The sequence below is a fragment of the Undibacterium sp. Xuan67W genome, from assembly GCF_049340165.1.
GTDB lineage: Bacteria > Pseudomonadota > Gammaproteobacteria > Burkholderiales > Burkholderiaceae_D > Undibacterium.
In genome coordinates, this window is record NZ_JBMPPN010000019.1 from 1 (window position 1) to 57,671 (window position 57,671).

A 57,671-nucleotide genomic window follows, 5' to 3' on the forward strand; every position below is an offset into this window, starting at 1 on the left:
GCCAAATTTCTTGGACAATACTGTCGCAATCGCTGCTGTCAGAGTGGTTTTACCGTGATCAACGTGACCAATTGTGCCTACGTTGACGTGCGGCTTGGTGCGTTCAAACTTACCTTTTGCCATTTTATTCTTCCTTCAAAAAGAACGATTTATCAATAATGTGCCCGCCTCAGCGTGAGGCGGGCTTTTCAGATACTTACTTATTTCAGCTTAAATTACTTCGCTTTTGCCGTCACGATTGCATCGATAACGTTTTTCGGCGCTTCGGAGTAGTGCTTAAATTCCATCGTGTATGTTGCGCGACCTTGAGTTGCTGAACGCAGGGAAGTCGAGTAACCAAACATTTCGGACAATGGCACTTCTGCCTTGATGATCTTACCGCCACCACCAGGAATCTCATCCATACCTTGCACCATACCACGGCGTGAGGACAAATCACCCATGACTGTACCTGCGTAATCCTCTGGCGTCTCAACTTCCACAGCCATCATCGGCTCCAGAATAACTGGGCTCGCTTTACGGCAACCGTCTTTAAACGCCATCGAACCCGCCATACGGAACGCGTTTTCGTTGGAATCGACATCATGGTAAGAACCGAAGAATAAAGTTACCTTAACATCAACAACTGGGTAACCAGCCAATACACCAGAAGCCAGAGTTTCTACAACGCCTTTTTCAACTGCAGGGATATATTCACGAGGAACAGTACCACCTTTAATTGCGTCAACGAATTCAAAGCCTTTGCCTGGTTCTTGCGGTTCAATCTTCAGAACAACGTGACCGTACTGACCACGCCCACCAGATTGCTTAACGAACTTACCTTCGATTTCTTCGCAAGTTTTGCGGATAGTTTCGCGGTACGCAACTTGTGGTTTACCTACTGTCGCTTCAACGCCGAATTCACGCTTCATACGATCAACGATAATTTCCAGATGCAACTCACCCATACCACCGATGATGGTCTGACCAGATTCTTCATCCGTTTTTACGCGGAATGATGGATCTTCCTGTGCCAGACGATTCAAAGCCAAGCCCATTTTTTCCTGGTCAGCCTTAGTCTTAGGCTCAACAGCCTGAGAAATAACTGGCTCAGGGAAAACCATGCGCTCCAGAGTGATGATCGATGCTGGATCACACAAAGTTTCACCAGTTGTAGCTTCTTTCAAACCAACGGCAGCAGCGATATCGCCAGCATGAACTTCTTTGATTTCCTCACGTTGGTTAGCATGCATCTGCAAAATACGGCCTAGGCGTTCCTTTTTATTCTTGTTCGGGTTGTAGACTGTATCGCCCGACTTCACGGTACCAGAATAAACACGGAAGAAAATCAACTGACCAACGAACGGATCCGTCATGATCTTGAATGCCAAAGCAGAGAACTTCTCAGTATCTTCTGCCTTACGCGTTGTTGGCTCATCATCTTCATCCAGACCAGACACTGGTGGGATATCCACTGGTGATGGCAGGTATTCAATGACCGCATCCAACATCGCCTGTACACCCTTGTTTTTAAACGCAGTACCGCACAGCATTGGAACGATTTCGGCAGCAATAGTGCGTGCACGAATCGCTGTTTTGATCTCAACTTCAGACAAATCACCTTCTTCAAGGTATTTATTCATCAGCTCTTCATTGGCTTCAGCAGCAGCTTCTACCATTTTTTCGCGCCATTCAGCAGCTTGGTCAGCCAGCTCTGCAGGGATATCACGATAATCAAACTTCATACCCTGAGATGCGTCATCCCAGTAGATCGCCTTCATTTTGACCAGATCGACTACGCCCAGGAAGTTCTCTTCCGCACCGATAGGGATTTGCATCAAAATTGGGTTGGCTTTCAAGCGTGCGCGCATTTGCTCGTACACTTTGAAGAAGTTCGCACCAGTACGATCCATCTTGTTGACAAATGCCAAACGCGGTACTTTGTACTTGTTCGCCTGACGCCATACAGTTTCAGACTGAGGCTGCACACCACCTACTGCACAGTAAACCATGCAAGCACCATCCAGCACACGCATGGAACGCTCAACTTCGATTGTGAAGTCAACGTGACCTGGCGTATCAATGATATTGATGTGATGCTCAGGGAAATTATTTGCCATGCCTTTCCAGAAGCATGTTGTCGCAGCGGACGTAATAGTGATACCACGTTCCTGCTCTTGCTCCATCCAGTCCATGGTAGCCGCGCCATCATGCACTTCACCGATTTTGTGGTTTACACCGGTGTAGAACAAAACGCGTTCAGTTGTCGTCGTTTTACCAGCATCAATGTGAGCCGAAATACCGATGTTGCGGTAGCGCTCAATGGGGGTCTTACGGGCCATAGCTAATCCTAAATCTTTTAATGGACAAAACCGAGCGCAATTTTTTGTGAAAATTACGCCCGGCCTGATTCAAAATACTTGCCAGAACTGCTGCATTAATCATCACCTCAATTAAACGCAACAGCTCCCTACTCTTACTCTTAGAAACGGAAGTGGGAGAAAGCTTTATTTGCTTCTGCCATACGATGAACTTCATCGCGCTTCTTCATTGCACCGCCGCGACCTTCTGCGGCTTCCAGCAATTCGCCACCCAAACGTTGTGGCATGGATTTTTCGCTACGCTTGTTAGCGGCTTCACGCAACCAACGCATAGACAAAGCCAAGCGACGAACTGGACGAACTTCGACCGGCACCTGGTAGTTAGCACCACCAACACGGCGCGACTTCACTTCAACCAGAGGCTTAGCGTTGTTAATTGCCAGTGCAAACACTTCCAATGGATCTTTACCAGATTTTTGCTGGATATGATCGAATGCACCATAGATAATGCCTTCAGCGACAGATTTCTTGCCTGACAACATCAATACGTTAACAAATTTTGCAACTTCTACATTGCCGAACTTTGGGTCCGGCAGAATGTCCCGTTTCGGGACTTCACGACGACGTGGCATTTCAATTCCTTTCAATCTTCAGTTGAGCATCGAGCAACAATTCACTCCACACTCGCGGCAAACCATCATAGCTCACCACTTACTCGACCCATTCGGGACCGACACTGATCCGTAAAGCTTACGGAGATTAAATTACGAGATTATTACTTCTTAACAGCCTTAGCACGCTTCGCACCGTATTTGGAACGAGCTTGCTTACGATCTTTAACGCCTTGAGTATCCAAAGCACCGCGAACCATATGGTAACGAACACCAGGCAAATCCTTTACACGACCACCGCGCAGTAACACTACGCTATGTTCTTGCAAGTTATGGCCTTCACCACCGATGTACGAAATCACTTCGAAACCGTTAGTCAGACGTACTTTGGCAACCTTACGCAAAGCCGAGTTAGGCTTTTTTGGGGTTGTAGTATAAACACGGGTACATACGCCGCGTTTTTGCGGGCTGTTTTCCAGCGCCGGAGATTTGCTCTTGACACGTGCAGAAACACGTGGCTGGCGAATCAGTTGATTGATGGTTGGCATCGCTCTTAATTCCAACAAAATACAACGTTAAAACACAATCCCGGAAACGGTTGCCCGGGGACTTAAATCCATTTTTATGCCCGATATTTCGCTGGGCAAACTCAATTTTTTACTTAGTATGCCGACCACATTTTGAGAGAAAACGTGCTAGCCATAGACCATCCAAAATCGAGAACTCGCAAGTTTAAACCCTAAATAATGCGACTGTCAATCTGTTTGTTTTGCCGGAAGCTGCTGGCAAATCAAGTAGTTACGTGCGTCAGCTGCGAGACGGGCCTTATAGGATAGATGGTTTTTGAGGGATTGCAAGTATGCGTACCGGGACTTGTTTTACTCAATCCGAGTCAAGATTTTCGTAACAATCCTCAAGCCAGGTGCACCTGAGTGCATAAATCATTTATATTTACGCGCTCTATTTACTTCTGATCAGCTCCCGGTTAGCTAACAGCTCCATTTATCAGACGACACACTCAGGATCGCTATGCCGTTGTTGCAGCCTGCTGCCTTATTTATTCTGGTCAGCTATTTTCTTTTGTCCGCACTCCCCTTCTTTTCTCTCTTGCAGGGAAAGCCCGTCGAGCAGGCATGGCATATCATCACGCTGGAATTATTCGCCTGGCTGGGAATCTGGTCATTGTGCAAAAGGCCGCGCTGGTTTCAGTGGCTGCTATTACCTGCTTTTTTTGCGATCCCCACAGAAATATATTTACGCCTTTTTTTTGGCCAGGGAATTTCGACCCATCATTTAGGCATCATTGCCGAGACCAGTCCGAAAGAAGCACTGGAGTTTCTCGGCAATAAAACCTGGCTGCTTTTGCTCGTTTCAATTGCCGTGATTGCCTGGTGGTGGAGCGTACTGGCACTCAGCAAACGAACCAAGGCACTGGACTGGACACACATCTCGCGCTGGCCCGTTTTATTAACAATTTTGTCAGGCATTGCTGTTTGGACCTACGGTCAGCAAATTGGCATTCAGCCAGCAACACCCAAAGTCAGCGCTAAAGCCAGTGCCATCTCCAGCTCTGCCGGCGGAACAGCCAGCGCATCTGACGACAACGAAGAAGAGGAAGACGACGAGGATAGCAACCCGTCATCCCCAGTATCCTCGCAACAGGCGTCGTCATATCTGGAAAAACAATGGGCAAAACTCTTGCCGCAACTCCCGAAGCTTCCACACTGGGCCAACATACCGTATGACGAAGAACTGTTTGCCCGCACCTGGCCGTTTGGTCTGGCAGTGCGCGGCGTCGACTTTTGGAGTGAGCGCAGCTACCTCTCGAAGCTTGCGGATAAAAGCAGCGAATTCCAATTTAAAGCCTATCAGACTGGCGACCAGAGCAAGCCGCAGATCGTCGTCATGGTCATTGGCGAATCCTCTCGCTACGATCGCTGGAGCCTGAACGGCTATGAGCGCGATACCAATCCCTTACTTAAATTGGAAAGCAATCTGGTCAGTTTTAGCGATGTCGTTACCGCTGTTGCTGCAACCCGCTTGTCGGTTCCTATCATCGTCTCACGCAAACCCGCTGCGCAAAGTCTGAAAGCAGGATTCTCTGAAAAATCCTTCATCACCGCATTTAAAGAAGCTGGTTTTAAAACCTTCTGGCTATCGAATCAAATGAGTTTCGGTCAATTCGACACGCCGACCTCGGTGTTTGCCAAAGAAGCCGATGTCACACAATTTCTTAATCTAGGTGGCTTCACCAATAGCTCAAATTTTGATCAGGTACTGTTAGCACCAATGAGCAACGCCATGCGCGACCCCGCCCAGAAAAAACTGATCGTCCTGCATACGCTCGGCAATCACTGGAACTACAGCCATCGTCATCCGAAAGAATATGACCACTGGAAACCATCGCTGTTTGGTGTCGCCAATCCGGCCTACACGGACCTGAAAAACAAGCAGGCGCTCAACAACAGCTACGATAACTCTATCCTGTACACCGACTGGATGCTGTCCGAAGTCATACAAAAACTTAAAGCAAGCGAACAGATCACTTCGATGCTGTATGTGTCGGATCATGGACAGACCCTCTATGATGGCACCTGCAATCTGGCCTTTCACGGACACAATACCCAATACGAATTTCACATTCCTGCGTTCATGTGGTATTCCGACGCCTATCATGCAAAACATCCCGACAAAATTGCGCAGCTCCGCAAACACCAGAACGCGAAACTCTCAACGGAAAACGTATTTCATTCCCTGCTCGACCTCGCAGACATTCACTATCCCGGAGAGCGGCTGGAATGGAGTTTTTTAAATCCTAAATTGCAGGCACATATCCGCTACGTCGACAGCTATGGCTGGACGAATTATGACAATGCCACATTCAAAGGCGACTGCCGCGAAGTGATGGATAAAAAGACTCCCATACCACAAGAAAAATAGGGAGTATCTGATATTAAAGGCTTATTCCGCAGGTATTTAATGCGGATTAAATCAACATAATCACATACTCACCACTAGTATATCAACGACACACAACTAAAGACCAGTGCGACCCTTGGGTATTACTTTAGGCATAATTTTTGGTATTACACCGGCAAAACAGAATGCAAAATGCGCAATTCATATTTACCAGCTTCAACTTGATCGTCTGCCCGGTACACGGCATCGCAACATGCATCGCCATTTTGTGTATGCGTTACGCACTGCACGCTAGAATACATGTATGCCGCTAACCACCTCGCTTGCCGGATTATTTTCGAGGTTATTAGCGCAGTGATTTAACCGACTATTTGCGCAATTATTCGAAGCATCATTTGCTGCACTACCTAATCTCCCTTACACTGACCGCATGCCTCGTGAGACCCCCCCCGCTCTGACTATTCAACCAACCTCGCCTGTCACGATAAGCCTGACAGGCTCCTGGCGCGCGCAATCCTTGAGTGATCGCCAGACCATGCAAATCATCTGCAAGCAACTGCACGATCTGTCTTCACCAATCGATGGCGCAGCGCACTGGGATCTCAGCGGCATCAGTGCACTTGATCACATCGGTGCGCAGCTCTTGTGGCAAGCCTGGGGCAAATTGCGTCCTGCGCATCTGGCACTACAATCCTGCCATGAGGGATTACTGGTCCGATTAGAAGAAGTTAGTAAACTCCCGGTACCACGCCCGCCCAAAGAACGACTGACCCGCGTTATGCGGCTCGGCGTCATCATGCTGGGCTTCTTCGAACATGCGATCGGCCTGGTCGCTTTGCTCGGTCAATTAATGCTGGATTTCATGCGCTTCGTGCGTCATCCGTTAAAAGGCCCGTGGAAAGAAATTTCTGCCAATCTCTATCGCACCGGTTTTCAGGCGCTCGGCATAACGGCCTTGGTCGGTGTGCTGATCGGTATCGTGCTGTCCTATTTATCGGCACAACAATTACGGACTTTTGGCGGCGATCTGTATATCGTCAATATTCTCGGCATGAGTATCATCCGCGAGCTAGGGCCACTGCTTGCGGCGATACTGGTTGCAGGTCGCTCAGGCTCAGCTATCACGGCGCAGCTTGGCGTCATGCGTGTCACTGAAGAGCTCGATGCCATGAGAGTCATGGGTATACCGCTCGGATTTCGCCTGATCATGCCAAGAGTGCTGGCGCTTGCTATCGCAATGCCACTGCTAGTGATCTGGACCGATGTCATGGCGCTGATCGGCGGCATGCTCGCGGCCCAATATCGACTTGGCATGTCGCCAGAGTTTTTTCTGCATAAGCTGCCCGAAGCCGTCGCGCTGGTGAACTATTGGATAGGCCTACTAAAAGGCGTAACATTTGGCATATTGATTGCGCTGGTCGCCTGCCATTTTGGTTTGCGCATCAAACCAAATACAGAAAGCCTGGGACAAGGCACCACCAGCTCTGTCGTCATCTCAATCACAATTGTGATCATCGCTGATGCCATATTCGCGATTATGTTTAGCAAAGTCGGTTACTGATGGACAAGATCATGACCAGCTACGCAACGCAGGTGCCAACGCAATGTGCCAGTACAGCAACTACCGGACGACCGATAATTGATATTCAAGGACTGCGCACGCAATTCGGCCGTGCCGTGGTGCATGACAATCTGCAACTCCAAGTCATGCAGGGCGAGATTCTCTCTATCGTCGGCGGCTCCGGCTCGGGCAAAACCGTTCTGATGCGCCAGATGCTAGGACTAGAGAAACCTAAGCGCGGCACCATCCGGGTATTTGATGAAGATATTCACGCGCCTAAAGAAGATAATCTGGATTTTTTACGACGTCGCTCGGGTATGCTATTTCAGCATGGTGCTTTGTATTCCGCGCTGACGGTATTCGACAACGTCGCGCAGCCGATGCGAGAGATGGGTACTTTGTCCGAGAGTCTGATCGCCGATATGGTGTATTTAAAACTGCATATGTCGGGCATCGCTTTTGAACATGCGCGCAAAATGCCATCGGACTTGTCCGGCGGCATGATCAAACGGATTGCACTAGCTCGCGCCCTGGCGCTTGATCCTGAATTATTATTCCTGGATGAACCGACTGCCGGGCTGGACCCTGATCGATCAGATAGCTTCGTCAGCCTGATTCAGGAACTACATCAGCAACTCAACCTGACTGTGGTTATGGTGACGCATGATCTGGATACTTTGTTCGCACTATCAAACCGGATTGCGGTGCTAGCAGATAAAACGGTAGTTACCATCGGTGCGCCGCAAGAGGTCGTCACGTTCAAACACCCATTTATTAAAAAATTCTTCCTTGGTGGTCGCGGCATGCGCGCCATGGAAGTGTTTGCGCCTGCGGGCGCTGAAGGAGCAAGACCGTAATGGAAAACAGATCACATGCTCTGATGGCGGGCTTTTTTACCATCGCCCTGCTTGTACTGACTGCCGTGTTCGCGCTCTGGCTGGGCAAGGACAAAATCAAACGTACACCATATGAAATTGCCACCAAGCTCTCCGTTGCAGGATTGAATGTGCAAGCTGCCGTGCGCTATAAAGGGATCAAGGTTGGCAATGTCAGCAGTATCAATTTCGACCCTGCAGTACAAGGTCAGATTTTGCTCAAAATCGATGTCATCAGCGACACTCCGATCACACCCGACACCTACGCCACTCTCGGTTATCAGGGTGTTACGGGAATTGCTTACGTACAGCTTGATGAAGACAACGTCCATGCGCCGCATGGTGCTTTAATTGCCGCCAGCGGCGATGCGCCCGCACGCATTCCTCTCAGGCCCGGGATTATGCAAAATCTCGAACAACGCGGCATGGCGATACTAAGGCAGACCGAAGAACTGACTAAACGCATCAATACGCTGCTGGATCCGGATAATCAAAAATCTATCACCAGCGCGATTGATAATATCGGCAAGGCCGCGGCCGCATGGCAAAAAATACCGGACAGACTAGGGCCGACTTTAGATAAATTACCCACACTGGCGGATCAAACTCAAAGCACGCTGGCCGCCGTTAAAACACTATCAGGCGACGCCAGCAAGCTCAGTAATAATTTGAACCAGTTCACGATCAGCATGCAGGCACCGGACGGACCGCTAGCCAGGCTAAACAACTCAGTAGAACTTATCAGCGCCGGCATCAGCCAGGACACGCTGCCAAAAATCAACGCAGTGACCACGGACGCGCGTAACAGTTTGCGCTCGATCAATCGTACTAGCGATGCGCTGAACGAGCGCCCGCAAAGCCTGTTATTTGGCAATCCCATGACCCCGCCGGGTCCGGGTGAAGCCGGATTCAATCCGGCGAAATAACGAACTCAGATCCGTCCAATTAGCTTACTCATTGCCTTACTAAGTTACGCCAGGTCCGCAACCAAGGAATTGTCATGAATTACCGAAATATCACTTATCTGCTGAATCTGATGGTCTGTTTGTTCCTGCTACAAGGATGCGCAAGTCCGGCACCTGTCAAACAGGCCTATGATTTTGGCTCCATACCGGCGATTGGATCGACCGGATTAAGCGCAATATCAACAGCAGCAGCACCGCTAACCGCAACGACTACAGCGAATTTCGCCATCAGCCTCGCCGACATCAATACCCCAGCATCATTAGACGGCACTGCCATGCTATATCGCCTGGAATACGACAACGCACAGCAAACACGCCCGTATTCCCAGCATCGCTGGAGCATGCCACCGGCGCAATTGTTGGCGCAACGTTTAAAAGCACGCATCGCCGGTGCTGGCGGCAGCGTCGTATCGTCTCGTGATGGTGTCAGTAATTTACCACTGCTACAAATCGATCTCGATGAGTTCTCGCAAGTTTTTAGCTCCGGCTCGGCAAGTAGTGCACAAATCCAACTCCGCGCAACTGTAATCAAAGGACGCACGCTACTTGCGCAGCGCAGTTTTAGTCGGCAGATCGCCTCATCCAGCGCCGATGCCCCCGGTGGAGCCAAGGCCATGATGAATGCCAGCGACGCCGTCATCGCCGACCTGCTGGCATGGCTGAATGCTATGGCACTGCGCTAGTCGATACTTGATCGTTGGCGTTCACTTGTAGACGGATCATTTTTAAGCTGCTTTTTTAAGCTGATCACTTTTCTCTTACCGCACTCCTTTGCCCCTTACTCAAACGTCGATGGAAGAACCCAGCACCACCACTGATCCGACTACCTCGTTCGATGAGCTGATCGCCGAACGTCAGGCATCGCCGTTCGCAAGAGCGGCACTGATGGCGTATTTATTCCTGATTATGTATGCGAGTCTGTATCCGTTTTCGGGCTGGCAAAACGATAATCTGGCCGCCTTGCTGGATGTGATTCAGCAATGGCCGCGTTACTGGACAGGCTTCGACGCCCTGACCAATGTGCTGGGCTACATCCCGCTTGGCATGCTGATTGTGTTCGCGCTCTATCCCGTATGTCGCCGCAGTGTGTCGGTCGTGATTGCGTCCACCGGTGGTGCACTGCTGTCAGCGACGATGGAGATCACGCAGTACTTTTTGCCGAGCCGCGTCACTTCCCTGCTCGATTTTTTAACCAATGCGGGCGGCTCCATTCTTGGCGCCATCATCGGCGCACTCATGATCCCACTCTTACTTGAAAAAGGCCGCCTGCGTTTATTGCGAAAGCGCTGGCTGTACACGGAAGCCAGCAGAGAAATTCTGGTGCTTAGCCTGTGGCCGATGGCGCAGATTTATCCACAAGCGCATTTATTCGGACTGGGGCAAATCCTGCCCATCCTGTCATTTTGGATCAACGATTTTTTTGATTTGTCGATTGATATCAGCAGCCTCCTGATCAACGACATCGACCTGAGCCCTGAGCAATTTTTACTCGCAGAGACGATTATTACGGCTTGTGGTTGCACGGGCGCGGTCTTAATCGCCTTATCCATATTGAACCGTCACGCGCCGAAAGTCCGCTTGGCAGGATTACTGTTAGTCGCCGCTATTTGCGCCAAGGCGCTCGCAAGCGCACTCTTGTTTAAACCGGAATTTTCCTTCACCTGGCTGACTCCCGGTGCGCAAGGCGGCCTGGTGATTGCCGCGATCATGCTGTATGGCTTTTCATTTGCACCCCATCATGTGCAGCGACGCTTAGCGATCCTGATGTTGGGAATTAGTTTGACCGTTGTGAATCTTGTGCCGATCAACCCTTATTTCATTGTTACGCTACAGACTTGGGTGCAAGGTAAATTCTTGAACTTCAACGGAGCCGCGCAGTTTTTATCCTTGTTATGGCCATTCCTGATGCTTTGGATCTTGCTTAGCAGAAAATTACCTGAACGCAAGTAAGCAGGTTTTTTTCTAAAGCGCCCATGCATCAAGTCCGACTACCTCGCTAGCGTGTATCATAGTGGCTCACTTCAGACACACCGACATATCATGGCTGACACTCCCTATTTTGAAAAACACGTGTTTTTTTGCATGAACCACCGCGATGACGGTCGCCCTTGCTGCATGGATCGTGGCGCTCAGGTAGCACAAGAGCATGCAAAAAAACGTATCAAGCAACTCGACCTGAACGGGCACGGCAAGATCCGCATCAACAAAGCAGGCTGCCTGGATCGCTGCGAAGAAGGTCCAGTCATGGTGATCTATCCGCAAGGCACCTGGTACACCTTCGTCGATCAATCCGATATTGATGAAATTATCGAGGTCGATCTGGTCGGCGGACGTACTGTTGAACGATTAAAAATTTAAGCATGAACGCCCAAACTGAACATTTCATGATCAGCGGTGCAGCCGGGCAACTCGAATGCGCGCTCGATCTGCCGGATGCCGGACAACTCGCCGCACCGCGCGGGCTGGCACTGGTCGCACATCCGCATCCGCTATTCGGCGGCAGCATGGATAACAAGATCGCCCAGACATTGGCGCGCGCTTTTGTCGCGCTTGGCTATGTTGCCGTCCGCATGAACTTTCGCGGCGTCGGCAAATCCGAAGGTGTCCATGACCATGGCGCTGGTGAAACAGATGACATGGCTCTGTTGCTCGCCCATATGCGCCAGTGTTATCCTGAGCTGCCGCTGGCGCTCGGTGGATTTTCTTTTGGCACCTTTGTGCAGTCACAATTACAGCAACGACTGACCGCGCAAGGCAAACCGGCAGAGCGCCTCGCCCTGATCGGTACCGCTGCGGGAAAATGGCCAATGCCCGATGTCCCTGCAAACACGATACTGATCCATGGAGAACTCGATGACACGATCCCCTTGCAAGCTGTGTTTGACTGGGCACGTCCGCAGGACATTCCTGTCATCGTGATTCCGGGCGCGGATCATTTTTTTCATCGCAAGCTGCAACATATCAAAAACTATGTAGTCAACTTGTGGGATAAACCTGATATCTCCTCGATTTAGTCATTTATTTTTGCATTCACATTAATACCGCTTACTACCGATTCAATGAAAAAATTCTTCGCATCACTACTCAGCATCAGCGCACTCGCTACCAGTATTTTCACCGCCCCGGTCGCCACAGCACAAAGTCTGCCAGCGCCAACGATCGCCGCCAAATCCTGGCTGCTGCTCGACGCGACCAGCAATCAGGTCATCGCCTCGCAAGATCCGACGCTGCGCATAGAACCTGCCTCGCTGACCAAGATAATGACCGCCTATCTGGTGTTCACCGCTGTCAAAGAAAAAAAGCTCGATCTCAATCAGAGCGTGAATGTTTCAACCCGCGCCTGGAAAGTCGATGCCAGCAGCTCAAAGATGTTTATCGAACCCAACAAGCCCGTCACCATCAATGAATTGCTCTATGGACTGATCGTCCAGTCAGGTAATGATGCGGCGGTAGCCCTGGCCGAAGCAGTCGCCGGTAGCGAAGACGCTTTCGTCGTACAAATGAATCGTGAAGCAGATCGTATCGGTTTGAAATCTAGTCATTTCGCCAATCCGCATGGCTTGCCCAGCCCGGAAAATTACTCAACTGCTCAGGATTTATCTGCGCTTGCAGCACGCCTGATCGCTGATCATCCTGAGTTTTACAAAACGTACTACTCAACGAAAAGCTACACCTATAACAAAATCACACAGCCAAACCGCAACCGCCTGCTGTGGCTGGACCCGACTGTCGACGGCATGAAAACCGGTCACACCGAAGCCGCAGGATACTGCCTGATCTCCTCATCCATTCGCCCCAACGGCACAGGCCAGCGCCGCCTGATTTCTGTCGTAACCGGCACAGCCAGCGACCAGGTCCGTGCGCAGGAAAGTCTCAAACTATTGAACTGGGGTTTCCTGAATTTCGACACCGTCAAACTCTATGAAAAAGGTCAGGCAATCGCCACACCAGAAATCTGGAAAGGCACCCAAGCCCAGATCAAAATCGGCTTTAACCGTGATTTGTATGTGACATTGCCAAAAGGCGCCGCGTCCAAGCTAAAACCTGCACTCGAACGCAAAGACCCGCTAGTCGCGCCGATTGCCCTAAACGGCAAAGTCGGTACCGTAAAAATGATGTTGGACGGCAAACCCGTCGCGGAATTTCCAGTTCTCGCCCTCGAGCAAGTCGAACAAGCCAGCATCTTCGGACGCGCATGGGATTCGCTGCGATTGCTGTTTAAATAGTCCGGCTTTTTCAACGATAAAACGGAGCTACTTCAGCTCCGTTTTATCATTCTGAAAACGCTTTACCAGACTAAAAAATGCGACTATCAATACACGCTGGTTTTGGTGAGGAAACAACTGCTGGCGGGGAGTTCATAATTTAGCATACAGCCTCAATGTCATCAAATTCATTCCTAATTTGCATAACCTTAGACTAGCTTCTGTGTAAAATTTTATAGATCATCTTTTTCACCACTAATAACCGACCACATTATGAATGATCCTCTTGTTTATCTGAACGGCAGCCTGACGCCACTCTCCGACGCCAAAATTCCTGTGCTTGATCGTGGCTTTATTTTCGGTGATGGTATTTATGAAGTGATTCCGGTGTATGGACGCAAAATGTTTCGCGCTGACCAGCATCTGGCTCGCTTGTTTCGTAGTCTGGCGGCGATAGGTATTCCAAATCCGCATGACAAAACGGGCTGGCTGGCGCTGATTGCGCAGGTCATGGATGCCCATCCTGCTGATGATCAGATGGTGTATCTGCAAGTCACTCGTGGCGTGGCAAAACGGGCGCATGCGTTTCCTCAGGAAGCCGTGCCTACTGTTTTCATCATGACCAATCCGATTGTGTTGCCATCGGATGCGGTGCGTGCCAAAGGCGTTACTTGCGTATCGATGGACGACAAACGCTGGTTGCGTTGTGAGATTAAGTCGATCTCGTTGCTGGGTAACGTGCTGGCAGCGCAAAACGCGGCGGAGCACGGTGCAACCGAAAGCATCCAGTTCCGCGATGGCTTTTTGACCGAGGCATCGGCTTCAAATGTCTGGATCGTCAAAGACGGCGTACTGTCGGGGCCGCCAAAAGATAATCTGATACTTGAAGGTATCCGTTACGGCCTGATCGAAGAACTGTGCGCCGCGAATGGCATCAGCTTGCAAGCGCGCAAAATCACACGTGAAGAAGTGTTCGCTGCCGATGAAGTGTTGTTATCATCCGCAACCAAAGAAGTGCTTGCTGTCGTCAAGTTAGACGAGCAGACTATTGGAAAAGGCGTTCCCGGCCCCATCTACCAGAAACTGTATGCGGCCTACCAGCTAGCGAAAGCCGCTTAATTTTCTGAGTTAATACTATGTCAAACCAAATCCTCCCCCCTGTCGATCCTGCTGAAAGCCTGATTGAGTATCCAAGCGAGTTCCCGATCAAGATCATGGGGGTAATGCACGACGACTTCGCACAAACCATGGTGGAATTGGTGACATCGCATGATCCGACTTTTCATTCAGGCAAACTGGAGATGCGCCCGTCGTCAAAAGGCACGTATCTGGCGCTCACCGTGACTGTGTGGGCTGTCAGCCGTGAACAACTTGACAATCTCTACCGCGAATTGTCTGGGCATCACATGGTGAAAGTCGTTTTGTAAAAAATTACTTCCTGTATCGGAATAGCGATATCAGATGATACCTATACTCCGCCTCAGTATAATCTAGCCCACTACGCCAATAAAGCGGAATGGGCTATTTTTATATGTCATATCAAGGGAGTATCTACGTTGGCGCAACGCAACCTGCAGTCAGATCTGATTAGACTCACCGATATGTCTTATCTGGCGTGACATATGCTGGCAGGCCAAGCAACTCGCGCTTCAGCGTCTCTTGCACTGGCTGGTCACCGAGCCAGATACGGAAAAACACGCGCGCAAACTGATCGCCTTGCATTACGGTTCCTAATTGGGTTTTATTTACATAAGCGCTCGATCCAATACCGGGCACATAATCAAAAGTAATCGTATCACCATTTTTTACCATGGGAATGGTACCAAATACCTGACCAAACGAAGCCATCTGCATGGTCACATCAGCGAGATCTTTTTGACTATTATTTTTGCGCATGCCTTTGAGCATTGCGGCTGCCAGCTCATTAACGTCGATGTCACGCAAAATATGTAATACCATTTTGCGGGGACCACTAGCGATTACTTGCGCAGGATTATCTGTTTTTACAGGAAGATACAGAGCGGCAACATAAGCCTTGGCAAACAAAACGGAGCGGACGCCAGCGCCGTTCAACACCAACTCCTTATTTCCTAAAGTCACCTGATTGGCAATCTTGATCTGCTGGATTTCAACAGCCTGACATGGCAACACAGCAAGACATAAACTCAGGGCCGCAATGCCGGAAAAGATACGTAAAGAAAACGATTTCATAGTAGGGAGTAGGCGTTAGTTTAGAGAAGACGCTCTATTATCATCTGAAATTCTTTAGAAAATGACAAGTTTGCAAAACTTCACATTGTGGAATGCGGAATAGCCACAATACTCCCCATCGATCATCTCTCCCTGTTACTTACCAATTTCTTCCAGCAACCAGGCGCGAAATGCTTTGACCTGCGGCTTCTCCATGGCATGCGCCGCGTAAACCAGGTGGTAGGACACCGGACTTGGGATGGCGATATCAAACAAACGCACTAGCAGCCCGCTTTCTATATCTGGCCGCACAATCGCATGCCGCCCCAGAGCAATGCCCTGACCGTCCACCGCAGCACGCGACAGAATTGAGGCATCCTGAAATACCAGTCCGCTGGTCGGCTCCTCATTATCTAGGCCTGCCGCACGGAACCAGGGTTCCCACGGCTCCTCATCACAACGAAGCAAATGGGACGATGCCAGCTCAGAAGGCGTTTTAGGCAATTGCCCTCCGTGATAGTAGGGGCTCACAACCGGGTAATAATAATCACCCATCAGCAGCTCACTCACCAGTCCCGGATAATTACCCAGACCAAACCGGATCCCGATATCAATCGACTCACGGCTAAAATCAGAAAGTTGATTACTGGACTGCAAACTTACCTCCAGATCGGGATAATGTTCAATAAATCGCCCCAGTCGTGGCGACAGCCAGCGCGCTGCAAACGAAGGCAATGCCGTGATCGCCAGTCTTGGCTGCTGCTGTCTCACTTTCAGCGTCTCAGCCGCTTTGGCAATATCCCCCAATGCCGTGCGTATCGTGTTGGCGAACTGCTCGCCATCCGGCGTAATCGCAATGCGCTTGCCGTGGCGGGTAAACAGCGCAACGCCCAACTCTTCCTCTAAAGCGCGGACCTGATGACTGATCGCACCATGCGTCAGATGCACCTCATCCGCAGCCCGTGAAAAATTCTGATGTCGTGCAGCCGCCTCAAACGCACGCAGTGCCGCCAAATTAGGCAGCCGCCGAAAATCGCTCATAGATTTTTGAACTCCGTTTTGTTATAGATCAAACGCATTACAATGACATCTCTATGTGAATTAAATTAGCAAACAATTCAAAAATTACTCGTTTTGCATATCCAATTTGAGCGCCTACAATGATCTTATCGCAGCGCAACAAATGATTTTCTCTCTCCACAAATCACAATGACGCTGATTTTAATGCCATAAAGCAAGGAGTTTTGAAATGACAAATAATTTCGCAAAACCATCTTACACCATTCCTTCCGGTAATACCGTTTCCGGCACGCTGGAACAAGCACGCCGCATCGAGATCGCCTGCGGTCGCGTCTGGTTGACGATTGCCGGTGAAGAACATGATTTTTGGCTGTCCGCCGGTGACACAGTCAATCTGCCGGCAAACCGCCTGATCGTGATCGAATCGGATCAACAGGCAAGTCTGATTGAATTATCCGATGTCGTCGAAGCGACTACTGGCTCAAGCATGCATCAGCACACATCACTGAACGTAGCCAACTATTTGCAAAAACTGTCGCAAAAGCTGCGCGACCAAGTATTTGCCTGATTCTCTGCAATTGCGAACGACAAGGGCGCGAGCTGTTAAACTAGCGCCCTATGCCAGAAAATAGCTCAGAAAACATTTCAGAACTCAGTCGGTCTTCAAACGCGCCCAGAATCCTGCGCCGCGGCCTTGAAGATTATCAAGCCAGCTTCGATGCGATGCGCGCCTTTACCGATGCGCGCAGCGCCGATACCCCCAATGAATTCTGGATCGTCGAACATCCTCCCGTGTTCACCCTTGGGCTTGGTGCGGATCAGTCGCATGTTCTGGCCCCCAATCACATTCCCGTCATACAAACCGATCGCGGTGGCGAAGTCACCTACCATGGCCCCGGCCAGGTCGTGATTTATCTCATGATGGATCTGCGCCGCAGCCATCCCAAGGCACGCCTTTTTGCGCGTGAATTTGTGAATAAGATAGAACAAGCCGTGATCGACACCCTGGCAGCGTATAATCTCGCTGGTGAGCGCAAGGCTGGTGCGCCGGGCATCTATGTCAGCAATGGCGAATTTGCCGGAGCCAAAATTGCCGCACTGGGACTCAAAGTACGTGGCAACGGCTGTACTTATCACGGCGTGTCATTGAATGTCGACATGGATCTGACGCCATTCTCATGGATCAATCCTTGCGGTTATGCCGGTCTGGCCACCGTCGATATGAAAACGCTAGGTGTCTGCGCAGCACTGGACGATGTCCAGAACACCCTCGCTCACCATTTGCAAGACCTTTTGACTTCGTAATTACTCAGCACCATGACAACCGAAAACACACCCGTCTCCGCAGCAGCAACCACCGCATACGATCCGACTGAGAAACAAAAAGGCGCCAGTAAAACCGCGCGTATTCCGATCAAGATCGTCCCGATGGAACGTCTGCCAAAACCGGACTGGATCCGTGTTAAAGCCGGTTCGCCGACCACACGTTTTTACGAAATCAAAGACATCCTGCGCGCCAACAATCTGGTAACCGTGTGCGAAGAAGCTTCCTGCCCGAACATTGGCGAATGCTTCGGCAAAGGCACGGCGACCTTCATGATCATGGGCGACAAATGCACACGCCGCTGCCCGTTTTGTGACGTCGGTCATGGCCGCCCTGATCCGCTCGATGTCAATGAGCCACTGAACCTGGCGAAAACCATCGCTGCGCTCAAACTCAGCTACGTCGTGATCACCTCCGTCGATCGTGATGATCTACGTGATGGCGGCGCTGCTCATTTTGCAGAATGCATTACCAAAATCCGCGAATTGTCACCATCAACCCGCATCGAAATTCTGACACCGGATTTCCGTGGCCGTATGGACCGCGCCCTGGAAATTCTGAATATGGCACCACCCGATGTCATGAACCACAATCTGGAAACCGCACCACGCCTCTACAAAGAAGCACGTCCGGGATCAGATTACGACTACTCACTGAACCTGCTCAAGCGTTTTAAAGAACAGCATCCCAACACACCGACCAAATCCGGCATCATGGTCGGTCTGGGTGAGACCGACGAAGAAATCCTGCAAGTCATGCGCGACATGCGCGCCCACAATGTCGATATGCTGACCATCGGTCAATACCTGGCACCAAGCGGACATCACCTGCCGGTGCGCCGTTACGTGCATCCCGACGTATTCAAAATGTTTGAAGAAGAAGCCTACAAAATGGGGTTTGCCCACGCAGCGGTCGGTGCAATGGTGAGGTCATCGTACCATGCAGATCAACAAGCACATGGCATAGGCGAATAAAAAACATACCGTAAGTTACTTCCAGATAGCATAAAAAAATCCCCGGTAATCACTGAAAACGACCGGGGATTTTTATTAGTCACTTAGCGTATTAACGCGCTTGAGTCTCTGGCTGAGCTGGCACAGACCCTGGCTGCAACTGCTCAAATACCAGCATCGATAATTGCGACAGGCTGTGTTTATCAATATTGCCGGACAGGGCGTAGCCGAACTGCCCGTCTATCCAATAAAACACACTGACCTGACCTTCTTTGAGATAACGAAAACCCGTGTCTTTGTTACTCTTGTTTTCATTCGATGCATACAGGGTCAAACGCAGACCCGATGCGTTCTGGTACATAAATTGTGCCACGGGTCCGGAGATGCCCGGCAGCAAGCGACCGCCGACCAGTTCATAGCCTTTTGCGCTTAGTTTCGGCGGTTTGAGCGGGCTGCCGAGTCGTTTCGATAACCATTTGACCAATTGCTCTTCCTGATCCGAACCGACCTCGACCGGACGCTTGACGTCTGGCGTGTAGACCACGTGCGCAATGGCGGCGCGATGGGGCAGACTATCGGTCTGATTGTCCGCCTGATTACCTGCGGAATGGTCCTGCTCGTTGATTGCCAAGGTCGCGTTCTGCGTTGCATGCAAATTCCAGCCAGCCAGGCCGCCACCTGCACCACATATCACCCCGAATAGGATGCCTGCGGCGATCCGTTGCAGAGACCAGTACGCAAAAAAAGAGCGCTGACTTTGTGCTGACAATTTTTGTGCAGACAATTGCTCTTGCAGCCTCAGCGGAATTGGCTCATCGAGTACGTCGTCCATCATCTGGTGGATTCCGACATTCTGCGATTGGTAAGCTTGCACTCTTAGCAGATCTTCAGGATGCTCCACCAACCATTGCGCAACTTCGTGCCGGCGTGCATCGGATAATGCATCATCGACATAAGCGTGCAAATCGCTTTCAGATATGCTCGGAATGGACGGCGACATCATTTAACAACCTTTAGTGTAGGTAATGTTCCAGAATTATTTTTATGAGTTTGAGGCGTGTCATTAGTTGCCATCAACAGCCGTAATTTTTCGCGCCCGCGACTCAGGCGCGACATGACAGTGCCGAGCGGAATATCTAAGGCCAGCGCGATCTCTTTATAATCCATCTGCTCAAGAGAGATTAGCAACAAAACTGCGCGCTGCTCTCGCGGCAGCATGCGTAAAGCAGTATGCAAATCAAGTATCTCCAGACGGTCACTTTGTGTTGCACGAGTCGAACTCTCTGCCGCTTCCTGCCCGTCTGCGTTGCGACTATCCTCTGTGGCTTGCTCCCTATCGATCAGTTGCAAAGAGCCTTGTCTGACCTGCGTCACATAGAGGTTGTGCATGATGCCAAATAACCATGGCCGGATATCACCGCCTGCGCGCCATTGTGCACGCTTCAGCCACGCGCGCTCCAGCGTGTCCTGCACCAAATCATCGGCAAGCACTCTATCTGCCACCAACGCCCGCGCATAACGTCGCAGGCGTGGCAAGCAGTCGGTCATTAACGCGGTGAGATCAGCTAATGCCATTGACGGTAGTGTCCTTAGTTTTTAATGACGTGCCAGATTTCTTTCACGTTATCGCCAGTGCGATCGCCCTCTTGCTTATCTTTTGCAAACATATACAGCGGCTTGCCTTTATATGCCCATTGCTTACTACCATCGTCGCGCGTGATGACGGTGTAATCACCACTACCAGTTGCACCGGCGGCTGCCGTCAATGCAGGCCAGAGTGTCAGGCAGGCGTCGTTACAGACGCTTTTGCCGTTACCGGTGACATCTTTATCAAAAGTGTACAACGTCATGCCAGCCTTACTCACCAGAATATCGCCGGATTTTTTGACCGGTACATCGGCGGCTAATGCAACACTAGCGAGCGAAAAAGAGGTCAGCAGAGCCGCTACCAAGTGTGAAATTTTCATCATATCTCCAGATTCATCATTGAGTTCGTCGTTAAATTCATTCATAACAAGAGCGTTACAAATAGGTATACGTAAAAACTCGGGAATTTATTCCAGCGACAGACAATTAATTTCGATGACAACCATTACAGATAAAAATGCTGAGGCGATCATGCAAACGATGCAAGGAGAGCAGGCATTACGGTCGTTGTAGCTACAGCGCAGGCTTATGCCGTGACGACGCGATAAATGAAATTCAACGCAACCAGTACCAGCAATCCGGCAAAAGCAATCTGTATCGTATGCTCCCGCAAATGCCGTCCGATATAACGCCCTGCCAGCATGCCCAACGCCGAACTCAGCATAAAAAACGCCGCGAACTCTGGCGGAATCACCGCGCCGTGCATGACCGCACTAGCCACACCGGCGCTTCCCACCAGCGCAATCACCAGCAAAGACGTCGCTACCGCGCCATGCATGCTGAGATTCGTATAGCGGCGCAACATCGGCACAATCACAAAGCCACCGCCAACACCGAGCAATCCCGTCACGAATCCTGCAATACCACCGATACCGGCAATCACCAGGCTGGTTGTCAGCGTCCAGTCAAATCGTCCCGTCACATTATTAATACACAAAAGCGGCGGCGCTTGCGCATCTGACGGATCCGATGCCGCCTGCGCAGAATGCCTGAACAGACGCACAGCAACAATCAGTAAAATCCCAGCAAATAAAGTCATCAACCAGCTTTGTGGCAGTGTTTGTGCCGCCAGGACACCGGCAGTCGTCAACGGCATTCCCACCAAGGCCATGACAATCGCGGCACGGTAGCGCACCAGTTTTTTTTGGAAACCTTCCACCGTACCGACCACGGCGCCGGCAGTGACAGCCAGCAAGGCAACTGGCATCGCCTGCTGCATTTGCCATCCCATCGCCTGCACCAGCGCGGGAACAGCAATGATGCCGCCGCCAGCGCCCGTCAAGCCCATGACAGCGCCGACAATCAGACCAATGAATAAAGCAATCAGAGTGCTCATTTTTGAGGAAAATTGACTAGAGAAAATTATGTTTCTCAGGCGAAGCAACAAAGTGATTCGCCCTCTACTCGGGACGATCACCACAAAAAAACTAAGAACGCTGGCGTTCCAGCCAGTTAAAGAGTCCCATCCCAGCAAGCATCGCGACTACAAACACTAGTCCCTTCGCCACACCGGCACCCAGCAGCACAATCGCAGGTCCCGGACAGATTCCAGCCAGTCCCCAGCCAGCACCAAACAGCAGACTACCAGCCACCAATCGGCGGTCGATCAAAGTGTTGGCCGGCATCATCAAAGGCAAACCCAATATCGATTTTTGCCAGGTACGAACAATCGTAAACGTCACGCTGGCGACCACAATCGCCCCCGCCATAACCAGTGCCAGAGACGGATCCCAGCTACCCGTCAGATCCAGAAACCCCACTACTTTTGCTGGATCAGCCATACCAGCAATAATCAGGCCGACACCAAAAATCAAACCGGCAATCCAGGCAAACAAAACCGTCATCATGCGACTCCCCCAATATGTTGCAACACATGCCGGACAAGGTACACCACCACAAATCCAGATGCCATGAACGCCATCGTCGCCACCAGCGAACGCAGAGAAAAACGCGACAAACCGCAAACACCATGGCCGCTAGTACAGCCCGATCCGTAACGCGTACCGACACCCACAAGCAGACCCGCAATCACCACCGTCAGCCAGTCAGCATCGATCGTTGCGACGGGCAGCGCTGCAAACAGGCGAAACAGCAACGGCGCCATGATCAGGCCAGCAACAAACGCTGCACGCCATTGCCACTCACCACGTGCAGGCTGCAACAGACCAGCAACGATCCCGCTGATACCCGCAATACGGCCATTAAAGCTCATCAATAAAGCCGCCGCCAGCCCAATCAGTGCGCCGCCTGTCAGAGCAGTCCACGGGGTAAATACTTGCCATGCAATCGTCATCTGAATATCCCTCTCATCACATACTCCCCATTAATTCATGAAAAATATGCCTTAATCCGCTTTATTTAATAGACATCAAAAATATACTCGCCCCAAGTATGTATTATTCAGGGCAATATAAGGCGTACATCAGCTCCAGCAGGTGCAAGACCTTAGGGTCGGCGACAGAATAATAAATACGTTTTCCATCACGGCGCGTATCAACCAACCCCTCAGCACGCAACACACCGAGTTGCTGCGACAAACTAGGCTGATGCAAGTCGAGCAACTCTTCCAGCTCGCTGACGGATTTTTCTCCCTGACTAAGCTGACATAGCAATAACAAACGATCCTCGTTCGCCAGGGCACGCAAGGTGCTGGTAGCGGCCTGCGCCGCAATGCGCATTTGCGCAATCTCAATGACTTGGTCAGTTGGCATAAAAAATAAAGCAATGTATTTGACTACATTCTATATTTTGATATTATGTAAGTCAATATATTGTTATTAAGTAGAATATGGAACCTACAGCAAACATCCTGACGTCAACGCCCCCAACCGAGGCGCATATTCAGGCCTTCTTTGACAAAACGACTTTCACGGTCAGCTATGTGGTCTTCGACAGGGATGGCGGACATGCTGCCATCATCGATAGCGTGCTCAATTACGACCACAAATCCGGACGCACCAGCACCACGTCTGCGGATCAGATACTGGACTTTCTCTACGCTCATCAATTGACATTAGACTGGATTTTAGAAACCCATGCTCACGCCGACCACCTGTCTGCGGCGCACTATCTGCAAGAAAAAATCGGCGGCAAGATCGCCATCGGCGCGCATATTCATCAGGTGCAAAAAGTATTTAAAGCCTTGTTCAATCTGGAACCCGGCTTCGCGGTTGATGGTTCACAATTCGATTATCTATTTGCTGAGGACGAAGAGTTTCAAATCGGCGATCTGACAGCCAGAGCGCTGTTTGTCCCCGGTCACACACCTGCCGACATGGCGTATCAGATCGGTGATACCGTCTTTGTCGGTGATACCTTATTCATGCCAGACGTCGGCACAGCACGATGCGACTTTCCCGGTGGCGATGCGCGCATGCTGTACCAATCGGTCAAAAAAATATTGGCACTGCCAGAGCAGACCCGGTTATTTATGTGTCATGACTACCCGCCAGACGAACGTGAGGTGCAATGGATGTGTACGGTGGCAGATCAGCGTCATCACAATATCCATGTGCGTGACGGCGTAAGTGAAGGTGCCTTCATCGCCATGCGCACCAAGCGCGATGCGGGTCTTGACATGCCGGTACTGATTTTGCCGTCGGTGCAGGTGAATATCCGTGCGGGCGCACTGCCGCCAAAAGAAGATAACGGCGTCCGTTATTTAAAAATCCCGCTGAATGGAATTTAAGCATCACAAAAACAAATTCAGTGCGCAAGCGATGCACTGAATTTATCTATTCAGGAAATGAAATTTTTCACCAAGGAGCACAACATGAAAATCAACGTAGGCAGCACCGACAGATGGATACGTATTATCGCGGGACTGGGACTCATTGTCGCAAGCCTGACCGGGTTTATCGGGATGTGGGGATGGTTAGGCATCGTGCCGGTTTTGACGGGAACATTCCGCTTTTGTCCGGCCTACCTGCCTTTTGGTTTATCGACTTGCAGCATTAAAAAATAAGTCTGCAAATAAAAGCGCATAACATCATCCCTGATCGGGACAAAATCTGATCAGGGACTTTGCTTCGGATAGATGCGCACCAAGACGATACGTGGTCCATTCATCTTTTTGACGACGGCGTCAAACCGCTCGAACTCTACTTTCTGGCCTTCTGTTGGCAGATCGCCGAGTGTATGCATGATCAAGCCGCCTATCGACTCAACCTCTTCGCTATCGAGATCAATGCCGAGTGCAATACCCAGCGTGAACAAAGGCAAGCTCCCCTTACCCATCAAGGTACCATCATCCAGCGTCACCCAGTCGTTTTCATTCAAGCGGAATTCATCACGTATCTGGCCGACCAGTGCACCGAGCAGATTGTCGAGCGTCAGAAAACCAAGCGGCTTACTTTCTTTGTAACCGACGATCGCAAAATGCGGCGCACCTTTGCGAAAGCGACGGAATAATTCAAGCGCAGGCATGGTCGGCGGAACAAATTCCACCTGGCGCAAATGATCACTTAAATCATCCAGCGTCTTACCGCTTTGCTGCGCCAGAAATAAATCTTTCAGATGCAACATTCCCAGTACCGTCTCACCGTCAGCATCCAGATACGGATAACGGCTGAAGCGGTTGCGGTAGGCGGTTTCCATGTTGTCAGCCAGGCTTTGATCCTTGTACATGGCGACAACTTCGCTGAACGGACGCATCAGGTCAGATACCTCCAGATCACCAAAATCCAGCATCTGCGCCATGATGCTCCACTCATCAGGCGTCAGTTTTTTACTGCCATGACTGCCGCGCAAAATCAACTTGAGTTCGTCCGGAGAGTAATGCGCATCGCTGCCGTGCGTGGCATCCAGACCCAGCCATTTCAATACTTTGTTCGCACTAAAATTCAGGGTCCAGATCGCCGGATACATGACCCAATAGAACGCATACAAGGCTGGAGCCGTCCACAGCGAAACACGTTCAGGCATGCGGATCGCCATCGATTTAGGCGCGAGCTCACCGACAACAATATGCAGAAAGGAAATGACGAAAAAGGCAAAGAAGAAAGAGATGCCGTGTATCAGCTCTTGCGAGTTCACACCGATAGTCACCAGCAGTGGCTCTAGCAACCGGGCAAACGCCGGCTCACCGATCCACCCCAAACCCAGTGACGCCAGCGTAATACCCAGCTGGCACGCAGAAAGATAGGCATCCAGATGTTGATGCACCGTGCCCAGCAAACGTCCGCGAACTCCACCCGTTTTGGCAATACTGCGAACCCGTGTCTGGCGCAATTTCACCAGGCCAAATTCAGCAGCAACAAAAAAACCATTTAATACCACCAACAACAGCGCGGCAATCACCAGCAAAAGGTTATCCAACACACACTTTCTATAAACGAATAAGCCAATACTGTAGTCGAAAAACAGGGCATTTGCATACCGTCTGTGGAACTTCTGGCAATTATCGGAGGTCGGACCAGAGACTACCAGCCTGTAAGCTAGCCATAAGCAAGTGCTTAACCGGACATGCATATGATGCTGAACGGGTATAGTCCGGACTCATCTGCCGATTTACTTCTCTACGTAATATTAAGAGATTCCTAAGCAAAAACGCCAATATAGCCGCCACAATCAATGTCAAATTGACATAAAATCGGACTAAGCTCTTTCGTCCGAAGGAACAGGAGAACATATTGTCTATAGATAGCATCCTCAGCCGTATCGCAGAAGCCAGGTTGCAAGATCCTGCGTATCGCGACATCCGTTTTTTACGCGAGCTGATTGCCTGCCTGCGCCCCACCCACCCGCATAAAATCGATCAGGCGACTGATAATATTCGCGCCTTGTGTTACGTCTTACATCAGCATCCAGCTCGGGCCAGAGAACTGCGCGAATACCTTGCCTGCATCTTGACTACTCGTAAGACAGTTCATCTGCTGACCGATACCGGCATCACTCAAAACATCGGTTTCTGGGCCGCCGCATCACAACGATTTGCAGAAAAATTCTTACCACCACTGGTCAATGACAACTACATCAAGGATGTCTTTGGACTATTGTTTGATCAAAAGATGGATCACCATTGGGTCGGCGGTGTCGCGGACCAAGTCTGGCTGGATCTGTTTCGGTGTCTGGGATTCAAAGTCAGCCATCCGCGGACTACCTATGCGGTTCTGACCAACGATGTGTTGAGTGCGGTACAGGTTCTATCCTATCGCATCACCACGATCGGGCTAGAAGCTGAACTGGTCAGAAATTATCCGGATATAGAAAAATTCGAATCGCCCTTCCTGCGTCAAAACGATGCTATCAACGATTACGTAACGCAATTTAGCCGCTGGCTAATCGATAAAAAAATCGAGCGCGAAGATAGTTTGCAGATTGAAGTTCTGCTGACGCAATGTGAAGAAGTCGTACAAAAAATCCGTAAAGTAGCAGCACTGCAAGGTGTATCCGTTAGTCTGACGCGTCTGCTGTTACGCCTGACACAGAGTATTCGCCGCTTGAGGACGATACTAAGTTTATTGGATTCTCGCAGTACAAATGATGCCAACAAAATCGGCGTCGGTCTGTTAAAAGAACTGGTACTGGCAGACAACAAAAGCAGCAGCATTCGCGATCTGATGCAAACCAATACCGAGCTGCTGTCACTGCAAATGACCGAGCGTGCCGGCAAAAGCGGCGAACACTACGTCACCAGCAACCGCAGCGAATGGTACGCCATGATGCGCTCTGCGCTCGGAGCGGGCTTCATTGTCGGCTTCATGGCGATGATCAAAATTCTGTTCAGCAAACTGATCATGGCGCCGTTTGGCTATGCTGTTTTGTACAGTTTGAATTATTCCTTTGGCTTCATGCTGGTACATGTTCTGCACATGACAATCGCGACCAAGCAGCCAGCGATGACGGCAGCATTGATTGCCAGATCGATCGATCAGGGCAAACAAAAACTCGATGAACTCGTCGAGCTGATCGTCCGGGTTTTGCGCTCGCAGTTTATTGCGATTATCGGCAATATCGGGCTCGCGATACCAACTGCCAACGCAATTGCATGGGCCTGGTATGCGATCAATGGTCATCACCTGGTCTCGCCAGATAAAGCCCATCATTTGCTGGAGGATATCGATCCCTTTCACAGCCTCGCACTACCGCATGCGGCCATTGCAGGCATCTGTCTGTTTTTATCGGGACTGATTTCGGGGTACTACGACAATAAGGCGAGTTATTCGAATATTCCGGCGCGCCTGCGTCAACTGGTCTGGCTCAGAAAATTATTAGGAGAACAGCGGCTGCAACGTACTACTGACTATATCGGCGACAACCTCGGCGCCCTGGCAGGTAATTTTTTCTTTGGCGTGATGTTGGGCACGATAGGTCAGCTCGGTGTGTTTTTTGGTTTGCCGGTTGATATACGGCACATTACGTTTTCGAGTGCGAACTTTGCTTTTGCTCTGGTCGGGCTGGATCATGTGATGTCCTGGCAAGTCGTTGCCACATCGCTGAGTGGCATTATGCTGATCGGGCTGGTGAATCTGGGAGTGAGTTTTAGTCTGGCGATGATGGTAGCTCTGCGCTCAAGAAGAGTGAGTTTTGGTCAGGGCAATACCTTGAACAGATTACTCTGGAAACGTTTTATGACTGGCACCAGAGATTTTTTCCTGCCTCCGAAAGATCTGCTCGCTGAGGTAACGGACACACAAGCAAACTCCGCAGAAAAAACGAACGACAAGCCACCTCATTAAATGGATCTGTCGCAATCAACTTGACTATTGATCATGACCAATCGCATGGAAATTTTGTATCAGATCGACGCATGGAAAATCGCCATCACTTTATTGATTTTTTTATTTATCGTCATTGAATTAAGTTATCGTCTAGGCACCCGTAGCGATCCTCTGGCGTATGAAAAATCCAGTTCGGTATTTTCTACATTGATGGGTGCCGCCTTAGCACTGCTCGGATTATTGCTTGCGTTTTCTTTTGCCATGGCATCTGCACGATATGATTTACGCAAAGGCGTCATTCTGAAAGAAGCCAATGCAATCGGCACAAGCTATCTGCGCAGTGACTTGCTCGATCCCGCATTGAAAGACCTGGTCAAAGCCAAACTGAAAGAGTATGCACAAGTCCGGCTTGCAGCGCATCAGACCGGTATCGATGCAAAAAAACAGCAAGACATCAGTCAGCTCACCAGCAAGCTGCAAGGTGACATCTGGATCATCGCAAGTAGTGAATTGAGGCGTGAACGGCAAATCCATAATTCCCTCTTTGTACAGGCACTTAACGACACCATCGACGTCAGTGCAGAACAAAACGATGCCCACGAAAATCATGTGCCGGAATCCGTGTTTTGGCTGCTCTTTATCTCGGCCTTGCTGACTGCGGCACTGAGTGGCTATGCCTGCGGCGCCATCGGCAACCGTAATCTGATGGCGACCAGTGTGTTTGCTTTATTGGTGGCTCTGGTTATTTTTTGCATCATTGACCTGGACCGACCACAACGTGGTCTTATTACGGTCAATCAGCAACCTATGCAAATCCTGCTCAACAGCATGCACTAAATTAACCGGACCACTGACCACCATGCGACGAGGCCGGCCTGAGTCAACCATGATCAGCCTTGGCGCGTTAATCACAAGCGATGATCATCTGAACCGGATGGTCATTCCCCCTCCGCCTCTCTTTTTTGCTCACCCCATAAGGGCATCATCCATGCAATTGCACCAGACCACACTCACCCGCAGCAGCCTTGCATTCGCCATCGCACTGCTAGCCTCGCAAACCGCATTCGCCAACGACTACAGCGCGTTGTTCAAAGCAAAGAAATATGATGAAGTGGAGCGCCTTGCCAGTACAAAGTTGCGTATGGAGCCAAATAATCCTGACGCATTGCTGGCAAAAATCGATCTGATTTTAATGGAGAACAAAGAGAATCGCCTGGATGATGCCAGCAAGCTTGCTGAACAATGTATCAGCACTAATCCGAGCAATTCAGAATGTCAGGAAAGCCTCGGAAAGGTACTCGGTACCAAGGCAATGATGGGCGGCATTATGTCCGCGATCGGTTATGCGACAAAAATCCGTGACGCATTCCAGAAAGCCGTCGAACTGGATCCGAAAAATTTCTCAGCCCGTGACGGACTTTTACAGTATTACATGCAGGCACCGGGCATTGTTGGCGGCGGCAAGGGTAAAGCGCAAAACTTCATCAACGAAACAGCAAAGATCAGTACTGCCGCCAGTACATTGATGCAAGCCAAAATTGATTTATCTGACGAGAAATTCGCGCGCGCCGAATCCTCCGCATTATCTGTCAACGTATCGGGATCTGACGTGCTCAGCGACATGCAACGCGGTGTTTTACAAAACATCGGCGGCCTGTATGTACAACAAAAAAAATATACCGAGGCAACGCGGATTTTTCAGGAGATCCAACAAAGGTTTCCGGATAAAGATACTGGCGCTTATGGCATGGCAAGGGCGTTGCAGGAACAGGGATTACACAAAGATGCCTTGAATTATTTTGAAAAAGCACTGGCCGTTGAAACCCATGCTTACACCTACTACCGTATGGCACAATGCTGGCAGGCCATCAGCGATAAAGTTAAGGCGATTGCAACATTCGAAAAAGCACTAAATTTCAAACCACAATTGCAAAAACGCATGAAAGAAGATGCTGAAACGCAACTAAAAGCCCTGCGCGGCTAAGCCTGCCTTGCCTGCTATTTTTTCGAGCGACATCGTCACGTATCAAGCGCCTGTCACCGCTACGTGACAAATTCCGCAGTATTCGGACGTTAAGGTCATTTTTGCATCAAAAAATTTGACCTTAGCTTCTGGGCAATACACAATCTCTGTGTCACGAGAGCATCATCATTGCAAAAAAAACAAGAGAGCCTGCTAAGAGCCTCTGCCAAGAGAGTTTGCTTGAAGCAATATGGCGCGTTCCAGCTTCACTGCATGCCCTTTGGGCAAGACGACTCCCGAACTAACTAAGTATTCGCATCAGAATGCTGCGAAAGGTTTTACATGGCACGTCATGCCAGACGATTTGCGAGCACCGCCCTAGCTGCTGTATGTATGAGCGGGATGCTTGCTGCGTGCAGCCTGAACACAAAAAAACCGGATCAACAACTCTTTCACGAGAGTGCCCCGCAATGGTATGCAAAAGTCCCCGACGCTGGCACCGAAACCAATGCAACAGTGTCCACAGAAACGAACAGCTCTCGCTTGGCAGAACTCAGCCACTGGTGGGCGAGCTGGAATGACCCCACGCTCAGCGCATTACAGACGTATGCACAGCAACATAGCCATACGCTGGCACAAGCCACTACACGTATTGCGCAAGCGCGCGCCGATGTCAACGCCGCAGGTGCGGCGCTCTGGCCCAGTCTGAATCTGACTGCCAGCGTGACGAATGGCCGCAATCCGCAATTACTACAAACCACAAAACAAACGACCGCCATTGCGGGGCTCGACGCGCGCTGGGAAATTGATCTGTTTGGCGCTGTATCGATCGCCCGAAGCGGGATACTGGCACGCCTCAATGCGAGGGAACTCGAATGGCATGATGCAAGAATCAGCCTGGCAGCCGAGGTGGCAAATACTTATGTCAGCTTGCGTCATTGCGAGGCGCAAACCGGTTTGCAGAAAGCAACCGTCCAATCGCAACAACTCGCGTTGGAATTAGTTGTGCAGAAAGCCGGCGCCGGCTTTGTCTCACCACTTGATCTGGCTCAGCAAAGAGCCGCACTCGCCAGTGCACAAACACAATGGCAACAACAAACGAGCGAGTGCGCCATCGTGTTAAAAGCGCTAGTCGTATTGACAGCAATGCCAGAACCAGAACTGAGGGATTTGCTGACTGGCGTACACGGTCAATTACCGCAGGTACCTAGCTTCGCCGTCTCCGAGATACCAACAAATGTGTTACTAAAACGCCCCGATTTGCGTGCTGCCTTACAGAAGCTAATTGCCAGCGCATCGGAAATCGGTGTTGCAGAAGCCAAGCGTTATCCCTCGATTTCCCTGCTGGGATCGATCAATGTATTTGGCGTGCGCGTTGCCGGTCAAACGGCGCGGGATAGTAACTGGTCATTCGGGCCAAGTCTGGATTTGCCCTTGTTTGATGCGGGTAAGCGCAAGGCCGCGGTTGATGGTGCATCGGCTCGCTATGCAGAGAATCTCTCAGACTTTCGTCAGCAAAGCTTAGTCGCCGTCAAAGAAGTTGAGGAAGCGCTAGTCCGGTTGGAATCGGCGAATCAAATGCTAATACATTATCAGGCAATCGATACAGCACGGACGCAAGCTTTGCAAAGCGCGGAGGCCGGCCTGCGAGCGGGCAGCATCAGTACATTGGAAAAAGAAGAAGCACTCAGACAGCAGCTCGCCAGTCAACAACAAAAATTGCAATTACAACGCGATCAGGCCAGCGCCTGGATCGCCTTATACAAAGCGGTTGGTGGTGACTGGTCCGATGCGGCCAGTTCACCAGACTCACCCATCGCACACAACGAACAAAAATAAAAAAACTCATCCGGAGTTGGCACATGAAGTATGCACTCAAGCATTTTAAATTGATCGCCATCGCAGGCGTCGTCTTGCTGTTGTTATTGTTTGTCTTCGCTAGAAAAGCGCAAACGGCCGACCAATCCACTGGCAGCCAGAGTGCCAAAGGCCTCGTCGGACGTCCCTCGCTGAGCGTCACGCTCGCACCGGTTCAAACAGCAAACTGGGCCAGCAGTTTATCGGCCAATGGTAGCATCGCAGCCTGGCAAGAGGCGATTATCGGTGCGGAACTCAATGGCATCCGCCTGAGTGACATATCGGCGCAGATCGGCGATAAGGTAAAACGCGGCCAGGTACTCGCCCGCTTTTCAACAGACGCGATCAATACAGAGGTCGCGCAGCAAGAAGCGCAATTAGCCGAAGCTGAAGCGAATCTCGCAGAAGCCCAGAGCAATGCCCGTCGCGCCATGCAATTAAAAGAAAGCGGCGCTATTAGCATCCAGCAGATCAACCAATATGCCACCTTGAGGAACACCGCATCGGCAAAAGTCTCCGCGGCAAAGGCCGGCTTGCAAGCGGCACGGCTGCGCCTCAGACAAACTAATGTGGTCGCGCCCGATGACGGCATTATTTCAGCCAGGGCGGCAACAGTTGGTGCGGTTGCGCAAAGCGGACAAGAGTTGTTCCGCCTGATACGTCAGGGCAAGCTTGAATGGCGTGCTGAAATGACCGCCGAAGAAAGTGCACGGATCAGTATTGGACAAAATGTAACGATGATGGCCAATGATGGCAGCAGCATCAAAGGTAAAGTGCGCATGCTGGCACCCACGATCGATCCACAAACGCGTAAAACTCTCGTCTACGTTGACTTACCCGAAATAGGAAACACAAAAAACATCCGTGCAGGCATGTTTGCCAAAGGAGAGTTTTTGCTGGGCGACAATAATGCCGCCTCCGTGCCGAGTGCCGCACTGGTATTGCGCGATGGCTATGCCAGCGTCTTCGTCGTCGATGCTCTAGGTAGTAATGGCATAGGCAAAGCCCGGCAAGTCCGCGTCACCACAGGTCGGACGCTGGCAGGCCGCACCGAAATCCTTCGTGCTGCCGGTGAGGCCGCAGGCGTCAATAAGCTGGGCAAAGTCATTGATAGCGGCGCGGGCTTCCTTGCCGATGGAGACACTGTGCGCATCGTCGATGCCGCGACCATGAAGAGCAATGACAACCCATCCGTCAGCGGCAAATAAAATATTCTGAAAATATTCTGAAAACATTCTGCAGACGCTCAGAAGACGCACAAAGGAAGTACAGGGATACCGCATGATTAATTTTTCTTCTTGGTCGATCAAAACACCGATACCGGCACTGTTGCTGTTCATTTTGCTGACGCTGGCAGGCCTGCTCGGCTTTCATGCGATGAAGGTGCAGGATTTCCCCGATATCGAATTGCCGATGATTACGGTATCGACCGCTCTGCCCGGTGCGGCACCGGCACAGATAGAAACTGAGATCACCCGCAAGCTGGAAAACGCTCTCGGTAGCATGCAGGGCGTCAAACATTTATATTCGACCGTACAGGATGGCGTGTCGCTGACGACGATTGAATTCGTCCTCGAAAAACCGATCATCGAAGCACTCGACGATGTACGAAATGCCGTCAGCACCGTTCGCGGTGAATTGCCTGGCGATGTCAAAGATCCCGTCATCAGCAAGCTTGAGTTCTCAGGCGTACCGTTTCTGGTCTACACCGTCGCCTCATCCAAACTCGATGAAGAAGCTTTGTCCTGGCTGATCGACAATCAGATGACTAAAGCATTGATGTCAGTACCGGGTCTGGGCAAAGTCGCGCGTGTCGGCGGCGTGAACCGTGAAGTGCTGGTCGAATTACATCCCACAGAAATGGCAGCACTGAATGTATCCGCGGCAGAAATTTCCCGTCAATTATGGCAAGTGCAGCGAGATTCGTCTGGCGGCAGAGCGGGTGTTGGAAATAAGGAGCAGGCTGTCCGCACCGTTGCCACGGTCGCCAGTGCCGATGAACTTGCCAATCTCGAACTTAATTTAAGCGATGGTCGTCGCATCCAGCTCAAACAGATTGCGACAGTAAAAGATACGGCAGCAGAACGCCGCTCTATTGCATTGCTCGATGGTAAACCTGTAGTCGGATTTGAAGTAACACGAAGCCGTGGTGCCAGCGAAATCACCGTCGCCAAAGGTGTTCGCGAGGCAATAGACAAATTACTGCTGTCCCATCCAGATTTGAAGCTGGACGAAGCCTACAACATGGTGGAACCGGTTCAGGAATCGTTTAATGGTTCTATGTATCTGCTGTTTGAAGGTGCGCTGCTGGCGGTGCTGGTGGTCTGGTGGTTCTTGCGGGACTGGCGCGCAACATTGGTCTCTGCGGCGGCGCTGCCTCTGTCGGTCATCCCGACCTTTTTGGGTATGTATCTTTTTGACTTTACGCTTAATACCGTCACACTGCTGTCGCTAGCTCTGGTGGTTGGCATTCTGGTCGACGATGCGATCGTTGAAATTGAAAATATTGTGCGGCATCTTCGCATGGGTAAGACGCCGTATCAGGCCGCGATGGAAGCTGCGGATGAAATAGGATTAGCGGTCATTGCAACCACCTTTACCCTGGTTGCGGTATTTCTGCCAACAGCGTTCATGAGCGGTATCGCTGGTAAATTTTTTAAACAATTTGGCTGGACCGCGGCACTGGCTGTAATCGCCTCGCTGGTCGTTGCGCGCTTGTTGACACCAATGATGGCCGCGTATTTTTTAAAACCGATTGTTCATCCCGTCAGTGATAGCAAACTGATGCAGCGTTATATGCAACTTGCTGACTGGTGCCTGGAACACCGGCTGTTGACGTCGATACTGGCAGGTGTGTTTTTCTTTGGCTCGCTGGCATTAGTTCCTTTCTTGCCAACCGGCTTTGTTCCTCCAGATGACCGTTCACAAACAGTCGTTAAACTCGAATTGGCGCCGGGCAGCAGTTTTCAGGACACTTTAGCGATTGCCGAGCAAGCCAGAAAGTTACTCGAGAAACGTAAAGATATCGTCAAAATCTATACTTCCGTGGGCAGCGGCAGCGCAGGCTCAGATCCGTTTGGAGAAGGCGGTATCAGCTCAGTTAATAAAGCGAATCTAACACTGACCTTGAGCCCGCGTTCTCAGCGCAGCGAGAGCAAGACCGCCATTGAAGCCCAACTGCGCCAGAGCTTGCAAGTTTTACCAGGAGTACGCGCCAGCATTGGTCTGGGCGGTAGTGGTGAGAAATTCCAGCTGGCGCTGAGCGGTGATAATCCGGAGACACTCAATAGCGCTGCAGAAGCTGTATTGCGTGATCTGCGCACACTGCCAAGTGTCGGGGCGATCAGCTCCAGTGCCAGCCTCCTACGTCCCGAGGTTGTGATCCGCCCTGATAGCGCTCGCGCTGCCGATCTCGGTGTCAGCACTGTCGCGATTGCAGAAACGATCCGCATCGCCACCGTCGGAGATTATGATACTGGTCTGGCGAAAGTGAATTTGCCAGAACGGCAGATACCGATCGTAGTGCGCTTTCCAGTCACGGCTCGGTCGGATATCAGTCAGCTGGCACAGCTTTCTGTACCAGGTAAAAATGCTCACGTCATGCTAGGCCAGGTTGCCGATCTGAGCATGGGCAGCGGCCCAACCCAGATCAGCAGAATGGATCGGTCTCGCAACGTCACATTCAATATCGAATTGAATGACCAGACCTTGGGTGAAGTCAGTGACGCAGTGGATCAGCTCGCTAGTTTAAAAAATTTGCCTGCGGGAGTCACCCGCATGGAAATCGGTGATGCCGAAGAAATGAAAACGCTGTTCGCCAGCTTCGGCCTCGCCATGCTCACCGGTGTGCTGTGTATCTACATGGTGCTGGTATTGCTATTCCATGATTTTATGCAGCCAGTCACGATTCTCGCAGCGCTCCCGCTGTCTATCGGCGGTGCGTTTGTCGCATTGCTGGTGACGCGCAGCGCCTTCTCAATGCCGTCACTCATCGGACTAATTATGCTCATGGGTATTGCAACAAAAAATTCGATTCTGCTGGTCGAATACGCCATCGTCGCCCGCCGCAACGGTATGTCACGCCGGGCGGCGTTGCTCGACGCCGGTCACAAGCGGGCACGCCCTATCGTGATGACAACCATTGCCATGGGTGCAGGTATGCTACCGATTGCACTCGGTATCGGCATCGACCCCAGCTTCCGCGCACCGATGGCGATTGCAGTGATCGGTGGTCTGATCACATCGACGTTATTGTCTTTGCTGGTGGTGCCGGTAGTGTTCACTTATGTCGATGACCTGTTGCAAAAACTAACATCCCGATTCAGAAAAAACCCCTCGTCCGCATCGTAAATCCGCTTGATGCGACGATCCGATATGCGGGATAGCCGACGCCCGCATCCTCAAACTGCACTCACATCCCCAACTCCATCAAAAAATCGTTTAAACGATTTTTATGTTTTTTAGCACTAAGTTAGTGCTGATTGCGCACAAATAATGGTCACCAAGATGTAATAAATTTGTGCATCACGGCAAACCGTTTGAAATGCGCAACAATATTTAACACTTTTTCTTAAATAAAACTCAAACCCTTGACTTGCCTGTTTATACATCAGTTAATACGCAAACGTTTGCGCAAGCGATTGCGTATTTGGATAAAAAATCCTCTTTAAGTTGCACCAAAGAAGTTAGCTGATCCATCCGCTGTCACAGACTTTCACACAAACGTTGATAACGCCATGTTCTTCGCCTGGTAGTCATTGGGTTCCTATGGACCACCACCATGACATCCGGTGCAGCGCTATTTGCAGTGCGTTATGACTACCACGTTATCACTACCGGTTTCATAGGGTCGGTATCGGTCTGTAGTTCCGGCAAAAGGAACGCAGTCCACAACAAGAGAAATCTGCTACGGGATCGCTTGCTCTCCCTCATGCGGTATCGATCTTGTTGTAGTTTTTAGCAGTGAACTTGCTTCAGATTTACCCGTGTAGAAACAAAATCAGTCCGGACGATCCCGGATCTATTTATAAATCGCTTTCAGGGAGAAACAATTCATGCAACATCCACTACAAGGTTTAACGCAACATCAGGGTCGGGCCAGCAAGCTCAAAAAGCTGGCATATCACCTCAGTCTGGTTTGCGCACTCGGACTCAGCACAGCCGGTACCGTCTATGCCTCAATCGCTGACCATCACGAATTTGAAGCAACATTGCACGTGCCGTTTCGTGCGGATGCCGCACTCCGTGCCGGTAACGAATCACGTTATTTCACCATGGAATTCGACTTTCCTCTGCTGCAAAAAGAGCAGTCCGTCACATGGCGCCTAGAACTAGTCGCGCCGGACGGTAAGGTTGTCGACCGTTGGTATGGGGTAGAAAAATTACTGAAACAAACCGTCACCGCCAAAGTCCTGTGGGCTGGCCGCCGCTTCGGCAGCGCAAGTATGGTCGACGGCATCTACCAAGTGCGCCTGACCGCAACGGCAAATGACACCACCAAATTATCTGCGCTTGCCGCAGGTGCCAGCACACCGGAAAAAATTGTCGAAAGCGTTCTGCTCAAAGGCAAGGAAGAAATCATCACGCAAAGCTGGCCTATGCTGGTCGGCATCAAAGCTGCGCCAGTCATGCCAGCCTTCAGTGCCTTACCAACCAAGGCAAAAGCAGCACAGACAACGGCAACCAGCGCGACCAGTACAACGCGCAGTGTCAGTGCCACAACACGTCAATTCGCAGCCGCACCAAACTCATTGCCATACACAGTGTACTTCGGCAATCTGCACAGCCAGACCAATCACAGCGATGGCGGCGGAGCGCTGAGCTCCTGTACCGGTGCACAAAATCCGCAGTCGGCAGCCCTCGGCCCGACGGATGCATATCAATACGCACTGAATCGCGGTCTGGACTTTTTGATGACCTCGGAACATAACCACATGTATGACGGCTCAGACAGTACCAATGCCTCCGCCAGTCCGACTACTGCGAAGAATCTGTTCCAGTCCGGTCTGGCAGCAGCGACCAGCTTCAACTCATCTCATCCAAACTTCCTCGGCATCTACGGCCTGGAATGGGGCGTGATCAACAATGGCGGTCACATGAATATTTTCAATACAACGGAATTATTAGAGTGGGAATACAACAGCAGCAACCAACTGATTGGCGATACCTACACGGCGAAAGGTGATTACGCCGCCTTATACACCCTGATGCGCTCACGCGGCTGGATCGGTCAATTCAACCATCCGTCCAGCAGCGGTCAGTTCAATGCGGGCGGTGTTGACCTCGGCTATACAGCGGACGGCGATCAAGCCATGGTCTTGTGCGAAGTGCTGAATACTTCAGCATTCTCAACCAACACAACCGAAACAGAAACTAGCCGCAGCAGTTACGAGGGTGCCTGTAATAAAGCCTTGGAAGCCGGTTATCACGTGGCCTTCAGTACCGATCAGGATAATCACTGCGCCAACTGGGGAGCGTCTTATACCAACCGTACCGGCGTTCTCTTGCCAAACGGCAGCGCACTCAATAGCGCCAATTTTATTGCGGCCTTAAAAGCGCGCCGCGTCTTTGCGACCATGGATAAAAATTCACAACTGGTCCTGACCGCTAATGGTCATGTCATGGGTGAACGTTTCTCCAATAGCGGTAGCCTGAATCTGGTCACCAATTTTGCCAGCAGCACAGGCCGTACTGCGGCGACAGTCGCGGTGTATGAAGGTGTACCTGGGCGTAACGGCACAGTCAGCCTGCTTTCCAGCACGGCATCGACCACCATTACACCATCCGTCGGCGAGCATTTTTATTACGCCAAAATTACTCAGGATGACGGCAATATCTTATGGTCGGCACCAGTCTGGGTAACACAAACGACAGGTAGCGGCGACACCACGGCACCAACCGTCAGCGCCAGCGAAACCGGTACGTCCGGCACCATCACCCTGGCAGCCACTGCCACGGATAATGTGGGCGTCAGCAAGGTCGAGTTCTATGTTGATGGCACTTTAAAAGGAAGCTCAACCAGCTCACCGTACAGCCTGGCACTGAACTCAGCCACACTGAGCAATGGTTCGCACGCACTGGTTGCCAAAGCCTATGATGCAGCAAACAATGTCGGCACCTCCAGCTCAGTCAGCTTCAGTGTCAGCAACGCCACGGCAGACACGACAGCACCGACGGTCAGCGCCTCGGAAAGCGGCAGCAGCGGCACCATCACTTTGTCAGCAACAGCCACGGACAATGTGGGTGTGACCAAGGTCGAGTTCTATGTCGACGGGACTTTAAAAGGTTCCAGCACGAGCTCGCCTTACTCGATGACACTGGCCTCCTCAACGCTGAGCAATGCAACGCACAGCCTGACTGCCAAAGCCTATGATGCGGCAAACAATGTCGGCACCTCAAGCGCCGTCAGCTTCACCGTCAACAACACCACCTCAACGCAACTGATACTCAATGGCGGCTTTGAAAGTGGCGGCACATCATGGACAGCCACCAGCGGCGTCGTCAGCTCCGACACCACGCAAGCATCACATGCAGGAACCTACAAAGCATGGATGAACGGCTACGGTGCGGCGCATACAGATTCGATCTATCAGCAAGTGACTATCCCGTCCGCCAGCACATCGGCGACGCTGAGTTTCTGGTTAAAAGTCGTCTCGGATGAAACAACAACGACGCAGGCATTTGACACCTTGCAAGTACAGGTACGCAACAGCAGCAATACCGTACTCGCGACACTGGCGACCTATTCCAATCTGAACAAAGGCAGTACCTATCTGAACAAAACCTTTGATCTGAGCGCCTATAAAGGTCAAACAATCCGCATCTATTTCCTCGGTGTTGAAGGTTCAGTCACTGCAACTTCATTCCTAGTGGATGATGTCAGTCTGATCGCACAGTAATTACCCCGTACCGATCATCTCATTTAAATAATGAGATGATCGGCAAAAATAAAAGCCGTCAATGTAAAATGCATTGACGGTTTTTTTATAATCGTGGTCGCGAAATGACGACGTCATTCAGTCCACATCACTACATCAGGGAAGCACACTGTCAAAACATAATTTAGCGAAATCCCCTCACCGGAAATTCAGCACTGCGCTGTATCCAGTTTTTTGCTGAATACGCTGTACGCCCATCAGTCACATGCAAGGTATAGGCATGGCGTGACACGGGCGAGCGGTTCGGCGCGCTGTAATGCGGCAGCAATCCATGAAAGCACACCAGGCTACCTGCCTTGACTTCGAGCGGCACAGCAGTGCTGTCATCAGGCCAGGGCATCGCGTCCAGTTTCTCCACACCAACCTGATTGCCTTCGCGAATAAACCGTTCACGCAAAGGCGTGCGATGACCGCCCGGCTCCGCCCACAGACAACCGTTTTCCAGCGAGGCATCTTCCAGCGCAAACCAAAAAGTTGTCACGCTGACCGGCGTGGTGTCGAAATACGTTGCATCCTGATGCCAGCGCACCTCGCCGCCAATTCCTGGCTGCTTAAAGATATACATCGACTGCCAGATCTGCGGCTCTGCCAAGCCGATATCTGCTGCGATCTGCGCAAGTTTTTCATCTCTTGAAAAAGCGATAAACACAGGATCAATATCGTGCAAAGCATGTCCGATCTTATTGATCGACAATGCTTTTGCCTGCTTCAGTTCACCGCGCTCGTCAAAAGCCTCTTCCTCAAAGAAACAATGGATCTTGTCCGCAGACTGCAAAAAATAATCATCGGTCGCCTTCTCCTGTTCCTGTGTCGTAAAAATCGATCTGCTTTTAGACGGATCAAATTCATCAACAATACAACCCGCGCGCTCACGCAATGCGGCGATCTCTGATAGCGATTTAAAATCAGGCAAAATCAAATAACCGTCTTGGACAAACTGCTCTTTTTGTGCCGCGCTTAACATCGTAATTTTCCTCAATTTCTTAAAGCTCAATGGCATTCGCATCCGGAATGCAAGACCGAGACCCTGACAGTAAAACCAGCTCAATTTGCCATGATACGGCAACTCAAATAAAGCAAGCTAGTTCATACAAGCTTACAGATCCATCAACAACGCGCAATCAGTTCACCAATATAGTCGCTATGTAATCAAGACTATAACTTGCCATGTGGAACAAGCGCTCTATTCACGACATGCAATTCCTTAAAGGGGAGCAATTTTGTGTAGAATTGAGCGGCATCGTCGCGCAATTTTTTTGCTGCGCCTCCCTTATTATAAGAAAGACATCGAGATGAATACAGTCGTCATCAGCGGTACCGGTTTATTTACCCCATCGCTCTCCATCAGCAACGAAGAACTCATCGCCAGCTTCAACGCCTACGTCAACCAGTTCAATACCTACAACGCTGCTGCGATCGCCAGCGGTGAAGTGACTGCGCTCGAAGAATCCAGTGTCGGCTTTATCGAAAAAGCCTCCGGCATCAAATCACGTTTCGTCATCGACAAAGAAGGTGTGCTCGACATCAATCGCATGGTGCCGCGTATTCCAGAGCGCAGCGATGATGAGCCATCCGTCATGTGCGAGATGGCCGTCGCTGCCGCCACCCAAGCCTTAGAACGCGCAGACCGCACCGCTGCCGATGTCGATGCAGTGATCTGTGCCGCCAGCAATATGCAGCGCGGCTATCCCGCGATGGCAGTCGAGATTCAGCAGGCACTGGGCATTGAGGGTTTTGGCTACGACATCAACGTCGCCTGCTCGTCAGCGACCTTCGGCATCCAGGCCGCCGTCACCGCGATCCAGAGCGGACAAGCACGTGCTGTCCTGGTCGTGAATCCAGAGATCACCAGCGGTCATCTGAACTGGCGTGATCGCGATAGTCATTTCATCTTCGGCGATGCCTGCACGGCGATCTTGCTGGAGCGCGCCGACCTCGCCACCTCCGACAACCAGTTTGATATTGTCGGCATGAAGCTGAAGACGCAATTTTCCAACAACATCCGCAATAACTTCGGCTTCCTGAACCGTGCCGATGAATCCGGCATCGGCAAACCGGACAAATTATTCCGTCAGCAAGGTCGCAAAGTATTCAAAGAAGTCTGCCCTATGGCGGCCGCCACGATCACCGCCACCGTCCAAGACGCCGGCATCCAGATCCCCGAAGTCCAGCGCTTCTGGCTACATCAGGCCAACCTCAATATGAACCTGCTGATCGCCCGCATGATCCTCGGCCGCGACGCAACACCCGAAGAATCCCCGACGATTCTCGACACCTACGCCAACACCTCTTCAGCAGGCTCCATCATCGCCTTCCACAAGCACCAGGCTGACTTAGCCAAAGGTGCAGTCGGCGTGATCTGCTCATTCGGCGCGGGCTATTCCATTGGTTGTATCGTTGTAAAAAAACGCTGAATTTAAAAAGCAGGCATGCCCAACGCGCACTATTCATGCGGGTTTTCAAGGCAATTGGCTGGAAACCCGCATGAATAGTGCGCGTTGTGACATAGGATGCTTAATGTAACGCCGCGCCGAATTTGGCACCCGTTTGCATTATGTTTGGCACTGCGGTTTTGCCATTTTAGCGGGTTATTTGTCACTAAAAGCGTTAAAGGCCGCATCGTGCGGCCTTTGCTTTAACATTCACTCGACATCGATATGCGAATTCCCATATCGATGCTGTCAGAACAGGCTATCCATGATGCTCGGCTCCCAGTTCATGATCACCAGTTCCTTGCTGGTTTCGGGCTGGCCGTGGGTGTTTGATACGCTGTACTTTATATCCAGCCCCATCATGTGCAGACCGTTAAACGCTTCTCTGATGGCTGGGTGGTCATTGATGCTAACCATGACTTTGCCTTTGCAGGTGCGCATGAATTCGGCCATTTGTTGGTATTGCTCAAAGCCGAAGTCAACGCCATAGCCCTCAGTCTCCCAGTATGGCGGGTCGCAATAGAAGAAGGTATGCGGCCTGTCGTAGCGCTTCATACAGTCTTGCCAGGTGAGGTTTTCTACGTAGGTGCCGGACAATCTGAGGTGAGCAGCGCTTAGGGCTTCTTCTATGCGGCATAGGTTGATCGGTGAGCCTGTGGTGGCAGTACCGAAGTTCTGGCCAGTGACTTTGCCGCCGAAGGCGTGCTGCTGCAAGTAGTAGAATCGGGCGGCGCGCTGGATGTCGGTAAGCGTTTCTAGTGGGGTGTCTTTCTGCCATTTGAAGATTTGACGGCTGCTGATTGCCCACTTGAACTGTCTGACAAACTCTTCCAGGTGGTGCTGCACGACCCTGTATAAGTTCACCAATTCGCCGTTGATGTCGTTGATTACCTCGGTGGCCGCTGGGAATGGCCGAAGAAAATAGAGGGCCGCACCGCCACAAAACACCTCTACATAACATTCATGTTTAGGGAAAAGTGGCATGAGCTTATCTGCTAAACGGCGCTTACCGCCTAGCCATGGGATGATGGGGTTTGTCATTGCTTGATACTCCTAATGACGCTCCTGGGCGTTCTTGATGGGCGCTCACGGCACTCAATTGATTTAATGTATTGCATCGCGGGCATTTGATATTGAGCCTTTGATATTCGCCTTCACCTAATTTTTTATGACAATTACCGCAACGAATTTCTATCATTTAACGCCCCTGTGCTAAGATTCGCCGCCTCCGTACGGGGTGGCAGAGCCTTGGTTTGTGCGCAGGCATTCACTGCAATCGAACGGCTAAAACGGTGTTGACGCATCGTTTTAGTCGCTCTGTTCTTGTTACTAAATATCGATTACTTCCACCGTTAAATTCGGCGCATCTCCTTCAATCACCTCATCACGCACAAAGACTGTTTGCCCCAGTGTGCCGACACCCCGACCAGTCACTTGACCACCACCTGGCAAGGTGATTAAACAATGCCCGGACAAGACAGCGGCAACCGTGCCGACCAGCAATGGCGCTTCGGGGATCAGGTCTTTAAAGAGTCGGTATAAATTAGACATAGGTCTGCACCTCTATGGTTTGGCGTGCCGTGGATTGACTGGCACTGACTGAAACACTCTTCACCACACCGATGATCGTTGCGCTATCGACGTACCGTACTAGCGAGCCTGGATCAATAATGCCGGTCTCCGGCAATATCGGCAGACTCAGGGAGTAAGAGGCACTGCGGCCGGTATCCGCTAATATCGAAATGCCGCGCTGCCTGGCTGCAATCGCATCTGTAGTTAAAGCGTCAGTCACCATAGGCGCTAGCAGGTCACCCGCTGAGCCTGTACGCCTAACGTAGCCCAGAATGCCGCTATCATTTGCGCCGCTAATATAGACCGCGTTGTAAGCAGGCTTGTCCATCCATGAAATGGATTCTTTAACGATGGCCGCTGAAGGCAATTCAAGATCAGGGGTGGCGCTTGCCCACTCCCACGGTTTAACGGGGTAGCGAGGCCGCACGCGTAATGTCTTGTTGACTGGATCTGGCTGAATGAATGCGCCAGCCGCCGCCGCAATGGTCGTCACCGCGCTCATGTAAGAGCCTTGATAAGTCCATACGCCTGCAGGCACAAGCCAATCACCTATGCGCCAGTCAACCGCCCAGCCAAGCGACACACCATTTACCATTAGGGCATCATTCATCAGCTGCTGAGCCGTTCTGTCTGCGGTATTGGCAAAGGTCAGGATAGGACTATACGGATCTGCCAGCATGGCTGATTGTCCTCGGCCTGTCACCTGTATAGAGGATTTTCCGAAAACACGGTCACGCTGTATGCCTTCTGCCAACAATAAGTAAGAGGCACCGTTGACCTTGGCTTCTAGGATCACTGGGTCACCCGATACGCCTGGCTCAATTAATGAAAGCACAGAGGCAGGCAAAGTGGCAGAAAAACCCCACGTCCAACTATCCATATCAATGTTTAACGTCAGGGATACATCAGGCAAAATATGGTTGCCTTCCACGCGTCTAAGGCTGACATCATTAATCACAATATAAGTTCTCCTGACTGGGACAATCTGGGTAGCTGGTGGGATTGTGCTGTGCGCACAACTAAATAAAATATTGGTACTCAGTACGAACTTTTTATTGAACAGTAAATCTACCGAGCTACCTTTAGGGGGTGTGTAGCAACCGCCAACAGGCGGCACTACTGGACGCGTATGCATGCCTGCAGGTGGTTTTTTCCCGACTTGCCAATGTGAATTCGTTTGTTTTAGTAAGGGTTGGGCGACCCCTGCCAACGAGAGCCGATCAATCCCCATCCGAACACCAAGCCCCCATGTTGATTTGAGGGTGGGTCGAGGGCGGCGAAACCTATCCTGCCAGCCTGAAAAGTTAATCGCAGATACGGGCACTGCAAGCTGATGGGTGCTTGTCACTGATGGTCGAGGCTGGCGAATCATGTCGCTAAACTCGCTTGAGTATTCATTTTTTACAGAAATACCCTTTTTCCAATCGGATGAATGAGCGCTTTTGGCAGATACTCCCGACGCTATGAGCACAGAGGTAGAAACTGAAGCGTTGACCGCTGATTGCCACGTCGATTGTTTCACCGAGGGGCGATGCGCAACCGCCTCAACACGATCTTCAATGTATTTTGATCGTTTATTAGCAAGTTGCCAGTCCGCCTTCATCTGACCAGTCGGGCCGCGATAGACGGCATTGTCGTAAAACATGCCTGCGCTCATGGTTGGTGCAGCAATTATGCTGGTGAGACTCATGCTGACTACGTCAACAATGCGACCCGACGCTGTGGGGGCAGGAACTATTGAAGAGAGAGTGAGATACGCGTATGTGATCGCAGCATCATCATCCGCGCCGAACGTCAAATCAACAGGGCGCGAAGTGTTTAACGCACTCGAAAATAGTAAATCGACAGTCACGGTCTTAACCGCCTTCAGCTATCAGCGCAGAAACCAAAACTACAAAACCACCTGCTAGTACGTTTGCGCGATCAACCAAATAGTCTGCCGTGGCGGCGTCGACGTCGCTCGGCATACGCACGTTACCGTCGTTACAGTAGTTACCATCACCATCGACAATTCGACACCAATCAATGTCGCCGCCAGTAACGACCTGCGCGGGTGCTGCTACCGTTAAATGCAGACCTGACGCATCGACGGTTCCGCAAGGGTCGGTGAACAAAAACGTACACAACGCCGGAGCCGATGGGGTTCCCCCAGCGGTAGGACGCGGCGCGGCGTAACACAGCATTTTTCCTGCAGAACTGGCGGCATCGATATCGTTTTTACGCGCATTCGATACCGCTTGTTTTTGTCGTAACGAGACGCTTAAGGTCATAGTTGCACCTCTGGGACGATACTATCTTTGATCACAGCATTTAAGTTGCCCGTGTGGTCATTTGAGACAACGTAATACGGTTGTATCGCGATGTTTTTAAAACTGTAGCTACCGTCAACATGGCTCCATGTTTCCCTTGCCAAAACTCCGTCTTTTTTAACGTGCAATCTCACCCTACGAACTACTGCGAAATCCGGCGTGCCTGATTCTTTCACGGTACCTGAAATTTCTCCCGCTCCTCCGAAATAGATATCCTTGTGGCGATCCACTGGCACCAGCGCTTTGGGTGTGGCGAATGAAGCGACTAGAGAGGTTTTATGAAAGTCTAGGGGCAGGCGTTTGGGATAAACCTGAGGCGCGGAAATGTCTATCGCACCTGGCGGCGTAAAGTTAGCAGTGTAGCGGGCTACGCCTTGCGTAATACGTACATCGTCGATGTACCCCGTCATGAACTCACTCCCGTGGCCCCCGAGGGTGGATATTGCTTTTGAATACGGGTCGTAGTGCGTGCTGGCACTAGCCACGCCATCAAGAAAAAGGCGAGTTAGCCCTGCCTCCCTAGTTACAGCTAAGTGATACCACACCCCCGTAGTTATCGTGGAGGAGGCGCAACGATCTCCACTATCATAAAATACCGCCTTCGCCCCTGTGATAAAAATGCCCGAAGATCCCCCATCGGTGATAATAGACCCGTACCCGGAGGGCATGGTTGTCAGGTAAAGCCTCCCTTCGTACGTATAGTCTCCCGTCCCAAGGGATATAGGCGACGCAAATATTAAATTGCTAGAGCCATTAAAATACACACTACTAGCTCCGAATTTCTTTTGCGACGTGCTTATCGACGGGGTTCCTGACTGGATAACCAGGGTAGGTCCCAACGCATAGTTGATGAACGTTGTATCTCCGTTAGCTCCCTCGAAGTTGAGTAAAGCTTTGCATTGATAGTAAAAGGTATCTGACATTTCCTATCTCCAGGGACCGGTTACATCAATAAAGCATAGCGACACGGTGGGTGTGTAACCGCAGCCCACCGTTATCAAATTACGGCTAGACGATAGTGGTACTGCGTTCACCTTATCTTTAGTGTAAAACATTCCGTCGGCAATGGTTTGGGGGTTAGATAGCCATCCAGGGAACACGCCTCTAAACACCAAACTGGAATGTTCGATTAGATTTACGGGCGTAAAGTAAAACCCTCCGTCCGCAGGGTTAGGGTACGGCATGCTCCCCTGAGACGAATATCTGGATGTTGAGACCGAAAAAGGACTCGGTGAAAATTTGCGCATTTGCGCCGCCGTACCCAAACCTGAATAGCTACGTGCGCAAAACAATTCTGAATACGTTGACGGGTCCGAGAAGTTAAGATGATTTTGATTGCCTGGGACGGAGGTGGATATATCCGCTAATGCGCCACTTATTGCGCAACGGTACGCGTCACCGGATTTGACAGATAGAATGTCACCAAAAAAATAAGAGTCATAACTATTGACATACGAAGCGTGGAAACAAGGCATGAAATAGAACGCCGAACTGTCGGCGACAAGTAACCATTTTCTAGCGACACTACTGGCCGCGTTGCTCTTACTCCAAAAAGACCCGCCTGAGTGTTGCGCGGTACTTGGAAATAGTCCAGAACCGGTATTGACGTCCGACATAGACTCGTAGCCTATTACTTTGGCGAACTGGCCGGAGGTGTCATCAACTCTCACCAAACAAGCGGTGGCGCTGACGTCTAAGGATTTGTAAGCCGCCAAATTCGTCGCACTGTACGTTTTTGCCCATTTAGCCGGTGCGAGTTTAAAAGAGATGGTTCCTGTCGCTGTCTGATCACTCACGCCTGAAGTGGCGAAAGTGAGTGAGTTTGCGCCGACTGATGTCACTTTTTGCTCGCCATTTAACGCTGTAGGCGTGGCCCCTGTGACAAGGATTACGCTGTCAACTTCTGCCGAATGTCCCGCACTGACTGTTGCGGTTGCTACGTTGCTTGCAATCGTCAGTGACACAACACTTTTAAGCGAAAACCCGTTGACTAAGCACGCATCCAATACCGCTATAAGAGAGCCTGGAGTTCCATCCAAAACAGGCGCATCGCCCATTTCAGAATGAAAGTATTTAACGCTAGTATCTACTGGTGACGTCATGTGTAAATCTCCTATGGACGATCAATGTCGCCGCGTATTAAAACTGTGAATGAATCGTCCTGCGATGTCGCCGGACCTTGCTGGATCGTCCGGGACACCCACAAGGGGTACAGCGCGCCGATAGTGTTTATTCTCAAAATATTACCGGCTGCCCAGCCACTACCCCACCCCACGGCAGGGATCGTTAAATAGGGATACCCGTTTGTCGGATTAAGGGGACTGCAATCCGTTGCTGTATTGCCGCTGCCGATCACACCGACGTGTTCACCGATCAGGTTAAATGTTGTGGTGTTGGTAAATTGGATCGCCCATCGTTCTGTAATCGCCCCGGCGTTCGTCACTACGATTGGTGCCAGCGCATCGTTAAACGTTGCTGTTGCCACAGATCCGACTAGCGAATCACTAAATGTTGAATTCCACGTGGCTTGATCAAAAATGAGCTGGACGCGAGCCTTCATGTTGTCGATGATTAACGCCGAGCTGATGTACGCTCCGAGCGGAAAATCGTGCGTCAACCTTTGTGTCAGCGAAATGCTTCCGTTAATTTGCGCATCCGCAACCATCGACATATCTTCGATGCGATGCTCAACCCTGATAGGCTGCGAGTAACCGGTGACGTCCGCGAAGGTGACAGTGCCAGCGTCTAAGTCAGCAGTGAAACCCGTTGTGATCGGCAGGTTATTAGCGCCAAAAACGCGCAGTCTGGACAACCGCACCCGGCCCACATTGACCACTTGTGCATTACTGACGGTCTGAGCAGTCGTTTTTGCCGTATGGTGGATAACCGACATATCACCTGCCCGAATCACCGGCACACGACCATCCGACGGCAAGCGCACGGGGTCTAAGCCAATGATTGACGCATCGAGCGGCAACGTTGATGTCACCACTGCGTTGTATTGAATGCTATTGGCAAACACCGGCTTAGGTCTAAAGATCATTCCACCGACAACCGCTCCTGCGCTATACCACCAGTCTGACTCATGTCCGGCGGCGACAACCATATTGCCAAAGGCAAGCCGTGCAACACCCGTGGTATTTTTAACGACGCCGACGACAAAGGTGCCAGTAATGTTGCCATCGGCGTCCGATGTGCCTGTCACCAGATCACCATCCAATGCAGTCGCTTGTACATAAAAACTAGCGGGTCGTATCGGCGCACCGGCTGTACGGAAGTTGGCCGTCATCGTACCGCGTTGACTCACAAAAGTAAGACACGAATCCACCGTTAGCACTGGTGTCGTAGCTGAATACGCCCAATTGCTGAGAGACACTTTTCCGGTGACATAATCAACGGTTCCGGCCAAACTACCCGCTCCGGTGGTCGGGACAACATCCTTATAAATTGAACCGGCACGATCTATATACCGGGCAGAGCCGATTTTAAAAACAACACTGCCTATGACAATATTCTCGTTTGATCCTGTGACCAGATCAAAATTTAACGGTGCGTTAAACACTTCGGTGGCTCCCGATACCGCACCGACGCTAGCGGTGTTTTGATACTTCACCGTAAACGTCGTAGCGTATGGTGCATCCGTGATTAGCGGCACCGCAGCTTGGGTTCCTGTATAGGTTGAGTACCCACCCCCCGAATATCTGGCGTCCGATGTGAAAACCCAAACTGGTGTAGGGACGAGTACGGATGTTGCCGGTTGGAAGTGTAATTGACCCGTCGCGTAGTTGACCGTACCTAAAATGGTGCCGTCAGGCTTTTTAAGATTGCCCACCCCATCATCTTCCAGCCGAATTGTCGCCACTGAATTCCCGCCAATAGGCGTAGAAGGGTTCATTAAATTAAAGGAGGTCGACCACTCCAATTTAACGGTACGCGGTATCAGAGCAGATGCTGATGTCGTTTGTAAAATTAGTGTGGTGTCAACTTCACGTGCGATATTCGTAAATGACTCAGATAACGTTGTGGGCAAGCCCGTTGAGATCGCTCCGAATGAATAGGTGACAGACATATCGGTTGATGGATCACGATAGCCGTTGACCGTCACTTCACCTGTTGTGTAGTTGATTTTTCCGGTCAAGCCACCACCGGCCAGCACACCGGTACCCGATTCGGTCAATGTTTTAACGACGCCAGCGACTGTCACCGATACCGATACTGAGGTTTTTACAGCGCCAGCTTGACTTAAGACTACCGAGCTGAAATACCCGCTGGCCGTGTTGGTTCTGACGTGATTATCTACCGATGAACCCCATGCAAACACGACGGAACTACCAATATCCGGCAATGCACCAAGGGTCACTAAAACCGCGCCGGTGACGTAGTTGATCGAACCCGCACCAAAAGCGGTTTCGTCCCCCTTTAAAACGCCATCGCCATGCTCATCTCGCAATCGGTACCACTTTCCTAGCGCCATAAAATCGACAAAGGCGGTACCTGGTGCAGGCGGCGGCGACATCGTTTTAATGTAGACAGACCCACGGTTCGACAAGACGATATCGACAGAATCGGTAAATGCGGATTGAGATTGTGCGGCACCATAAGTAAAAGTAATGCCCGCCGATGTGGACCAGGCCCCAGAACTCACATCCGGCACGATCACACCTTGTGCGTAGTCAACCGATCCCACCACCGACCCCGAGGGTAAAACTACATTACCCGCGCCGTCGTCAGTTTTAGGGTTATTGGTATCGACGGCTCCCGTGGTAATCGTCAATGAGCGTGGCGCCATGCCGCCACCAAGGTAAAGAGGTCGGATTGAGCCTGCCCATACCGATGAGGCATAAGTGACCTGGTTACCTGAGACGATCACCGGCGTCTGATCTTGAATCGTCGCCGACACGAGCGGCGTCTCTATCGTTGAGCTTGGTACCAATGGGGTATAAACACCATTCGATTTAACGAGTAAATCACCTGTCAACGCCGCCAGCGTCAGCGGTAACGTACCGTAATACCGCGATGCGTCGGCAACCGTTGTTTTACGAATGCGAGCACTGAGCGGAAACATGGCACTATTAAAAATGCGTTGCGGCTCTTCCCCAGGGAAGGTGTATCGCAACGCGTCTGACGTCGTCATATAAATGACTCTGCGCTGATACGTCCCTTGCAAATCCTCAAAATTTTGGATATCGCTACTGATGGTGGTAATTCTAAAATACTGTTGCTTGATCACGCCCGACTCAGTTGCCATGGCAAATACTTGTCCTACCTCAGGTAGCGCGTGTTCAGGGCGCTGATACGCCAATACCGCACGCTGTCCTATCACTTGCAGACCATACGGGATCATGTTATCCAATGGTCCCGCAACGACATACGATTCAAGTTTCAACTTGGCATCAGTGCGATGATCAAAACCGTCATTTGTTGTAAATAAAGTGCAAGACACTTTAGGGTCATCCGGCGGGTCGGCAATGATGGCGTTCACCCCGAAATAACTATCAACATCGGGCGTATCGACGTGAACAAAGACTTTACGCAAGTTGACTCGGCCATACGCCCGGTCAAGTTCTGAGATATCCGAAAAGATCGAATTACTAGAACCATCTACGATAGCAATACCATTTGATCGCCCACCGCCTTCATCCACGTCGTCCATGATTTGCGACTTGAGTAGTTTGATATCACCTTCTTGAATTGTCATGCCATTATCTCCATCAACTTAAGTGTCACTTGCCAGTCATCTTCTGGATCGTAGGTTGCCATCTTGCGCACCGGCTTAGATTCCATTGCAGGCGAATCCTGGTGGCGAAACATGACGTTAAAACTGCGGCCATCGTCTAGCGTTAATAAAAATGTTTGTCCTGCTTGGCTACACCAGAGTCTTAATTGATCGACGATTGCACGGGTATGCCACGCCATACTTTCGTCTGGCGGTTGCAGTGTGATGGGGCGACCAGCCAGGCGCGTTGCGGCCTCAACGATCAATGCACCAGTCATGCTGTATTCGACATTGGCGATCACCGGTGACCAGCTGTGTTCATCCACCCATTGCAAATCATGCGACAGTGTCATGTCCTGTAAGAGCGTTAAATGTCGCAGCATCATGTTGATATCCCCTTGGCTCGTTTTAATATATCCAACAAATTTTGTTCATTGGATGCATCTACTGTCATGGGAACGACCTTGCCGCTGGCGTCAGTAAAGTTGACCTGAATCATCTTAGAGGGGGCCGCTTGGCTTGGGTTGATCGCGGGCAGCTGCGTTGGCTGACTTTGCACTTGCTGCAATAGACTGTTGGCGGATATCTGGTTTCGGTCAAAATTACCAAAGCCACCTCTATTACTAGCAAAGCCACCGAAGCCACCCATGCCGCCGCTGCCATCATTAAACCCTGCAGAGCTGGCGTTGCTGGTACTTAGGCCAAGCGATTCCATGGCGCGGCGGGCGAAGTTGTAATTCTTCATGACACTGGCCCAGCCTTCCGCACTGGTCCCCGATTTCATTTTTTGGGTTGTTTCCAGATTGAACTGGGCATCCGACCACATACTTTTGATGTACTCAATATCTTTAGGATCGATCTTGGATATCTTTCCTTCTTTAAAGTCCCAATAGCGGTTTTCTTCTGCAGAGATTTGTTGCGATCCAGTAGGTGTGGCATTGTTACCCATCTGACCTTGTGAATTTTTGCTCCAGGTGACATTGTCTTTGTCGGTATAGTTGGAGTTCTTTGCACCGTTTTTTTCAAAATCTTGAACATCAGTAGGTGTATTTGATTGGTTAGGGTCACCCATCACTGTGACTTTTCCATCACGGCTTTGGCTGCCATTCTTCTTACTTGTATCACCCCCTCCAGATGTCCCACTAGACCCAGATCCGCCACCTGACCCAGATGATGATTTGACGTTGCGAGTGCTATTTTCCAGATTGCCCATGTTCTGGGCAGCTCTTCCCGTAGCGTCAGCAGTCCCTTGCATGTTGCTTTTTATTTTTTGCGTTTCTTCTTCAACGGCTTTAGCTTGCTCTACCAACTCCTTTTGTTTGTAGACTTCTTCTTCGGTTTTAAGCACGATCTCTTGTTGCTTTTCAGCGCGTTGCTTAGCAACTTCGTAGGCAGCAGTTTCACCCTCCAACTTAACTTTTGCGGCTTCTCTTGCCAAAATCAACGCTTCGTTATTGGGGTCGCGCTGTAGACGTATTACCGAGAGAATTTCTTCTTGCGTCGCCAATACAACCTTTGCTGATTGTTGCGCCTCTGCATACGCAAGCCGCGCCTCACTCGCCCTGGCTTGCGCCAACTGCAGGTTCAACTGTGCAAGCTTTAACTCTTGTTGAGATAGGTCAGTGCCATCTCGCGAATATTTGTTTTGCGCTTTCCAGACGTCAAGCCTGGCATGCCCGACCTCATAGTCAGCTCGCACTACGCCCAGATGGGCTTGTGCAACCGATAGGTTAGACTTACCTAGATCAGTCGTTTGTTGTGCCAGCAATGCGGCTTCAGCACGCGTCCCTTTGATGCGCTCCTGAAGGTCGGCCATCGCCTTATCGATGAGTTTGGCGGAGAGTTCGCCTTTGTCGCCCATTTGCTTTAATTCAGCCGTCAACCGCTCAAAATCATCTTTAGTTTTAGCGGCCTTTAACGCGGTAGCGAATACCTCTTCAAACTTGCTGTTGATCTCAGTTGCGGCGTCTCCAACATCTTTGCCAGCGTTCTTTGCGTTGACTAAGGATTCAGCTATTTTGTCGATATCTGCCAGCGTCTTAGCAGAATCAAGCCCTTTAGAAAATGCTTCTCTAAACTGCAAACTAGTGGTCGTCGCGTTGTCGGCCAACTTCAATACATCGCCAGAGAGCTTGTCGAATTCTTTACTTAATGGCGTTAAATATTCAACACCACCGAGCTTAATTAACTTCAGGCCCATGTCATTGATCGCCTCAGAAAACTGCTGTGCAGAATCCTTAGTGACATTGAGTAACGCGGTACCGAGCTTTCTGACTTGCTCTTCACTTAATTTGGTTTTACCTGTGGTTGCGTCAACTTCAGCGCCCAGGCGTTTAATGGCGATCGCAACTTCCTCCGATCCCTTTTTTAACTCTACGTCGGTGAGCGAACTTTTACGCTTCGCTTCTACCAGCTTGCGAATCTGTTCTTCAACTTCGCTAAAGCTGGTTGCCTTGGCCAGTGCCGTGCTGATGGCTTTGGTCTGTTCCAAAGCGGCGTTAAGTTTGCCTACATGGGTGCTACCGTTTTCAAAGTTGGTGGCGGTATCTGCAGCGAAAGCACGCATGCTGATACCAGCGGCAATCATAGAATCGCCTGCCTTTTGGATGGCAGCACCTGTATCTTTGGAGATGTAGCTTAAGAGCAGCCCCCAGCCCTTAATCATCGTGCCGACCAAAATCTGGAACTCACCACCGAGTTCAGCGATCCCCATGTTAATGAAGTCCAGGCCATCGCGGAAACCTGCCACCAAGAATGCGAAGGTCTCAATGATCACGCGCAGGATCTGGCCAAAGCCTGTTGTCTTCTGTCCGGCCGCATCGATGGCAGACGCAAAGCCAAGGATGCCTGCAATGCCCTCCAGCACATCACCGATAAAGCTTAGCACCTGGCTAATCAATTCAACGAATGACGGCGTGATCTCGGCCACAATCTGTAGGACAGCAAGACCTAAGTCTTTCAGACCACCGAAAAATGTTTTAACGCCATCAGCGAGCGAACGGGCGCTATTGCCGTTCTTATCGATACCGACAACGATCTCATCTGCCGCCTTTAAAAAATCAGTGGCCGCGACCACCAGCTGGTAATACGCAGGCAGCAGCTTGTTACCGATATCGTTGGCCAATTCCTCCTGGTAGCGTTTAATCGATTGTAGTTGCTTGCCAACGTTCTGCATGGAGGCTTCATACGCCCCAGTGAGTGTCGCGGCCTGGGCAAGTGCTGCGTTCGCTACTGCCTGGATCTTTTGTTGTTGGGTCAGCTGCTCGGACGTTTTACCTAGCGACAAAGCAAATTTGTCTTGTGCCTGTTGGATGTTGACTGTCAACCCCATATAGCGCAGACCCTCAGTATCCATCTGCTGGATATTGGTAATGAGGCGTGTCAGCGTGGCGCTGGAATTTTCACCTGTGACTACGGCTAAGTCTTGCGCGGCACGGGCTAATTTGGCGACCTGCGACACCTGGCCAGCGGCAGTGGGGCCGATCTCTAAACCCGCTTGTATCATTTGCGTTAACGCCTGGCGTGTTGCCTGCGTCGTGATGCCCAAACCTTTGACTTCTTTTTCGTAACCCGCTATCTCTGTTGCGCTATAGCCTGCATTCTTGGCGACCACGCCCAGGGTCGTTCCCAATACTTCAGTACGGGCTGCATAGTCGGCAGACTCTTTAAGGCCGTAGGCCAGCGCCAATGCGGTAAAGGCCCCCACCAGCTTGCCAACATTATCTTTCAGTAGATTGAGTGTCGGATTGAGGCTACCGCCGACGATGCCGTCCATCTCTTTGGCACCAGCGCCCGCGCCAGTGACTTTATCTTTCATTCCATCAAAGCCAGTAGCACCAGACGCCGCATTGCCGCCTGCCTCTTTGGCCGCAGTGCCGGTGCCGCGCAGCTCAGTAGCCAACTGAGTAACGTTGTTAAGTCCCTCAACCAGGGCTTTGATTTTAAGTTCAAGAGCAATTTGCGACACTTAATTCTCCAAACTTTTTAACATGGCTTTCACGCTGTCTTCGCTGCCACGTGCCGCAACGAACATCATCGTGAATAGCTGTTCGTTGTGTTGTTTTTTCTCGGCGATGGCGCTACGAGAAAAGGCCACAAATTGCGACCAGGTGTAATCCATGACGTCGTTGAGCTGATGGCCTGACTTGATTAAGAGGTGGATACTGTCTGCCCAGCCGTTGCGATCTTGGCTGCGTTTTGCTTGACTTTGAGAGTGAGGTTTTCCAGTGCGCCTGTCAGTTGCGGCAGGACTTGACGGATAAAAAAATCCGTATTCACCTCCAGCAAAGCGCCAAACAACATCACACCGTCATCCACGTCCATCTCATTGACCCATGCACGCGACTGGCCAGAGAGTTCTGTAATGAGCGTTAAACACTCATCGGCATAGAACATGAACATGCTAGGAATATCCAATTTTTCGGGCTGTTTGAGCATGTGGGCGATAGGCTGCAAAGCGCGCAAGACATCCGGCAACATGCCCATCTTGATTTGGCGGATAGGAATGCTTACGCCTGCGATGGTGAGAAATTTAACGCCAGGGATGATGGCGGTCAGCTCACTTGTACTATCTTGGCTGGTGCTGTTGGATACGGTATTTTGTGCGGCGGTTTGCATGTTGCGCTCCTGGTGGGATCAAGGTCTGAATGACTGATTACCAGTGTAGAGCGGGCATAAAAAAAGCCCCAGTAGAGGGGCTTCAGTGAGAAGGATAAGCTGCGAACAGGCGTGTGTGTCTATGGAATAGGTGTTACTTGCAAGATGCGGCCGAACTGGCCGAACTCGTCGCTGACTGGCTTGGTGTTGTCAATCAGTATGGATGCCGATATATTCATATCAGCCAGCTTATCTGTAATGAGTGCCAGATCTTTTAGCGGATCAGTGTTGACCTTGTACATCTCTAACACGATAGGCGCATTGCCTTCTGCCAGATTGATACCTTCATAGCGCAAAAATACTTCTGGTTGTGGCGCGGTGAAAACAGAGACATTGTCTAATGCCGCATGGGTGTAGGCCACTTTAAGCGGTTGCACCAGGCCGGTCACATCTTTAAAAGTGATCGTCCCAAAATCTGCATCGACATCATATTTTAATGCGCTGACGACTAAGGGTGTCACAGGCGTTGAATCCGTAATGACCACGGTAGAGACTTTGATATATTTCAATGAGACACGATCACCGGCAACGAGGGCCAGTGGCAAGACTTCACCGGTGACCGAGCCGCTGGCGATGCTGCTGCTCTTGCCATAAATGGCTAAACAGAGATTGTCTTGTGATATTTCCATCAATGTCATATCGATAGTCGCTTCTTTACCTACCACGATATTTTTTGCCGTAGCACGCTGCCCTGAATAGGACTCTTTATGCTTAACGTTGTCCGTCTTCAGGCCAATCTTAGCGGCAGAGACATCGCCGAGCCAGCGTTGCGCTTTTGGATTGCCTGCGCTATCACGCGAGGCGATAAACATCTTTCCTTGCCCTAAAAAATACTGTGTCATGTTAACTCCTGGTGTGGATAAAAAAATACTAAAGCCTTGATGCTGCCAATATGCAACCTAGAGAGTTGCCCTTCGTTTTACTTTTTACTGTTGACTGGCTTTTCTTCAGCGTTGGGGTGCTGAACCTCGGCGACCCCATTACTGATAAGCCAGCCC

The 57,671-nt window shown here is 50.8% G+C and carries 53 protein-coding genes (1 of these 53 running past the window's edge); 24 read left to right on the plus strand and 29 right to left on the minus strand.

Annotated features, from left to right (window positions below):
- The 4 genes from ACO0LE_RS15525 to rpsL form a co-directional block, all read right to left on the minus strand.
- Positions 1 to 123 (minus strand): GTP-binding protein (locus tag ACO0LE_RS15525; RefSeq protein WP_017454492.1); only part of this gene is annotated, 123 nt, incomplete at its 3' end.
- A 92-nt stretch (positions 124 to 215) separates the two neighbouring features.
- On the minus strand, positions 216 to 2,321 hold the full coding sequence (fusA, locus tag ACO0LE_RS15530; protein WP_422954728.1) for an elongation factor G: 2,106 nt from the start codon (positions 2,319 to 2,321) through the stop codon (positions 216 to 218).
- Positions 2,322 to 2,461: 140 nt separating this feature from the next.
- The gene (gene rpsG, locus ACO0LE_RS15535; RefSeq protein WP_262838688.1) at positions 2,462 to 2,932 is read right to left on the minus strand and encodes a 30S ribosomal protein S7; all 471 of its coding nucleotides are present in this window, start codon (positions 2,930 to 2,932) and stop codon (positions 2,462 to 2,464) included.
- Between the two features lie 143 nt (positions 2,933 to 3,075).
- Positions 3,076 to 3,459 carry a 30S ribosomal protein S12 gene (gene rpsL, locus ACO0LE_RS15540; protein ID WP_110258019.1) on the minus strand — a complete coding sequence of 128 codons (384 nt, stop codon included), beginning with the start codon at positions 3,457 to 3,459 and terminating at the stop codon, positions 3,076 to 3,078.
- 481 nt (positions 3,460 to 3,940) lie between these two features.
- Here rpsL and ACO0LE_RS15545 point away from each other — a divergent pair, with 481 nt between their 5' ends.
- The 11 genes from ACO0LE_RS15545 to ACO0LE_RS15595 all read left to right on the plus strand — a co-directional run bounded on the left by ACO0LE_RS15545 (position 3,941) and on the right by ACO0LE_RS15595 (position 14,863).
- On the plus strand, positions 3,941 to 5,851 hold the full coding sequence (locus ACO0LE_RS15545; protein ID WP_422961259.1) for a phosphoethanolamine transferase: 1,911 nt from the start codon (positions 3,941 to 3,943) through the stop codon (positions 5,849 to 5,851).
- Between the two features lie 409 nt (positions 5,852 to 6,260).
- Complete coding sequence (locus tag ACO0LE_RS15550) at positions 6,261 to 7,391, plus strand: MlaE family ABC transporter permease (RefSeq protein ID WP_422961260.1); 1,131 nt, start codon at positions 6,261 to 6,263, stop codon at positions 7,389 to 7,391.
- 11 nt (positions 7,392 to 7,402) lie between these two features.
- Positions 7,403 to 8,248, plus strand: coding sequence for an ABC transporter ATP-binding protein (locus ACO0LE_RS15555; protein ID WP_422961261.1), 846 nt, complete (start codon positions 7,403 to 7,405; stop codon positions 8,246 to 8,248).
- The gene (locus ACO0LE_RS15560) at positions 8,248 to 9,192 is read left to right on the plus strand and encodes an MlaD family protein (RefSeq protein ID WP_422961262.1); all 945 of its coding nucleotides are present in this window, start codon (positions 8,248 to 8,250) and stop codon (positions 9,190 to 9,192) included. The genes ACO0LE_RS15555 and ACO0LE_RS15560 overlap by 1 nt, the downstream gene beginning before the upstream one ends.
- Before the next feature lie 74 nt (positions 9,193 to 9,266).
- Positions 9,267 to 9,914, plus strand: a complete 648-nt coding sequence (locus tag ACO0LE_RS15565) for an ABC-type transport auxiliary lipoprotein family protein (RefSeq protein ID WP_422961263.1) — start codon at positions 9,267 to 9,269, stop codon at positions 9,912 to 9,914.
- Positions 9,915 to 10,023: 109 nt separating this feature from the next.
- Positions 10,024 to 11,181, plus strand: a complete 1,158-nt coding sequence (locus tag ACO0LE_RS15570) for a VanZ family protein (protein WP_422961264.1) — start codon at positions 10,024 to 10,026, stop codon at positions 11,179 to 11,181.
- A 90-nt stretch (positions 11,182 to 11,271) separates the two neighbouring features.
- Complete coding sequence (locus ACO0LE_RS15575; protein ID WP_422961265.1) at positions 11,272 to 11,589, plus strand: (2Fe-2S) ferredoxin domain-containing protein; 318 nt, start codon at positions 11,272 to 11,274, stop codon at positions 11,587 to 11,589.
- Between the two features lie 2 nt (positions 11,590 to 11,591).
- On the plus strand, positions 11,592 to 12,245 hold the full coding sequence (locus ACO0LE_RS15580) for an alpha/beta hydrolase (RefSeq protein WP_422961266.1): 654 nt from the start codon (positions 11,592 to 11,594) through the stop codon (positions 12,243 to 12,245).
- A gap of 45 nt (positions 12,246 to 12,290) precedes the next feature.
- Positions 12,291 to 13,457, plus strand: coding sequence for a D-alanyl-D-alanine carboxypeptidase family protein (locus ACO0LE_RS15585; RefSeq protein ID WP_422961267.1), 1,167 nt, complete (start codon positions 12,291 to 12,293; stop codon positions 13,455 to 13,457).
- A gap of 252 nt (positions 13,458 to 13,709) precedes the next feature.
- The gene (locus ACO0LE_RS15590; protein WP_422961269.1) at positions 13,710 to 14,555 is read left to right on the plus strand and encodes a D-amino acid aminotransferase; all 846 of its coding nucleotides are present in this window, start codon (positions 13,710 to 13,712) and stop codon (positions 14,553 to 14,555) included.
- 17 nt (positions 14,556 to 14,572) lie between these two features.
- The gene (locus tag ACO0LE_RS15595; protein WP_422961271.1) at positions 14,573 to 14,863 is read left to right on the plus strand and encodes a DUF493 family protein; all 291 of its coding nucleotides are present in this window, start codon (positions 14,573 to 14,575) and stop codon (positions 14,861 to 14,863) included.
- 166 nt (positions 14,864 to 15,029) lie between these two features.
- On the opposite strand, the gene ACO0LE_RS15600 is transcribed toward ACO0LE_RS15595, so the two are convergent.
- A complete protein-coding gene (locus ACO0LE_RS15600; protein ID WP_422961272.1) occupies positions 15,030 to 15,647 on the minus strand; it encodes a chalcone isomerase family protein in 618 nt (205 codons plus the stop codon).
- Between the two features lie 135 nt (positions 15,648 to 15,782).
- Positions 15,783 to 16,667, minus strand: coding sequence for a transcriptional regulator GcvA (gene gcvA, locus ACO0LE_RS15605; RefSeq protein ID WP_422961273.1), 885 nt, complete (start codon positions 16,665 to 16,667; stop codon positions 15,783 to 15,785).
- 208 nt (positions 16,668 to 16,875) lie between these two features.
- On the opposite strand from gcvA, the gene ACO0LE_RS15610 reads away from it, so the two are divergent.
- The 3 genes from ACO0LE_RS15610 to lipA are packed head-to-tail and all read left to right on the plus strand — an operon-like array spanning position 16,876 to position 18,944.
- Positions 16,876 to 17,214 (plus strand): DUF2917 domain-containing protein, encoded by a 339-nt coding sequence (locus tag ACO0LE_RS15610; RefSeq protein ID WP_422961274.1) that lies wholly within the window; start codon positions 16,876 to 16,878, stop codon positions 17,212 to 17,214.
- Positions 17,215 to 17,264: 50 nt separating this feature from the next.
- Positions 17,265 to 17,951 (plus strand): lipoyl(octanoyl) transferase LipB, encoded by a 687-nt coding sequence (lipB, locus tag ACO0LE_RS15615; protein ID WP_422961275.1) that lies wholly within the window; start codon positions 17,265 to 17,267, stop codon positions 17,949 to 17,951.
- Positions 17,952 to 17,963: 12 nt separating this feature from the next.
- On the plus strand, positions 17,964 to 18,944 hold the full coding sequence (gene lipA / locus ACO0LE_RS15620; RefSeq protein WP_422961276.1) for a lipoyl synthase: 981 nt from the start codon (positions 17,964 to 17,966) through the stop codon (positions 18,942 to 18,944).
- A gap of 91 nt (positions 18,945 to 19,035) precedes the next feature.
- Here lipA and ACO0LE_RS15625 read toward each other — a convergent pair whose 3' ends face one another.
- The 7 genes from ACO0LE_RS15625 to ACO0LE_RS15655 all read right to left on the minus strand — a co-directional run bounded on the left by ACO0LE_RS15625 (position 19,036) and on the right by ACO0LE_RS15655 (position 23,281).
- Positions 19,036 to 19,926, minus strand: coding sequence for an anti-sigma factor family protein (locus ACO0LE_RS15625; RefSeq protein ID WP_422961277.1), 891 nt, complete (start codon positions 19,924 to 19,926; stop codon positions 19,036 to 19,038).
- A complete protein-coding gene (locus tag ACO0LE_RS15630) occupies positions 19,923 to 20,498 on the minus strand; it encodes an RNA polymerase sigma factor (protein ID WP_422961278.1) in 576 nt (191 codons plus the stop codon). The genes ACO0LE_RS15625 and ACO0LE_RS15630 overlap by 4 nt, the downstream gene beginning before the upstream one ends.
- A 14-nt stretch (positions 20,499 to 20,512) precedes the next feature.
- On the minus strand, positions 20,513 to 20,890 hold the full coding sequence (locus ACO0LE_RS15635) for a hypothetical protein (protein ID WP_422961279.1): 378 nt from the start codon (positions 20,888 to 20,890) through the stop codon (positions 20,513 to 20,515).
- Positions 20,891 to 21,096: 206 nt separating this feature from the next.
- Positions 21,097 to 21,906 (minus strand): sulfite exporter TauE/SafE family protein, encoded by an 810-nt coding sequence (locus ACO0LE_RS15640; RefSeq protein ID WP_422961280.1) that lies wholly within the window; start codon positions 21,904 to 21,906, stop codon positions 21,097 to 21,099.
- A 91-nt stretch (positions 21,907 to 21,997) separates the two neighbouring features.
- The gene (locus ACO0LE_RS15645; RefSeq protein WP_422961281.1) at positions 21,998 to 22,414 is read right to left on the minus strand and encodes a DUF6691 family protein; all 417 of its coding nucleotides are present in this window, start codon (positions 22,412 to 22,414) and stop codon (positions 21,998 to 22,000) included.
- Positions 22,414 to 22,863, minus strand: coding sequence for a YeeE/YedE family protein (locus ACO0LE_RS15650; protein WP_422961282.1), 450 nt, complete (start codon positions 22,861 to 22,863; stop codon positions 22,414 to 22,416). Before ACO0LE_RS15650 ends, ACO0LE_RS15645 begins: the two co-directional genes overlap by 1 nt.
- A 103-nt stretch (positions 22,864 to 22,966) precedes the next feature.
- Positions 22,967 to 23,281: a metalloregulator ArsR/SmtB family transcription factor gene (locus ACO0LE_RS15655; protein WP_422961283.1), complete on the minus strand. Its 315-nt coding sequence runs from the start codon at positions 23,279 to 23,281 to the stop codon at positions 22,967 to 22,969.
- A gap of 77 nt (positions 23,282 to 23,358) precedes the next feature.
- On the opposite strand from ACO0LE_RS15655, the gene ACO0LE_RS15660 reads away from it, so the two are divergent.
- Entirely contained in the window at positions 23,359 to 24,258 is a 900-nt protein-coding gene (locus tag ACO0LE_RS15660) for an MBL fold metallo-hydrolase (protein ID WP_422961284.1), read from the plus strand.
- A gap of 84 nt (positions 24,259 to 24,342) precedes the next feature.
- Complete coding sequence (locus ACO0LE_RS15665) at positions 24,343 to 24,534, plus strand: YgaP family membrane protein (RefSeq protein ID WP_422961285.1); 192 nt, start codon at positions 24,343 to 24,345, stop codon at positions 24,532 to 24,534.
- Positions 24,535 to 24,584: 50 nt separating this feature from the next.
- On the opposite strand, the gene ACO0LE_RS15670 is transcribed toward ACO0LE_RS15665, so the two are convergent.
- Complete coding sequence (locus ACO0LE_RS15670) at positions 24,585 to 25,886, minus strand: hemolysin family protein (RefSeq protein WP_422961354.1); 1,302 nt, start codon at positions 25,884 to 25,886, stop codon at positions 24,585 to 24,587.
- 314 nt (positions 25,887 to 26,200) lie between these two features.
- On the opposite strand from ACO0LE_RS15670, the gene ACO0LE_RS15675 reads away from it, so the two are divergent.
- The 7 genes from ACO0LE_RS15675 (at position 26,201) to ACO0LE_RS15705 (ending at position 39,949) form a co-directional block, all read left to right on the plus strand.
- Entirely contained in the window at positions 26,201 to 28,249 is a 2,049-nt protein-coding gene (locus ACO0LE_RS15675; RefSeq protein ID WP_422961286.1) for a site-specific recombinase, read from the plus strand.
- Between the two features lie 33 nt (positions 28,250 to 28,282).
- Positions 28,283 to 29,068 carry a hypothetical protein gene (locus ACO0LE_RS15680; RefSeq protein WP_422961287.1) on the plus strand — a complete coding sequence of 262 codons (786 nt, stop codon included), beginning with the start codon at positions 28,283 to 28,285 and terminating at the stop codon, positions 29,066 to 29,068.
- Between the two features lie 151 nt (positions 29,069 to 29,219).
- Positions 29,220 to 30,215 carry a tetratricopeptide repeat protein gene (locus ACO0LE_RS15685; RefSeq protein WP_422961288.1) on the plus strand — a complete coding sequence of 332 codons (996 nt, stop codon included), beginning with the start codon at positions 29,220 to 29,222 and terminating at the stop codon, positions 30,213 to 30,215.
- A 321-nt stretch (positions 30,216 to 30,536) separates the two neighbouring features.
- Positions 30,537 to 32,033 (plus strand): efflux transporter outer membrane subunit, encoded by a 1,497-nt coding sequence (locus ACO0LE_RS15690; RefSeq protein WP_422961289.1) that lies wholly within the window; start codon positions 30,537 to 30,539, stop codon positions 32,031 to 32,033.
- A 23-nt stretch (positions 32,034 to 32,056) separates the two neighbouring features.
- Positions 32,057 to 33,259, plus strand: coding sequence for an efflux RND transporter periplasmic adaptor subunit (locus ACO0LE_RS15695; protein ID WP_422961290.1), 1,203 nt, complete (start codon positions 32,057 to 32,059; stop codon positions 33,257 to 33,259).
- A 73-nt stretch (positions 33,260 to 33,332) separates the two neighbouring features.
- Positions 33,333 to 36,401: an efflux RND transporter permease subunit gene (locus ACO0LE_RS15700; protein WP_422961291.1), complete on the plus strand. Its 3,069-nt coding sequence runs from the start codon at positions 33,333 to 33,335 to the stop codon at positions 36,399 to 36,401.
- A gap of 704 nt (positions 36,402 to 37,105) precedes the next feature.
- Complete coding sequence (locus ACO0LE_RS15705; protein ID WP_422961292.1) at positions 37,106 to 39,949, plus strand: Ig-like domain-containing protein; 2,844 nt, start codon at positions 37,106 to 37,108, stop codon at positions 39,947 to 39,949.
- Between the two features lie 163 nt (positions 39,950 to 40,112).
- Here the strand turns inward: ACO0LE_RS15705 and ACO0LE_RS15710 are convergent, their stop codons facing one another.
- The gene (locus ACO0LE_RS15710) at positions 40,113 to 40,982 is read right to left on the minus strand and encodes a phytanoyl-CoA dioxygenase family protein (RefSeq protein WP_422961293.1); all 870 of its coding nucleotides are present in this window, start codon (positions 40,980 to 40,982) and stop codon (positions 40,113 to 40,115) included.
- 298 nt (positions 40,983 to 41,280) lie between these two features.
- On the opposite strand from ACO0LE_RS15710, the gene ACO0LE_RS15715 reads away from it, so the two are divergent.
- On the plus strand, positions 41,281 to 42,402 hold the full coding sequence (locus ACO0LE_RS15715) for a beta-ketoacyl-ACP synthase III (RefSeq protein WP_422961294.1): 1,122 nt from the start codon (positions 41,281 to 41,283) through the stop codon (positions 42,400 to 42,402).
- Between the two features lie 267 nt (positions 42,403 to 42,669).
- On the opposite strand, the gene ACO0LE_RS15720 is transcribed toward ACO0LE_RS15715, so the two are convergent.
- The 14 genes from ACO0LE_RS15720 to ACO0LE_RS15785 all read right to left on the minus strand — a co-directional run.
- Entirely contained in the window at positions 42,670 to 43,461 is a 792-nt protein-coding gene (locus tag ACO0LE_RS15720; protein WP_422961295.1) for a DNA adenine methylase, read from the minus strand.
- Complete coding sequence (locus tag ACO0LE_RS15725; protein ID WP_422961296.1) at positions 43,427 to 43,618, minus strand: Com family DNA-binding transcriptional regulator; 192 nt, start codon at positions 43,616 to 43,618, stop codon at positions 43,427 to 43,429. The genes ACO0LE_RS15720 and ACO0LE_RS15725 overlap by 35 nt, the downstream gene beginning before the upstream one ends.
- Before the next feature lie 131 nt (positions 43,619 to 43,749).
- Positions 43,750 to 43,971 (minus strand): hypothetical protein, encoded by a 222-nt coding sequence (locus tag ACO0LE_RS15730; protein ID WP_422961297.1) that lies wholly within the window; start codon positions 43,969 to 43,971, stop codon positions 43,750 to 43,752.
- Entirely contained in the window at positions 43,964 to 45,682 is a 1,719-nt protein-coding gene (locus tag ACO0LE_RS15735; protein ID WP_422961298.1) for a hypothetical protein, read from the minus strand. Before ACO0LE_RS15735 ends, ACO0LE_RS15730 begins: the two co-directional genes overlap by 8 nt.
- Positions 45,683 to 45,848: 166 nt before the next feature.
- A complete protein-coding gene (locus ACO0LE_RS15740) occupies positions 45,849 to 46,262 on the minus strand; it encodes a hypothetical protein (RefSeq protein WP_422961299.1) in 414 nt (137 codons plus the stop codon).
- Positions 46,259 to 47,224: a LamG domain-containing protein gene (locus ACO0LE_RS15745; RefSeq protein WP_422961300.1), complete on the minus strand. Its 966-nt coding sequence runs from the start codon at positions 47,222 to 47,224 to the stop codon at positions 46,259 to 46,261. The genes ACO0LE_RS15740 and ACO0LE_RS15745 overlap by 4 nt, the downstream gene beginning before the upstream one ends.
- Positions 47,225 to 47,227: 3 nt before the next feature.
- Entirely contained in the window at positions 47,228 to 48,403 is a 1,176-nt protein-coding gene (locus ACO0LE_RS15750; RefSeq protein ID WP_422961301.1) for a hypothetical protein, read from the minus strand.
- Positions 48,404 to 48,414: 11 nt separating this feature from the next.
- Entirely contained in the window at positions 48,415 to 51,999 is a 3,585-nt protein-coding gene (locus ACO0LE_RS15755) for a hypothetical protein (protein WP_422961302.1), read from the minus strand.
- Positions 51,996 to 52,403 carry a hypothetical protein gene (locus ACO0LE_RS15760; protein ID WP_422961303.1) on the minus strand — a complete coding sequence of 136 codons (408 nt, stop codon included), beginning with the start codon at positions 52,401 to 52,403 and terminating at the stop codon, positions 51,996 to 51,998. The genes ACO0LE_RS15755 and ACO0LE_RS15760 overlap by 4 nt, the downstream gene beginning before the upstream one ends.
- Entirely contained in the window at positions 52,400 to 55,984 is a 3,585-nt protein-coding gene (locus tag ACO0LE_RS15765; protein ID WP_422961304.1) for a hypothetical protein, read from the minus strand. The genes ACO0LE_RS15760 and ACO0LE_RS15765 overlap by 4 nt, the downstream gene beginning before the upstream one ends.
- Positions 55,985 to 56,113 carry a hypothetical protein gene (locus ACO0LE_RS15770; protein WP_422961305.1) on the minus strand — a complete coding sequence of 43 codons (129 nt, stop codon included), beginning with the start codon at positions 56,111 to 56,113 and terminating at the stop codon, positions 55,985 to 55,987.
- 53 nt (positions 56,114 to 56,166) lie between these two features.
- On the minus strand, positions 56,167 to 56,634 hold the full coding sequence (locus tag ACO0LE_RS15775; protein WP_422961306.1) for a hypothetical protein: 468 nt from the start codon (positions 56,632 to 56,634) through the stop codon (positions 56,167 to 56,169).
- A gap of 119 nt (positions 56,635 to 56,753) precedes the next feature.
- A complete protein-coding gene (locus ACO0LE_RS15780; protein WP_422961307.1) occupies positions 56,754 to 57,515 on the minus strand; it encodes a hypothetical protein in 762 nt (253 codons plus the stop codon).
- 77 nt (positions 57,516 to 57,592) lie between these two features.
- Positions 57,593 to 57,671: the 3' end of a DUF7210 family protein gene (locus ACO0LE_RS15785; protein WP_422961308.1), read on the minus strand. The gene runs 104 nt beyond the window's last position; 79 of the gene's 183 nt are visible here — the last part of the coding sequence; its start codon lies beyond the right edge, outside the window; its stop codon occupies positions 57,593 to 57,595.

What these genes read in the sequence shown, in the direction of transcription:
- fusA (WP_422954728.1), bottom strand. Translation starts at nt 2,321, where the DNA reads ATGGCCCGTAAGACCCCCATTGAGCGCTACCGCAACATCGGTATTTCG.
- rpsG (WP_262838688.1), bottom strand. Translation starts at nt 2,932, where the DNA reads ATGCCACGTCGTCGTGAAGTCCCGAAACGGGACATTCTGCCGGACCCA.
- rpsL (WP_110258019.1), bottom strand. Translation starts at nt 3,459, where the DNA reads ATGCCAACCATCAATCAACTGATTCGCCAGCCACGTGTTTCTGCACGT.
- ACO0LE_RS15545 (WP_422961259.1), top strand. Translation starts at nt 3,941, where the DNA reads ATGCCGTTGTTGCAGCCTGCTGCCTTATTTATTCTGGTCAGCTATTTT.
- ACO0LE_RS15550 (WP_422961260.1), top strand. Translation starts at nt 6,261, where the DNA reads ATGCCTCGTGAGACCCCCCCCGCTCTGACTATTCAACCAACCTCGCCT.
- ACO0LE_RS15555 (WP_422961261.1), top strand. Translation starts at nt 7,403, where the DNA reads ATGACCAGCTACGCAACGCAGGTGCCAACGCAATGTGCCAGTACAGCA.
- ACO0LE_RS15560 (WP_422961262.1), top strand. Translation starts at nt 8,248, where the DNA reads ATGGAAAACAGATCACATGCTCTGATGGCGGGCTTTTTTACCATCGCC.
- ACO0LE_RS15565 (WP_422961263.1), top strand. Translation starts at nt 9,267, where the DNA reads ATGAATTACCGAAATATCACTTATCTGCTGAATCTGATGGTCTGTTTG.
- ACO0LE_RS15570 (WP_422961264.1), top strand. Translation starts at nt 10,024, where the DNA reads ATGGAAGAACCCAGCACCACCACTGATCCGACTACCTCGTTCGATGAG.
- ACO0LE_RS15575 (WP_422961265.1), top strand. Translation starts at nt 11,272, where the DNA reads ATGGCTGACACTCCCTATTTTGAAAAACACGTGTTTTTTTGCATGAAC.
- ACO0LE_RS15580 (WP_422961266.1), top strand. Translation starts at nt 11,592, where the DNA reads ATGAACGCCCAAACTGAACATTTCATGATCAGCGGTGCAGCCGGGCAA.
- ACO0LE_RS15585 (WP_422961267.1), top strand. Translation starts at nt 12,291, where the DNA reads ATGAAAAAATTCTTCGCATCACTACTCAGCATCAGCGCACTCGCTACC.
- ACO0LE_RS15590 (WP_422961269.1), top strand. Translation starts at nt 13,710, where the DNA reads ATGAATGATCCTCTTGTTTATCTGAACGGCAGCCTGACGCCACTCTCC.
- ACO0LE_RS15595 (WP_422961271.1), top strand. Translation starts at nt 14,573, where the DNA reads ATGTCAAACCAAATCCTCCCCCCTGTCGATCCTGCTGAAAGCCTGATT.
- ACO0LE_RS15600 (WP_422961272.1), bottom strand. Translation starts at nt 15,647, where the DNA reads ATGAAATCGTTTTCTTTACGTATCTTTTCCGGCATTGCGGCCCTGAGT.
- gcvA (WP_422961273.1), bottom strand. Translation starts at nt 16,667, where the DNA reads ATGAGCGATTTTCGGCGGCTGCCTAATTTGGCGGCACTGCGTGCGTTT.
- ACO0LE_RS15610 (WP_422961274.1), top strand. Translation starts at nt 16,876, where the DNA reads ATGACAAATAATTTCGCAAAACCATCTTACACCATTCCTTCCGGTAAT.
- lipB (WP_422961275.1), top strand. Translation starts at nt 17,265, where the DNA reads ATGCCAGAAAATAGCTCAGAAAACATTTCAGAACTCAGTCGGTCTTCA.
- lipA (WP_422961276.1), top strand. Translation starts at nt 17,964, where the DNA reads ATGACAACCGAAAACACACCCGTCTCCGCAGCAGCAACCACCGCATAC.
- ACO0LE_RS15625 (WP_422961277.1), bottom strand. Translation starts at nt 19,926, where the DNA reads ATGATGTCGCCGTCCATTCCGAGCATATCTGAAAGCGATTTGCACGCT.
- ACO0LE_RS15630 (WP_422961278.1), bottom strand. Translation starts at nt 20,498, where the DNA reads ATGGCATTAGCTGATCTCACCGCGTTAATGACCGACTGCTTGCCACGC.
- ACO0LE_RS15635 (WP_422961279.1), bottom strand. Translation starts at nt 20,890, where the DNA reads ATGAAAATTTCACACTTGGTAGCGGCTCTGCTGACCTCTTTTTCGCTC.
- ACO0LE_RS15640 (WP_422961280.1), bottom strand. Translation starts at nt 21,906, where the DNA reads ATGAGCACTCTGATTGCTTTATTCATTGGTCTGATTGTCGGCGCTGTC.
- ACO0LE_RS15645 (WP_422961281.1), bottom strand. Translation starts at nt 22,414, where the DNA reads ATGACGGTTTTGTTTGCCTGGATTGCCGGTTTGATTTTTGGTGTCGGC.
- ACO0LE_RS15650 (WP_422961282.1), bottom strand. Translation starts at nt 22,863, where the DNA reads ATGACGATTGCATGGCAAGTATTTACCCCGTGGACTGCTCTGACAGGC.
- ACO0LE_RS15655 (WP_422961283.1), bottom strand. Translation starts at nt 23,281, where the DNA reads ATGCCAACTGACCAAGTCATTGAGATTGCGCAAATGCGCATTGCGGCG.
- ACO0LE_RS15660 (WP_422961284.1), top strand. Translation starts at nt 23,359, where the DNA reads ATGGAACCTACAGCAAACATCCTGACGTCAACGCCCCCAACCGAGGCG.
- ACO0LE_RS15665 (WP_422961285.1), top strand. Translation starts at nt 24,343, where the DNA reads ATGAAAATCAACGTAGGCAGCACCGACAGATGGATACGTATTATCGCG.
- ACO0LE_RS15680 (WP_422961287.1), top strand. Translation starts at nt 28,283, where the DNA reads ATGACCAATCGCATGGAAATTTTGTATCAGATCGACGCATGGAAAATC.
- ACO0LE_RS15685 (WP_422961288.1), top strand. Translation starts at nt 29,220, where the DNA reads ATGCAATTGCACCAGACCACACTCACCCGCAGCAGCCTTGCATTCGCC.
- ACO0LE_RS15690 (WP_422961289.1), top strand. Translation starts at nt 30,537, where the DNA reads ATGGCACGTCATGCCAGACGATTTGCGAGCACCGCCCTAGCTGCTGTA.
- ACO0LE_RS15695 (WP_422961290.1), top strand. Translation starts at nt 32,057, where the DNA reads ATGAAGTATGCACTCAAGCATTTTAAATTGATCGCCATCGCAGGCGTC.
- ACO0LE_RS15700 (WP_422961291.1), top strand. Translation starts at nt 33,333, where the DNA reads ATGATTAATTTTTCTTCTTGGTCGATCAAAACACCGATACCGGCACTG.
- ACO0LE_RS15705 (WP_422961292.1), top strand. Translation starts at nt 37,106, where the DNA reads ATGCAACATCCACTACAAGGTTTAACGCAACATCAGGGTCGGGCCAGC.
- ACO0LE_RS15715 (WP_422961294.1), top strand. Translation starts at nt 41,281, where the DNA reads ATGAATACAGTCGTCATCAGCGGTACCGGTTTATTTACCCCATCGCTC.
- ACO0LE_RS15720 (WP_422961295.1), bottom strand. Translation starts at nt 43,461, where the DNA reads ATGACAAACCCCATCATCCCATGGCTAGGCGGTAAGCGCCGTTTAGCA.
- ACO0LE_RS15725 (WP_422961296.1), bottom strand. Translation starts at nt 43,618, where the DNA reads ATGATAGAAATTCGTTGCGGTAATTGTCATAAAAAATTAGGTGAAGGC.
- ACO0LE_RS15730 (WP_422961297.1), bottom strand. Translation starts at nt 43,971, where the DNA reads ATGTCTAATTTATACCGACTCTTTAAAGACCTGATCCCCGAAGCGCCA.
- ACO0LE_RS15735 (WP_422961298.1), bottom strand. Translation starts at nt 45,682, where the DNA reads ATGAGTCTCACCAGCATAATTGCTGCACCAACCATGAGCGCAGGCATG.
- ACO0LE_RS15740 (WP_422961299.1), bottom strand. Translation starts at nt 46,262, where the DNA reads ATGACCTTAAGCGTCTCGTTACGACAAAAACAAGCGGTATCGAATGCG.
- ACO0LE_RS15745 (WP_422961300.1), bottom strand. Translation starts at nt 47,224, where the DNA reads ATGTCAGATACCTTTTACTATCAATGCAAAGCTTTACTCAACTTCGAG.
- ACO0LE_RS15750 (WP_422961301.1), bottom strand. Translation starts at nt 48,403, where the DNA reads ATGACGTCACCAGTAGATACTAGCGTTAAATACTTTCATTCTGAAATG.
- ACO0LE_RS15755 (WP_422961302.1), bottom strand. Translation starts at nt 51,999, where the DNA reads ATGACAATTCAAGAAGGTGATATCAAACTACTCAAGTCGCAAATCATG.
- ACO0LE_RS15760 (WP_422961303.1), bottom strand. Translation starts at nt 52,403, where the DNA reads ATGATGCTGCGACATTTAACGCTCTTACAGGACATGACACTGTCGCAT.
- ACO0LE_RS15775 (WP_422961306.1), bottom strand. Translation starts at nt 56,634, where the DNA reads ATGCAAACCGCCGCACAAAATACCGTATCCAACAGCACCAGCCAAGAT.
- ACO0LE_RS15780 (WP_422961307.1), bottom strand. Translation starts at nt 57,515, where the DNA reads ATGACACAGTATTTTTTAGGGCAAGGAAAGATGTTTATCGCCTCGCGT.